Raw genomic sequence first — 56571 nt, forward strand, 5'->3', positions numbered from 1 at the left:
CCACGGGGAGTGCACGATCCACAGGATCCACTCGCGGGGGCCGCGCGTCCCATCCGTGCGGGACGGCAGGGCCCGCAGCGCCAGGGTGATGGGTGCGCCCAGGACGAGGAAGACGGGGCTGAGCATCGTCAGCGTCATGTGGCCCACCATGTGCGCGCTGAACAGGACGCGGCCGTACACGGCCGGGGACCCGGAGGTCGCCCACAGCAGCACGGCCAGGCCCGCGAGCCACGCGACGGTGCGCAGCACGGGCCAGCGGTCGCCGCGGCGGCGCAGCTGCCACACGGAGCGCAGGTACCAGAGGGTCAGGAACGCGATGATCGCGACCCACAGCCAGTCGAACCGCCACATCGTGATCCACCGGGCGCCCTCGAGGGCCGGCGGCAGCTCGTAGCCGGTGAGGATGCGGGCCGGGGAGGCGTCCGGCGCGAGCTCCTCCGGCACGGGCGGGGCCGTCCGGGAGAGCACGGAGGAGACGCCCATGACGGCGCCCATGATCACGGCCTCCACGGCGATGAGCTGCCACAGCAGGCGACGCGCGGGGGCGGGGCTGGGACGGTCCGGGCCGGCGTCGAGGCGGGGGATCACCCACCGGCGGTGCAGCAGGCCGATCAGGCCGAGGCCCAGGGCCGCCAGGAACTTGGCCGACACGAGGATGCCGTAGGGGCTCAGCAGCTGGGCCGGATCGTCCATGCGGATCGACGCGTTGACCACGCCGGACAGCGCCACCGTGACCAGGCCCAGCCCGGCGAGCACGGAGTAGCGGGTCAGGACCGTGTGCAGCAGGGGCGCCGGGCCCTGCCGGCGCAGGCTGCGGCCCCGCCCCTGCGCCCCGTTGGGCCCCACGAGGGTGTCCGAGATCGCGACGAGCACGAGCAGTCCGCCCACCCACACGACGACGCCGAGCAGGTGCAGGCCGATCGAGTTCACGGCGCCGGTGTGGTCGTCACCGCCCGCCGCGTGCCCGATCAGGGCCAGGGGCACGAGGGCGAGCATCGCCAGGATGCCGGTCCAGAACAGGCCGTTGTGGGAGCGGACGGCGATCGCCAACGTGGTCACGACGGCGGCGATCACGGTGACCCAGAACCACGCCTGGCCCACCGAGATGCCGACCACGTAGGCCGCCAGGCCGTCCGTGAAGCCCTGCCCCGCCGTGACGGGGATGCCGGCGAGATCCGAGTAGGACAGCACGCCGACGGCCAGCGCGGCCACCGTCCACACGCCGGCGCTGACGGCGGCGATCCGCATCACGCGGGTGAACGCGGGGTGCTCGGGCAGCGGTGCGGCGTCCGCATCCTCGCGCCGCTGCCGGGCGGAGCGGTGCCACCGTTCCGTGCCCGCTGCGTGCGGCGGCAGGACCCCGGCCGCGAAGATCAGCGCGGCGATGGTCAGGGACATCGCCAGGTTGGAGACGAGCTCCCCCACGGGCACGCCCCAGCGGGTGATCCACCCCGGGTCGGAGAGCTGGCGCGCGGCGGTGACCCCGGTCAGCCAGCCGGCGGCGGCGAGGCCGGCGGCTCCCGCGGCGGCCACGAGCATCCAGATCCACCGGGGCACACCGACCGGCCCCGACGGACCGGGGCGGGCGGCGTCGTCGTTCTCGGCGGGGTGGCTGCCCCGGGCGGGGGCGGTGGCGGCGGACATGGGGTCCATCCTCTCAAAGCATGCGGACGCCCGGCGACGACGGGAGCGGCCCCGCCGTCGTCGGGCCCCTGGGTCAGGCGAACAGGGCGTCGCCCACGAACCCGCCCTCGGCGCAGCCGGGCGGGATCGCGAAGACCGCCGAGCCGACGGGCACGGTCCACAGGTTCAGGTGGTCCGACTCCGCGAGCCGGGCCTGGACGGGGACGAACTGTCGGTCCACGTCCGCCTGGTAGGCGGCGAAGATCAGGCCGGAGCCCGCCTCCAGCGCCCCGCGCGGGTCGTCGTAGTTGTAGCCGCGACGCAGCATCCCGTACTCGGGCTCCTCCCCACGGGCCCGCCGCAGGTGCGCGATGTCCGAGATGACCGGGAAGCCCGTGGGGCCGACGGCGTCGAAGTCCGGCTCGTCGTGCTCCTGCTCGCCGGTGAGCGGCGCCCCGGTGCCGAGGCGACGGCCGATGACCTTCTCCTTGGCCGGGCGGTCGAGCTCGTCCCACGTGTCCATGAGCATCTCGATGCGCCGGATCACCACGGACGTGCCGTCCGCGATCCACGGGGTGACGCCCACCTGCTCGGCGCCCACGCCCCACACCACGCGGTCGAGATGCGGGGTGTCCGCCGCCGGGTTGCCGGTGCCGTCCACCTGCCCGAAGAGGTTGCGCATGGTGGTGCCGGTGGGATGGGCGCCGCGGGCGGAGCGGAAGCCCTCCTGCACCCAGCGCTCGGTGGCGAACGGCCGGGCCGCCTTGAGGAGCATGCGCCGGGCGTGGGCCACGGACATCCGGTCGTCGCCGCAGATCTGCAGCAGCAGGTCGCCGTCGCTGAACGCGGGGTCCAGGCGGTCGATCTGCTCGAACGCCGGCAGCGGGCGCAGCCAGGCCGGGGCCCGGTCCGGGGCCACGCGGCGGACGAGCTCCGGGCCGAAGCCGAACGTCACGGTGAGCCGTGCGGGGGCGGCGGCGAGCTCCGGCTCGGTGTCCGCGATCGTGGCCCGGCCCTGGGTGAGGCGCGCGGCGTCGTCGGTGAGCAGGCGCAGCATCCGCTCGATCCCCAGCCGGTCCGTGTCCGGGAGCAGGTCGAGGGCGAGGAACACCGCGTGGGCCTGGGCCGGGGTGTCGACGCCGGCCTGGCGCGGCCCGTGGAACGGCACGGTGTCCGTGCCCACGGGCGAGCTGACGGCCACCCGGGCGGACTGGCCGCCGGGCTCGGCCCAGCCGGCCCGGCCGACCTCGCCCTCGATGCCGGTGTCGCCCATGACCTCGGAGGGCGAGGCCCCCGCCCCGGGCGCGGCGGACGCGCCCGGGGCGGTCGAGGCCGACGCGTGGCCGGCGCCGTAGCCGAGCGCCGTGCCCAGCAGGCCGCCGCCCACCGCGCCCGCCCCGAGGAGCAGGCCGCGGCGGGAGGGGCCCCCCGGGGCCGGGCGGGCGCCCTCGCGCCCGCCCGACCCGTGGTGGTCGTCCGGCCGGACGGCGGGGTCAGTGGTCGGCATGGTCCTCCGATTCGTGGGACTCGCCGCCGTGGTACGACTCGTTGGCGCCGGTGAAGGGCCGGACCACGGAGGTGACCTCGAGGGTGGAGCCGTCCTCCAGCTCGAGGTCGTAGGTCACGTCCTCACCCGGCTCGATCGGGTCGGTCAGGCCCATGAACATCACGTGGTTGCCGCCCGGGGCGAGCTCGAGGCTCCCGCCCGCGGGCACGGTGAAGCCGTCGGGGCTCTCCTGCATCACCATCTGGCCGTCCTCGCCGGAGACCATCTCGTGGAGCTCGACCGTCTCGCCCAGCTCCGAGCGGACGCCGACGATGTGCAGGTCCTGGTCCGAGGAGTTCTCGAGCATGCCGAAGGAGCCGGTCATGCCCTCCTCGGTGGCCTTCGTCCAGGGGTCGGTGATCGTGAGGCCGGCGGCCTGGCCGTCCGCGGTGGACGCGGCCGGCGAGGCATCCGAGGCCGGGGCGGCGTCCGTGGCCGGCGCGACGCTCGAGGCGTCCGACGCGCTCGGGGCGGAGCCGGCGTCGTCTCCGGCGCAGGCCGTCAGGCCGAGAGCCGCGATTGCGAGCACGGCGGCGGCGCCGAGGCGGCGAGGGGCGCGGGGGGAGGTGGTGGTCACGTCTGTGGGGTTCCTTGTCAGGCGGGCGCGCGACGACGCGCGGGGCGTTCGGGCGCGCGAGGGCGGGGCCGGCCCCCTCAGGGGGCCGACCGGGGATCAGAGGTCAGCGGCCGTCGTCGAGGTGGCCGAGCGCGCGGGCGCGGCGGCCCATCAGGAGGAAGGCGACCACGAGCACGGCCAGGCCGGCGATGCCGGCGACCCACACCCAGGCGGGCAGCGCGTCGGAGTCCGCGGACTGCGGGGCGTCGGAGCCGTCCGCCTGCGCGGTCGCCTCGGCCGAGGCGGCGTCGCCCTGACCTGCCGTGGCCTCCGGGGAGGCGGCGGTCGAGGCCCCGGCGACGGCGGTGCCGCAGCCCTGGGGCGCGGTGCCGGCGGCCGGTGCGGCCGGGTCGTCCACCGCGAAGTCGAACGAGCGCTCCTCGGAGTGCCCGTCCGAGTAGACGACGCGGTAGGCGACCTCGTAGTCGCCGTTGGGCAGCCCCTCGCACACCGGCGCGGAGAAGGTGGAGCCGTCCACGGTGCCGGCAGCGGACTGCCACTGATTGCCGTCGGCGTCGCGGACCTGCAGGAGGTTCTGGATGCCCTCGCCGTCGATCAGCTCGCCACTGAAGGTCAGGGAGACCTCCGACGGCGCCGTCGTGGCCGTCTCGCCGACTGCGGGGGCGGTCCGGATGAGCTCGTCGTGCGCGGCCGCGGGGGCGGCCCCGGCGACGACGAGGGCGGGCAGCAGGGTGAGTCCGACGGCGGCGCGAGCGGCGCGGCGGACAGGGGTGGTCTGGTGGTGCATGGTGGTGTCCTCACGGGTCTGCCGCGGTCCCGGACGGGAGTCGCGGGCGGACCGTTCCGAAGGGTCGTCGGGCGCGGTCGGGCCTCGAGACGCGGACGGAGCCGGCGTCCTCAGGCCGCGAGGGCGAACGGCGGGCCGCGCCGCCCCGGAGAGCTGAGGAGGGCGAGGGACGTCGCCGGCCGGAGCACCGGCGGGACGGGGACACGGAGGCGGGCCGGCGTCGGCAGGGGGCCGCGCGCGGCCGGCGGCGGGCAGACGGCGGCCACCACGCGTTCGGCGATGGTGAGCACGAGGGCCTCACCGCGCCGCAGCACCAGCACGGTGAGGACCGCGGCGATCACATGGGCCGCGAGCATGCGCAGGTCGGTCAGGTGGCCGGTGGGGGCGCCGGACAGGGCCTCCCCCGACGCCAGGAGGGCCCCGGTGCCGGGACGGGCGTGGCCGAGGTGGGCCGGGTCGACGCCGGCGGCAGGCGCCACAGCGTGCCCGCCGGCGGCGAGCCCGTAGAGCACGTGGAACAGCCCCTGGGCGATCGCGACGGCCGCGGCGGTGCGCCACAGCGAGAGGGCGCGGCCCGCCAGGGCGGTGCAGAGCGGGGCGGCGAGGACGGCCGCGAAGGCGACCACGCCGACCTCGGGGAACCCGTGACCGGGCTCGGCAGCGGTGTGGAACAGCGCGGCCAGGGCGGTCATCGCCAGGGCCCCGGCCCAGCCCCGGGCCAGACGGGCCGGTCCACGCACGACGCGCGGACGGGGGTCCTCGAGGCCGGACGGGGCCCACGGAGCGGCGGCGACGGCGCTGCGCATGCCACGACTCCTCTCCTCACGGCCCCGGTCCACGTCGGCCGGACGATCGTCCGCCCATCCTACGCGGCGGGAGACGACGACGGGCGCCCCACCCGACGGTGGGACGCCCGTCCTGCGGCGTGCGGCGTGGGTCCGGGGACGCGCACCGCGGCCGGGATCACTCGGAGGCGGCGGCCTTGAGCTTGGAGCCGGCGGTCACCTTCACGGAGTGGCCGGCCGGGATGGTGATCTCCTCGCCGGTGCGCGGGTTGCGGCCGGTGCGCTCCTTGCGCTCGGTGCGCTCCACGGCCAGCCAGCCCGGGATCGAGACCTTCTCGCCCTTCTTGACCTGGGCGGTGAACACCTCGAAGAGGGCGTCCAGCACATCGCTGACGGCGGCCTGGGTGTTGCCGGAGCGCTCGGCGACGGCGGCGACGAGTTCCTTGCGGTTCATGGCCATGGGTCCTCCCTATGGGACGTCGGTTACGGTTCCCGGGCCGTTCGGACCGGGCTGCCAGTTGTGAACGTACCACCTCTCCGCGGGCGAATCGCCCCCTGAACCGCGAGAATCCGCGATTTCCCGTGACCCGGGCGGCCCTGATCCCCGAGGCACGACGACGGCGGCGCCCCTCCTCAGGAGGGACGCCGCCGTCGCGGTGGTGCCGAGCGCCCGGAGACCGGGCCTCAGGTCACCAGGAGGACTTGGTCACGCCGGGCAGCTCGCCACGGTGCGCCATGTCGCGGAAGCGCACGCGGGAGATGCCGAAGCGCTGGAAGGTGCCGCGGGGGCGACCGTCGATGGCGTCGCGGTTGCGCACGCGGACCGGGGAGGCGTCGCGGGGCAGCTTCTGCAGGCCCAGGCGGGCGGCCTCGCGGGCCTCGTCCGACGCGTTCGGGTCCACGAGGGTCTTGCGCAGCTCGAGACGCTTCTCGGCGTAACGGGCCACGATGGCCTTGCGCTGCTCGTTCTTGGCGATCTTGGACTTCTTGGCCATCTCAGCGCTCCTCTCGGAAGTCGACGTGCTTGCGGACCACCGGGTCGTACTTCTTCAGGGTGATGCGGTCCGGGTTGTTCCGGCGGTTCTTACGGGTCACGTAGGTGAACCCGGTGCCGGCGGTGGACTTCAGCTTGATGATCGGACGAACGTCCTTGTCCTTGGCCATGTCAGAGCTTCACTCCCTTCGCGATCAGGTCCGCCACGACGGCGTCGATACCGCGCACGTCGATGGTCTTGATGCCCTTGGCGGACAGCGTCAGGGTGACGTTGCGGCGCAGGGAGGGGACCCAGTAGGTCTTCTTCTGGATGTTCGGGTCGAACCGGCGCTTGGTGCGACGGTGCGAGTGGGAGATGCTGTGGCCGAATCCCGGCCCAGCCCCGGTTACCTGGCAGTGAGCTGCCATGATCACTCCTCGTGGCAAGTAGTAGTAAAAGGACGGGCGGAACCCGCATGGCGGCGAGCCGCGGACCTGTCCGCGGACACCTGTTGTGAGCCCCGCCCCGGGTGTGGACACCGCACTCTTACTGCGACTTCTCGAAAAGGGGGACCAGGCTGGGTGAGAGCCAACCGAAGTTCCTTATGGGATCGCTGGTGTGGACGGTGAGCCCCGGTCCGTCCTGAGGACGTCCCGGGATCCGGTCTGCGGGAGCGCGTTGCTTTTCCGACCCGCCGTCCGCCCGGTCACCTGACCGATGGAACGACGAGAACAACGCGGCGTGCGCCGTCCCACCTTACGCGAACCGTGGGCGTCGCTTCAACTCGGCGGGGGGCACCTGTGGTATGCGCACGGTCCTCGGCCCCCAGGGCCGCTCCGCTCGTCACGGCTCGGCGCGGCCACGGGCGCTGGGCAGGCCCACCCCTCCGGCGTGGATCAGGCGACCGACGCCCCCAGCAGCGAGCCCACCGCGAAGGTCAGGCCGAGCGCCAGGGCGCCGCCGAGGACGACGCGCACGGCCGCCCGCAGCGCGGGCGCGTCGCCGAGCCGGGCCCCGACCCAGCCGGTGACGGCGAGGGCCAGGAGGGTGACGCCGAACGTGAACGGGACGCGGAGGCCCACCGGCGCCAGGACGACCGTCAGGAAGGGCAGCAGCGCGCCCACGAGGAACGCAAGGAAGGACGCCCCGGCGGCGGCCCACGGGCTGACGACGTCCTCCTCCGCCATGCCCAGCTCCATGCGCAGATGCGCGGCGAGCGCATCCTTCTCGGTGAGCTCCCGCGCGGCGGCCTCGGCCGTGGCCCGGCTCAGGCCGTCCGCCTCGTAGAGCTGCACGAGCTCCTCCAGCTCACCCTCGGGATCCTCCTCGAGCTCACGGCGCTCCTTGGCGATCAGCGACTTCTGCGAGTCGGAGGACGAGGAGACGGACACGTACTCGCCCAGCGCCATGGAGAAGGCGCCGCCGACCACGGCCGCGGCGCCGGCCAGCAGGATCGGGGTGAACGCCGTCGTCGCACCGGCGACACCGACGACGGTGGCCGCGACGGACACGATGCCGTCGTTGGCACCGAGCACGCCCGCGCGGAGCCAGTTGAGGCGGGCATGCACGCCGCCGGTGGCGTGCGGCTCGTCGGGACCGCCCGGCGGGAGCTGATCTGCCAGGGGCGAGGACTGTTCAGACGTGTGCGACATGTCTCCATGCTCGCGGCGCCGGGCGGGGCGCGCCAGACAGGTGAGGCGTTCCTTCGGACGGGGACGCCACGACACCCGGTCTCGCTGTTGCCAGGATTGTTCAACAACAGCTACCGTCTCCCCCAGCGCCTCGTGACGCCCGTCACCTCGCCCGGCGCCCTCGACGAAGGTGACCACCGTGTCCCACGCAGACATCCCCCACGCCGGGCCGGACGGCGCGACCCCCTCGGGCACCGCACCGAAGACGGACTCCCGTGCCGCGAGCGCCACCCGGCGCACCGCACTGCTCGGCGCCATGTTCCTCATGGCCACCTCGGCCATCGGCCCCGGCTTCATCACGCAGACCGCCACGTTCACCGTCCGGATGGGCGCCGCGTTCGCGTTCGCCATCCTGGTCTCGATCCTCATCGACATCGCCGTCCAGATGAACGTGTGGCGCGTCATCGGCGTCTCCGGCATGCGCGCCCAGGAGCTGGCGAACCGCGTCCTGCCCGGCCTCGGCTGGGTCCTCGCCGCGCTCGTGTTCCTCGGCGGCATGGTCTTCAACATCGGCAACATCGCCGGCACCGGCCTCGGCGCGAACGCCATGCTCGGCGTCGACCCCCTGATCGGTGGCGGCGTCTCCGCGCTCATCGCGCTGCTGATCTTCCTCTCCAAGCGCGCCGGCGTGGCCCTGGACCGGATCGTGGTGGCGCTCGGCGCCGTCATGATCCTGCTGATGCTGTACGTGGCCATCACCTCCGCCCCGCCCGTGGGCGAGGCCCTGCGCCAGTCCGTGATGCCGGAGGAGGTCGACTTCTTCGTGATCGTCACCCTCGTGGGCGGCACCATCGGCGGCTACATCACCTACGCGGGTGCCCACCGCATGATCGACTCCGGAGTGAAGGGCGTGGACGACGTCCAGGACATCACCCGCAGCTCCGTGGCCTCGATCCTCGTGACCGGCCTGATGCGCGCCCTCCTGTTCCTGGCGATCCTCGGCGTCGTCGCCTCGGGGGCGGTGCTGTCCAAGGACAACCTGGCCGCCTCCGCCTTCCAGGCCGCCGCCGGCGACATCGGCCTGCGCATGTTCGGCATCGTCCTGTGGGCCGCCGCCGTCACCTCCGTGATCGGCGCGTCGTACACCTCGATCAGCTTCGTCACCCGCTCCACCACCAGCGCCCGCACCCGCAACCTGCTGACGGTCGCCTTCATCGTGGTCTGCACCGCCCTCTACCTGGCGCTGCGCCAGGCCCCGCAGACGCTGCTCGTGTTCGCCGGCGCGTTCAACGGCATGATCCTGCCGGTCGGCTTCGCCGCCCTCCTGTACGTGGCCTGGCGCCGCCGCGACCTGCTGCACGGCTACCGCTACCCCGGGTGGCTGCTCGTGATCGGCGCGCTCGCGTGGATCGTCTCCGTGTTCATCGCGGTGCGCGGGTTCATCCCCATGGTCGAGATGATCACCGGTGCCTGAGATGACCACGACGACGCCGCTGCCGCCGCTGGACGGCGCCACGACCCCCGCGCAGGCCCGCGAGCGGTTCCGCGCGGGGCTCGTGCGGCCGACCTCGGGGATCGCCGACGGCTACGCGCAGGCGAACCTCGTCTCGATCCCGCAGGACCACGCCTACGACGTCCTGCTCTTCGCCCAGCGCAACCCCCAGGCCCTGCCGCTGCTCGGCGTGTTCGAGGCCGGCGAGGTCAACGGCCCCGCGCTGGACGGCGACGTCCGCACGGACGTGCCGCAGTACGTGGTGTACCGCGACGGCGTCGAGACGGACCGCCCCACGGATCTGCTCGACGTGTGGCGGGACGACCTCGTGACGTTCGTGATCGGCTGCTCGTTCACCTTCGAGTCCGCCCTGGTGGCCGAGGGCATCCGGATGGCCCACCAGGACGCCGGTGTGAACGTGCCGATGTACCGCACCACGCGGCGCTGCGCCTCGGCGGGCCGCCTCTCGGGCCCGCTCGTGGTCTCGATGCGCCCCATCCCCGCCGACCGTGTGGCCGACGCCGTGCGCATCACCTCCCGCTACCCCGCGGTGCACGGCGCGCCCGTGCACGTGGGCGACCCGGCCGGCCTCGGGATCACGGACCTGTCGGCACCGGACTTCGGCGACGCCGTCGAGGTCCCGCAGGGCCACCTGCCCGTGTTCTGGGCGTGCGGGGTGACGCCGCAGGCGGCGATCATGGAGTCCCGCCCGCCGCTGGCCATCACGCACGCGCCCGGGCACATGCTCATCACGGACCTGCCGGACCGGATGTTCCAGGTCCCGTGACCGTCAGGGCCCGGGCAGGCGGTCAGTCCCCCACGGCGGCGAGGTGCGCCAGGACGAACTGCTCCGCCTCGTCCAGGTAGTCGCCGAACATGGCGTGCACCGCGGGGAGGTCGCCGGCCAGCAGCCGCTCCACGATCCACCGGTTGCGGTCCGCGAACTGCACGTGCAGGCGCGTCTGCTCGTCCATGGGGTGGAACGCCAGGCGCACGCGGGCCTGCACCGACGCCATGAGCCGCGTGAGCTCGGGGGCGCCTGCCAGGTCCACGATACCGACGTGGACGCGATGGTTGGCGTCGCCCAGGACCCGCGCGGGGGTGTCCGGGCCGCCCGAGAGCAGGTCCTGGGCACAGCGCAGCTGGCGGGCCGCGCCGGGGGTGAGCTCGCCGTGTTCGAGGGCGCCGAGCTGGATCACCCGACGCGTGCGGTACAGCCCGCGCACGTCCTCCGGACCGGGCGCCGCCACGAACACCCCGCGGTGCGGCCGGCGCTCCACGAGGCCCTCCGAGGCCAGCATGGTGAACGCCTCGCGCAGGCTGTTGCGGCTGACCTGGAGCTCGGCGGCCAGCGCCACCTCTCCCAGCCGCTCCCCCGGCACGAGCCCGGCCGCCGCGATCCGCTGCCGCAGCTGTGCGGCCGCGGCCACGGGGGCCGGAGCCGGGGCGGACTCCCCGCCGCCGACGCCGGGCGCGAGGCCTTCCCCGGTGACACCGCCGCGCGCCGGCACCGTCACGCCCCCAGCCGGGCGATCGCCTGGCCGCGCGTCACCGAGGCCGGGGTCTCGGCCACGAGGAGCTGGATCCGGCCCGCACGCGGGGCACGGATCGGCGTCTCCATCTTCATCGCCTCCACGATCGCGACCGTGTCGCCCTCGGCGACCTCGGCGCCGTCCTCGACCTTCCACGAGGCCAGGGTGCCGGTGACCGGCGAGGCCACGGCGCCGTCGTCGACGGACTTCCCGGCGCCCGCGGCGTCGGCCGGGGCCGCGGCACCCGCGCCGCCGCCTCCGAGGAGGGCCGCGTAGAGATCGGCGGGCAGGCCCAGGCGCACGGCGCGGCCGTCCAGCTCCACGGTGACGGCGGTGCGGCCGCCCGCGGGAACCTCGGCGCCCAGGTACGGGGACTCGGCCAGCGGCTCGGCGAACTCGGACTCGATCCACGTGGTGAAGACGCCGAGGCGGTCCCCCGAGGTGAAGGCGTCCTGCTCGAGCACGGCGCGGTGGAACGGCACCACGGTGGGCACGCCGTCGATACGCAGCTCGGCCAGGGCGTCGCGGGCGCGGGCGATGGCCTGGGCGCGGTCCTCGCCCCACACGATGAGCTTGGCGAGCAGGGAGTCGTACTCGCCCGGCACCACGGAGCCGGTGCGGACGCCGGAGTCCATGCGGACCCCGGGGCCGGTGGGGGCCTCGAACGCGTCGATCGGGCCGGGCACGGGCAGGAAGCCGTACGCCGGGTCCTCGGCGTTGAGGCGGAACTCGAGGGCGTGGCCGCGCGGCGTCGGGTCCTCGGGGATGCTCAGCGGCTCGCCGGCGGCGACGCGGAACTGCTCGCGCACCAGGTCCACGCCGAAGACCTCCTCGGTGACCGGATGCTCCACCTGCAGGCGGGTGTTCACCTCCAGGAAGCTGATGAGGCCGTCCGGGGCCACGAGGTACTCGACCGTGCCGGCCCCGGTGTACCCGGCGGCGCGGCAGATCTCGCGGGCGGAGGTGTGGATGCGCTCGCGCTGCTCGTCCGTGAGGAACGGCGCCGGGGCCTCCTCCACGAGCTTCTGGTTGCGGCGCTGCAGGGAGCAGTCGCGTGTGCCGAGCACGGCCACGTGGCCGTGCTCGTCGGCGAGGACCTGGGCCTCCACGTGGCGGGGGCGGTCCAGGAAGCGCTCCACGAAGCACTCGCCGCGGCCGAACGCGGCGACGGCCTCGCGGACGGTCGCCTCGAACGCGTCCTCGACGTCGCCGAGCTCGCGCACCACGCGGATGCCGCGGCCGCCGCCGCCGAAGGCCGCCTTGATGGCGATCGGCAGGCCGTGCTCCTCGGCGAACGCGCGCGCGGCGGCGGCGTCCGGCACGGGGCCGTCCGAACCCGGCACGAGCGGGGCGCCCGCCTGCTGGGCGAGGGAGCGGGCGGTGATCTTGTCGCCGAGGGCGCGGATGGCGTCCGGCGACGGGCCGATCCAGGTCATCCCGGCGTCGATCACGGCCTGCGCGAAGTCGGCGTTCTCGGAGAGGAAGCCGTAGCCCGGGTGCACGGCGTCGGCGCCGGCGCGGCGGGCGGCGTCGAGGACCGCGTCGATCTTCAGGTAGGTGTCCGCCGAGGACGCGCCCGGCAGGTGGAAGGCCTCGTCCGCGACGGCCACGTGCAGGGCGTCGGCGTCCGGATCCGAGTAGACGGCGATCGAGGCGATGCCGTGGTCGCGGGCGGCGCGGGCCACGCGCACGGCGATCTCGCCGCGGTTGGCGATGAGCACCCGCGTGACGGGGCGGGCGGCGGGGGTGGTGGTCATGCGGGGGTCTCCTCGGAGGGCGATGCGGAGTCGACGACGGTCTCGGCGCCGGGGCGGGGATGGGGGACGAAGCGGACGCGGGCGCCCGGCGGCAGCTGGGCCGCCAGGCTGAGGTCCGCGCGGGCCACGACGCCGATCACCGGGTAGCCGCCGGTGACCGGATGGTCGGAGAGGAACAGGACGGGCTCACCCGAGGGCGGCACCTGCAGCGCGCCGCGCACGGCGCCCTCGGACTTCAGCTCGCCCTCCCGCACGCGCTCGAGCGGCGCGCCGTCGTCGGGGGCCGTGAGGCGCACCCCGATCCGGTCGGTCTGCTGGCTCACGTCCCAGTCCTGCGTGAACAGGCGCTCCAGGCCCGCCTCGCCGAACCAGTCGTCGCGGGGGCCGGGGACCACGCGCAGCACGGCCACCTGGCCGGGCGCGGGCATGGGGCGCAGCGAGGTCTCCGGGTCCCCCACCATCACGACGCCGGCCTCCGCCGAGGCGGGGGCGCCGGCGGCGGTCGGGCTCGCGGCGGAGGCGCCGGCGGCGCCCCTCGCATCCGGGCCGACGCGGCGGGCGAGGCGGTCCCCCGCCGTCAGCGGGGCGGGGCCGAGCCCGGACAGGGTGTCGGTCGAGCGGCTGCCGAGCACGGGCGGCACGTCGATCCCGCCCCGGAGGCCCACGTACACGCGCAGGCCGCCGACCGGCTCGTCCACCGTCAGCGTCTGGCCGTCCAGCACGACGAACGGCGTGCGGGCGGGCACCCGGCGCGTGGCGCCGTCGGCCGCGGTGATCGTCCCGCCGGCCTCGGCGCCGGCCAGGGCCATCACCTGGTGGCCGTGCGCGGTGAGGGTGAGGCCGCCCAGGGCGGTCTCCAGCACCGCCTCGCGTGAGCGGTTGCCCACGAGCCGGTTCGCCTGGCGCGCCGCGTCCCGATCGGCCGCGCCGGACACGACGACGCCGAGGTCGCCCAGGCCCGGGCGGCCCAGGTCCTGGACCAGGGTCAGGAGCCCCGGGTCCACGACGGTGACGCCGCGGCGGCCGGCCACGGACGGGAGGCCGGCCGCGGCGTCGGCGGGCGGGGTGGCGTCGACCGCCGCGTCCGTGCCGGAGGTGACGGACGCCGTCGGGCGCACGGGGACGTAGCGGACACGGTCGCCGGGCTGCAGCAGGGCGGGCTGCTCGCGGCCGAGGTCCCACAGGGCCGCGGTGGTGTGCCCCAGCAGCTGCCAGCCGCCGGGCGAGGTGCGCGGGTAGACGGCAGAGAAGGCCCCGGCGACGGCGACGGCGCCCGCGGGGACGGCCGTGCGGGGCGAGCTGCGGCGGGGCGCCTCGAACGGGGCCGCCTCGGAGGCGCAGTACATGAACCCCGGCGCGAAGCCGCCGAACGCGGCGAACCAGTCGGCCTCGCTATGGGCCCGGATGACGCCGTCGACGCCGAGCCCGGTGAGCCGGCCGACCTCGGCGAGGTCCTCACCGTCGTAGACCACGGGGATCTCGACGACGCGGCCCCCCGTCAGCTCACCGGCGTCGGGGGTGAGAGTGCTGACCCGCGGTGCGGCGTGCTCGGCGGCGGCCTGCGAGGTGAAGGTCACCAGGACGGTCGCGGCGGCGGCCATGACCTGGCGCTGGCCGCGCTCCGGGTGGGCCGTGAGGTGGGCGTGGACGGCCATGACGTCCTCGAGCGAGGCGCACTCGACGAGGAAGCCCTGGGTGCCGACCCAGCGGATCGGGCGGGCCGGCGGCTCGGCGGCGGGGTGATGTGGGGCGCTCATGCGAAGGCCTTGATGGCCACGCCCGCGCCCTCGAGCGCGCGGCGCACGGCCGCGGCCATGGCCACGGCGCCGGGCGTGTCGCCGTGCAGGCAGATGCTCTCGGCGTCGACGCGCACGTCCGTGCCGTCCACCGCCGCGACGACGCCCTCGGTTGCCAGGCGCACCATGCGGGCGGCGACGTCGTCCTCGTCGTGGAGGACCGCGCCGGGCTCGCGGCGGGAGACGAGCGTGCCGTCCGGGTTGTAGCCGCGGTCCGCGAAGGCCTCGGCGACGCCGCGCAGCCCCGCGGCGGCCGCCTTGTCCAGGGCGACGGAGCCGGGCAGGAGCAGCAGCGGGAGGTCGGAGCCGAACGCCTTGACGCCGTCGACGACGGCCTGGGCGTGCGCCTCGTGACGGACGATCGTGTTGTAGAGGGCGCCGTGCGGCTTCACGTAGCGGACCTGGCCGCCGGCCGCGCGGGCGAGCGCGTCGAGGGCGCCGATCTGGTAGAGGACGTCGTCGGCCAGCTCGGTGGGCGTGCAGTCCAGGAAGCGGCGGCCGAAGCCGGCGAGGTCGCGGTAGCCCACGTGCGCGCCGATCGTGACGCCGGCGGCGACCGCGTCACGGCAGGTCTGGGCGATCCCCGAGGGATCGCCCGCGTGGAAGCCGCACGCGACGTTGGCGGAGGAGACGGAGGGCATGATGGCGGCGTCGTCCCCCATCGTCCACGAGCCGAAGGACTCGCCGACGTCGGAGTTCAGGTCGATCTGCGGCGCGTGAGACACAGTGCAGTCCTCTCGGATCGGGCCCGGCTGAGGTGCCGGTCACACAATCTTGAGGCATGAGGGGGGATTGTTCAACAATCCTCGGCGCGTCCTCCTGGCGCCCACCCGCGCCGCACACCCCAACGCGGGTTGAGTTGTCGCGGGTGTCCCAGCCCGGGACCCGCGACAACTCAACCCGCGTTGCGGACCGGGCCGAGCGGCCTCACCGCAGCGGCGTGTGCTCCGGGTCCACGCGCTCGCCCTCGCGCACGGGCCCGGGCGCGGTGCCGCCACCCCACGGGTCCCCGCCGAACGCCTCACGCCCGTGCTCGCTCAGCCAGCTCGCCAGCTCCGGGCCCGCGGACACGATGCCCGTCGGGTTGATGTCCTCGTGCACCACGTAGTAGTGCTCCTTGATCTGCGCGAAGTCGATCGTGTCGCCGAAGCCCGGGGTCTGGAACAGGTCGCGCGCGTAGCCCCACAGCGCCGGCATCTCGGTCAACCTGTTCCGGTTGCACTTGAAGTGCCCGTGGTACACGGGGTCGAACCGCACCAGCGTGGTGAACAGCCGCACGTCGGCCTCGGTGATCCGCTCCCCCATCAGGAAGCGGCGCGTCGTCAGGCGCTCCTCGAGCCAGTCCATCGCGGTCCACAGCCGCTCGTACGCAGCGTCGTACGCCTCCTGCGAGCCCGCGAAGCCACACCGGTACACGCCGTTGTTCACCTCGGTGAACACGCGCTCGATCACCTCGAACATCTCGTCCCGCTCCGGCCCGGCGTCGGGGATCAGCTGCGGGGCGCCGTCGCGGTGGAACGCGGTCCACTCCGTCGAGAGGTCGAGGGTGATCTGCGGGTAGTCGTTGGTCACGACGCCGCCCGTCGGCACGTCCACGATCGCCGGCACCGTGATGCCCCGCGGGTAGTCGGGGAACCGCGTGAAGTAGTTCTCCTGGATCCGCTCGGTGCCGAGCACGGGGTCCTTCCCGCCCTCGTCGAGGTCGAAGGTCCAGGAGCGCTCGTCGTGGGTCGGCCCCGGGGTGCCCAGCGAGATCGCGTCCTCCAGGCCGAGCAGGCGCCGCACGATGATCGTCCGGTTCGCCCACGGGCACGCCCGCGCCGCCACGAGCCGGTAGCGGCCCGCCTCGACGGGCCACGCCTCGGCCCCCTCGGTGAGCCCGCCGCCCACGCGGCCGACCGTGGACGGCTCGGCCACGGGCAGGGCCCGCACGGCCTCCGGGTCCGCCACGATCCGGTCCGCGATGTAGTTCGTGTCCCGCGTGAACTCCGCCCCGGACTGCACGTAGTTGCCCGTGAGTCCCTCGCGCGTGTCGATGGTGCCGCGGTCCGCGGCCTGGCCGGTCTGCTGGTTCTCCATACACTCGAGCCTATGACGACGACCACCGCCACACCCGGCCCCACGCCCGCCCCGCTGGTGCGCTGCGTGACCGCCCAGAACCCCTCCCCGATGACCCTCGCGGGCACCAACACGTACGTGGTCGCCGCACCGGACTCGGATGCGGCCGTCGTGGTGGACCCGGGCCCGGAGGACGACGTCGCCGCCCACCTCGAGCGCGTCCGTGCGGCGGCCGAGGGGCGCCGGATCGCGCTCATCCTGGTGACGCACCGGCACGCCGACCACACCGGCGGGGTGGACGCGTTCCACGCGGCCACGGGCGCCCCCGTGCGCGCCGCGGACCCGGACTGGTGCCGCGGCGGGGCCGCCGTCCTGACGCCGGACGAACGGATCGACGTCGCCGGCACCCCGGTGCTGGCGTGGCACACCCCGGGCCACACCTCGGACTCCTACTCGTTCGCCGTCCCGGACGCGGGCGCGCACGGCGCGGTCATCACGGGCGACACCATCCTCGGCTCGGGCACCACCATGCTCGACCACCCGGACGGCACCCTCACCGACTACCTGGCCAGCCTGCGCCGCCTCGAGGCGGCGGGCCCGCTCACGGTGCTGCCTGCGCACGGGCCCGTGCCGGAGCCGCTGGACGTCGTCGCCCGCGACTACCGGCACCACCGCGAGGGCCGCCTGGAGCAGATCCGCGCCGCCCTGGCCGCGCTGCCCGAGACCGAGGCGGCGACGATCACACCCGAGGACCTGGCCCCGCGCATCTACCCCGGCCTCACCGGCACCGTGGCCCGCGTGGCCGTCCAGACGGTGGCCGCGCACCTGCGCCACCTGCGCGAGGGCTGAGCCCCTCCGCCGCGGGCCCGGTCCGCACTACGCTGACCTCAGACCCGTCCCCTCGACCCCGCGGAGGCACCCCATGACCATCCTCGTCGGCTACGCCCCCTCGAAGGCCGCGGACGCCGCTCTGGACACTGCCCTGGACATCGCCCGCTCCACCGGCGAGCACGTGGTGGTGGTCAATGCGGGCCCCGGCGGCGAGCACCGCACCAAGTCCCTCGTCACGGAGGAGCAGCAGCGCGGCGTGCAGGCCCGGTTGGACGCATCCGGCGTGACGGCCGAGTTCCGTCAGTACGCGCGTGGCCGGTCCACGGTGGAGGAGATGAAGGACGTGGCCGCGGAGCTGGACCCGTCCATCGTGGTCATCGGCGTGCGCCGCCGCGGCGGCTTCGGCAGGTTCGTCATGGGATCGGTCTCGGACGAGCTGCTGCAGGAGATCGATCAGCCGGTGCTGTGCGTGAAGGAGTACCGGCAGTACGGGGACCACACGCCCGAGGCCGTGAGCCACGTCGCCGAGACGGACCCGGGCACCCACGGCCTGCCCGCGTCCGAGCCGATGGCCGAGCGGCGTCGGCTCACGCCCGTCGATCCCGGGGACCCGACGCTCGAGCGCTGAGCGCTCCCGCCGGGCCTCAGTCCTCGTCGTCCTGACGGCGGCGCGTGACGGCGTCGTCGAGGGGGCCGGCCGCCTGGGAGCCGGTGCCGCTGCGCCGCCCGGCCTCGTCCGCCGCCGCGGCCTCCGCCGCCTGCTTGGCCTGCTGGGCGCGCCGCTCGGCGAACGCCTCCTCGCCCGGGCCGGCGAGTTCGCGGTTGCGCTGCACCGCCGTCATCGAGCCGGTGTACAGGCCGGAGTGGTCGCCCACGCGGGTCAGCGGTGTGGTGAGGGTGTGCGGGCGCGGATCGGCGCCGTCGACGCGCGGCAGCGGCGCGGTGCGCGGGCGCGGCTCGCGGGCCGCCACCCCGGAGCCGTCCGGGCCCGGCTCACCCGTCCGGTCGCCACCGCGGGCCCCCGCGTCGGAGCCTTCGGAGGCGGGCGCCGCGTCGTCGTGGGCGGGGTGCCGGACCACCATGCGCTGCACCACGATGCCCTCGGGGTGCTCGTGGCGCAGGAAGGCCACGAGGTCCTCGCGCACGAGGCAGCGCAGGTCCCAGAGGTCGCCGGAGTTGCGGGCGGAGACCACGGCGCGGATGCGCACGACGCCGCCGGTCGCGTCGGTCACCTGCAGCGCGTGCTCGCGCCCGTCCCACAGGTCCGTGGACTCGAGCAGCTGCGCGAGCCGTGCGCGCAGCGCGTCCATCGGCACCCGCCAGTCCACGTCCAGCTCCACGACGCCGGAGACCTCGGTGCCCACGCGCGTCCAGTTCTCGAACGGCTGCGTGGTGAAGTGCGAGGACGGGTAGACCACACGTCGCCCGTCCCAGAGCTTGACCACCACGTTGGACAGGGTGATCTCCTCGACGGTGCCGAACGCGCCCTCCATGTCCACCACGTCGCCCACCCGGATCGCGTCCGTGAAGGCGAGCTGGAAGCCGGCGAACACGTTGGTCAACGTGGACTGCACGGCCAGGCCGGCGATCACCGAGATCACACCGGCGGAGGCGAGCAGACCGGCCCCGAGCGAGCGCACCTCGGGCACCCCCAGCAGGACCACGGCGACGGCCACCACCACGATCACCGCGTTGAGGATGCGCCGGATCAGGATGGTCTGCGTCCGGATGCGTCGCTCGCGGCGGTGCTCGACGCTGGTCTCCTGGTAGCGGCCGAGGATCCCCTTCTCGATCACGCCGACCAGGCGCCACGCGGCCCATGCGCCCGCCGCGGCCACGGCGATGAGCATCAGGAACGACGCCGGCCGGTACCAGGTCTGCTCCTCGGCCATGACCCCGAGCCAGATCCGGGAGGCCAGCAGGCCGGCGGCGACGGCGGCCGGCAGGCTCAGCCGCGCGGCGCCCTGCTGGAATGCGGGGCGGCGCACGAGCACGACGCGTGCCACCTGCAGGGCCAGGTACACGACCGCCGCGCCGATGGCGAACGCCATCAGCACGGTCAGCAGCGTCCCCCATTCCACGCCGAAGGCCCGCGTGGTGGCGGCCGCCCCGTCCTGGATGTCCCCCTCCACCCCGGACGGCACGGTCTCGCCCGCTAGGAGGCGGTCCAGGACGGTCAGCAGGGGCGGGGTCGCGAGGGCGGGCAGGACGGGGAGGACCATGACGACAGTCTGACACCCGCCCCCGGACGCACCCCGGAGAAGAGCACAATGGAGCCTGACCGTCCGCGCGGTCCGGGCCCGGCCGTCGTCGCGCCCCGTCCCGCCGGCCCGCCGCCGCCCCTCTGGAGGAATCCGTGCTCTCCGTCACCGACCTGCGCCCACTCGACACCGCCACCGCGGACCTGTCCCGCATCATCCCGCGGGCGAACGTGGACGTGTCCTCCGTGGTGCCGGTGGTCGCCCCGATCATCGAGCGGGTCCGCCACGGCGGCGAGCAGACCCTGCTGGAGCTGGCCGAGCGGTTCGACGGTGTCCGTCCGCCGGCCCTGCGCGTGCCCGCGGAGGCGCTCGAGGCCGCCCTGGCCGGGCTCGACCCGCGGGTGCGCGCCGCCCTGGAGGAGTCGATCCACCGGGCCCGGCTCGTGCACGACGCCCAGCACCCCCAGGACTCCACGGTCGAGCTCGGCGAGGGCGCCGTCGTGGAGAACCACTGGACCCCCGTGGGCCGCGTGGGCCTGTACGTGCCCGGCGGCCGCGCCGTGTACCCCTCCTCGGTGGTGATGAACGTGGTGCCCGCGCAGGCCGCCGGCGTGGGGAGCCTCGCGGTGACCTCACCCCCGCAGCGGGACCACGGCGGCCTGCCCCACCCCACCGTGCTCGCCGCGTGCGCGCTGCTGGGCGTGGACGAGGTCTACGCGGCCGGCGGCGCCCAGGCCGTGGCCATGCTGGCGCACGGCGTCCAGGACGACGACGGCGGGTGGCTCTGCGCGCCCGTCGACCTGGTGACGGGGCCCGGCAACGTGTACGTGGCCGCCGCCAAGCGCGCGCTCCAGGGCGTGATCGGCGTGGACGCCGAGGCCGGGCCGAGCGAGATCGCCGTGATCGCGGACGGCACCGCCCGCGCCGACTGGGTGGCCGCGGACCTGATCAGCCAGTCCGAGCACGACCCGCTGGCCGCCTCCGTGCTCATCACCGATTCCGAGGACCTGCTCCGGGACGTGCAGGCGGCGATCGAGGCGCAGGTGCCCGGGGCGTTCCACGAGGATCAGATCCGCGAGGCCCTCACCGGCCCCCAGTCCGGCGTGCTGCTGGTGCGGGACATGGACCAGGCCGTGGAGGTCTCCGACCGCTACGCCACCGAGCACCTCGAGATCCAGACGCGCGACCCCGAGGCCCTCGTGGGGCGCATCCGCAACGCCGGCGCCGTGTTCGTGGGCCCGCACGCCCCCGTGCCGCTGGGCGACTACTCGGCCGGGTCCAACCATGTGCTCCCCACCTCGGGGACGGCCCGGCACTCCTCCGGTCTGAACACGGTGACGTTCCTGCGCCTGCAGCAGCGCATCCGCTACACGGAGACCGGGCTCAAGGAGGTCGCGGACGGGATCGGCGTGCTGGCCGAGGACGAGCGCCTGCCCGCGCACGGCGCCGCGATCCGCGCCCGCTTCGCGTGAGGGGGCGGGCGTGAGCGGCGTCCGCATCGACGCGTGGCTGTGGGCCGTGCGGCTGTACAAGACCAGGTCGGCGGCCACGGCGGCCGTGCGCGCAGGCCACGTGCGCATCGACGGCGAGCCCGTGAAGGCGGCGACGCCCGTCGTCGTCGGGAACCGGGTGCGGGTGCGCCAGGACGGACGCGAGCGGATCCTGGAGGTCACGGGGCTGATCGCCAAGCGGGTGGGCGCCCCCGTGGCCCGGCAGCAGTACGTGGACCACTCCCCGCCGCCCGTGCCGCGTGAGCTGCTCGCGGTGCCGTACCGCGAGCGGGGCGCGGGCCGGCCCACCAAACGGGACCGCCGGCAGCTGGACGCGCTGCGCGGCCGCGACCGACGCTGAGCGCCTCCGTCCTCCCCGCGCCGTCATCCGCCGTCGTGATGGCGGCCTCATGCGGAGGGTGCGGTCAGCACCATCCGGAACGGCTTGTCGTTGTCCACCGTGACGGTGAACGTCATCGGCCCCGCCTCATCCACGGGGGGAGTCGCCGCCGACCAGCCGCCGCACAGCGCCTCCGATCCGGCCATCCAGGTCTTCGTTCCCCCGCCACCCCGTGAGGTCAGGATCTCCGTCTCACCGGTGGCATCCGAAGGACACAGCACGATGACCCGAAGGACCGCACCCTGTTGAGCGTCCACGGTGATCTGCTGTGTGCCCGTCCCGACCGCCTCCTCCAGGACGGACTCCTTCTCCGGGTCGAGATGGTCCGCATCCGGATGCCGGCGCGTGTACTCGACCAACGTCATCCCGTCCTCCTCGAACAGCGCGGCGGGGAGTGCTTCTTCACCGGCGGGTGACGACGCGGACGAACCGGTGGCGGAGGCCGACCGGGTTGCCGAGGGGGCCGCTGACGTCACGGTGACGGAGGACGCCGCAGCGGTGGATGCCTTCGCGGTGGAGGAGACGCTGCCCGGGGAAGCGGAGCATCCCGAGATGGCGATACCGAGGAGAGCCGCGACGACCACGGCGGCCGACAATGCCGCACGCTTCTTCTCGATGTCCATCCGCATGATCCGATCCCTCTCAGAGAACCGATTGCGGGGCCGCGGGCTGCGGTCTCGAGCCCCCCTCTCGAGTGGCTTGATCCTGGCTGGCGATGCGCGGTGTGTCAAGCATCACATCGGGCAGCTCGGATGACGCCGCGCGACCGCCGCGCTTTGACCACCCCACGGACCCCTCCGTAGGCTGATCCCCAGAATCACGAGTTCCCGTCATTCACGGCCCTGGCCGGCGGGACGGCAACCCTCTCACGCAGTAGTGGGGTGCTCCAGGTGATGATTCGGCCCCTCGGACACCCCGACGGGCAAGTACCGCGCCTCCGCGGATCCGGGCGATCCGCGTTCCCGCCGTCTGCGGAGCCGCGCCAGTCATCGGAAGAGGACGCGCGCCATGACCCTGACCCACGAACCCCACACCGCCGCGTGGGACACCGACCTGTCCCTCGGCAACCTCCGCTCCGGCCTCTCGGCATTCCCCACCGGGGTCGTCGCGCTGGCGGGCCTCGCCGACGACGTCCCCGAGGTGATGGTGTCCTCGTCCTTCGGCGTGGGCATCTCCTGGGAGCCGGCCCTCGTGTCCTTCTCCGCACAGAACAGCTCCCGCACCTGGCCGCGCCTGCGCCGGGCCGGGGCGATCGGCGTCTCCCTGCTCGCGGCGGACCAGACGCCGCTGTGCCGTCAGCTGGCCGCCCGCGAGGGCGACCGCTTCGCCGGTCTCGACGTGCACCGCAGCCCGCACGACGCCCTGCTGATCGGGGGCTCCTCGCTCTGGCTCGAGACGCGGGTGCACGCCGAGGTCCCGGCGGGCGACCACACGGTGGTGCTGCTGGAGGTGACGGCCTTGGCGGATCACACGGACGCCGCTCCCCCGGCCGCCCTGCACCGCAATCTCTTCCACGGCCTGCGCGCGCTCTGAGCGAACTCCAGGTGAACAATCGGGCCCCTGGTTCCCGGTCGGCGAGATCCGTGCAATGATGGAGCCTGAAGTTGATCAAGCTGTATCCCGCCATCTTCACTGCTCGTCAGCCCGGCATCGCCGGCGTCGATGAGTGTTGGGCAAGCGGTTCAGTCTCGCCGCTTCACCCGCGTCCCACATCCGGGCCGCGGTCCAACACCGCCACCGCACCGCGGGGGCACATCGAAAGGACACCATCATGGCTGTCGGTACTGTCAAGTGGTTCAACGCTGAGAAGGGCTACGGCTTCATCGCCCCCGAGGACAACTCCGCGGACGTGTTCGTGCACTTCTCCGCCATCCAGGGCGGGGGCTTCAAGGAGCTCCAGGAGAACGACCGCGTCGAGTTCGAGACCCAGGACGGCCCCAAGGGCCTCCAGGCCGCCAACGTGACGAAGCTCTGATCTTCGCCTGACGCACGGCTTCCGACGCCCCCGGTCCGTATGGACCGGGGGCGTCGTCGTGTGCGCTTCCGTGCGTCCCGCACGCCCGCGCACTGCGCCGCACTCCGCCGTACGCCCGTTCGACCGCGGCGCTGCGACATCACCGCAGGGCTGCACTGCGGTGATGTCGCTGAGGCGCGGTCCTCCGCGGTGGGTCTCGTCCTGGCCCTGCGCGTCAGGCCGCGCCCCGCCGGCCCACGTGGCGACGCAGCAGCAGCACCACGCCCAGGGCCAGCAGATACCCGGCCGCGACGACCGCGAAGCCGGCCCGGTAGTCGCCCGTGACGTCGCGCAGCACGCCCATCAGCAGCGGGCCCAGGGCGAAGCCGGCGTACATGCCCATCGAGTTCGCCCCGGTCGCACGGCCGAGCCGCTCGGCCGGCACCTCGCTCAGCAGGCCCGCGTTGATCACCACGTTGGCGCCCAGCACCGTCAAGCCGTGCACCGCGGCGCCCACCCACAGCAGGGCCGGCAGGTCCAGCAGGTCCGCGGCGAGGAACACCACGACGCCGGCCACCGCACCCAGGCAGATCACGGCCAGCAGGGTGGTGGGCCGGTCTCCGGAGCTCATCCGCCGGCTCCACCCGATCCGGGAGAGCACCCCCACCACCCCGGACACGGCCGCCGCGGCGCCGCCGGCCACGAGCGTCATTCCCAGCGTCTCGACCGCGAAAAGCGGCAGGTAGGTGTTCGTGGCCTGCATGCCCAGGCCGGTGAGGAACGCGATCGCCGCGAAGAACCAGACCGTGGCCGGCAGGGGCGAGGTGTCCCGCCGTCGTCGCCCGCCGACGGGGCCGGTGGCCGGCGGCGGCGCCCCGGGCAGCGGCGGGGCGGCGACCAGGGCGAGCACCCAGAGCGCCCCGATGAGCACCGCGGCCCCCAGCGCGGCGCCCGTCCAGCCGAGGGCGAGGGACGCGGCCGGGAAGAACAGGCCGCCGACCAGCTGGGCCGCCTGCACGCCGGACTGCTTCACCCCGACCCACCCGATGCGCCTCTCCGGCGGCACCACGGTCCGGATGATCCGGTTCGTGGTGGGGTTGGAGATGGCCTGCGTGACGCCCGCCACGGCGGCCGCCGCGTACAGCACGGGCAGGGACGGGGCGACGGCGCCGAGCACGAGCGCCGCGGCGGTGCCGCCGAAGATGATGCTCAGCTGTGCGCGGGCGGACAGGCGGTCGGCGGCCCGGCCGAGGCCGAGCGAGGTGACGGCGGCCGCCGCGAACACGACCGTCATCACGGTGCCGAGCTGGCCCGAGGTGACGTCGAGCCGCTCCATCACGACCGTGGAGGAGGCGGAGACGCCGTAGTTGAACAGGGGCCCGGCGCCCATCGCCGCCAGCAGCACCCACAGCAGGGCCGCGGAGGGGCGGCGAGCGGCGGGGGCGGGCAGGGTCACGGCCCCAGGCTACGACCCCTCACGCGACGAGGCGGGAAATCTATCTCATGGGCGCCCGGGGGCGTCGTGTGAGGTGGATTTCCCGCCTCGAAAGCGGGGGTGACTGCGGGGGTGGGTCAGCCGACGCGGCCCTCGCCGCGGTGCTCGCCCTCGACGCGGCCGGTGGTCCCCCGCTGGGTGACCTCCTCGCCGTCCTGGCGCTCGGGCCGCTCGCCGGCCTCCGCCGGCAGGCCCTCGTTCTCGTCGGTGGGCGTCTCGCCGGCGGTGGCGGCGGGTGCCGGATCCTGCGGGGCCCGACGACGGCCGCCGTGCGGGGACAGCGACTCACCCTCACCCAACGAGCTGACGCGCGGCATCGGCGACGTCGTCAGCGGCACGGACTCGGTCTGCCGGGCGTCGACCAGCGTGGAGCCCGTCCCGGAGATGGGGGAGCCCTGCACGGGGGCGCCGCCCGCCTCGCGGCCCGGGATCAGCAGCTCGGAGCGCCACTCGGGGTCGCGCTCGGTGAGGTAGTCCACGCGGGCGTGCTCGCCGAAGTGGTCCGCGTCCGCCTCCTCCCAGTCCATGGCCCAGCCGGCGGGCGGGTCGTTGAGCAGCTCGTCCGTGCGCAGCCAGTGGTAGATGGACGCGTACGAGCGGGTGCTCAGGTGGTCCACGCGTCGGCGCAGCATGCGGGTGTTCAGCTGGGACGGATGCGTCAGACCCATGGACGCCATGATCTGCACGGCCTCGCGCACGGTCAGGCGGTGGTAGTTGAAGACGCGGTTGCCCTTGTCCTCCACGTCGAGGGCGCGCATCAGACGCGGGTCCTGCGTGGCCACCCCCACGGGGCACTCGTTCGTGTGGCACTTCTGCGCCTGGATGCACCCGGTGGCCATCATCATCGCGCGGGCGGACATGGTGAAGTCCGCGCCCTGGATCAGACGCCTGACGATGTCCGAACCGGTGGCGACCTTGCCGGCCGCGCCGAGCTTGATCATGTGGCGCAGGCCGGTGCCCACGAGCGCGTTGTGCACGAGCATGAGGCCCTCGGTCAGCGGGGTGCCCACGCGGTCCGAGTACTCGAGCGGGGCGGCGCCGGTGCCGCCCTCGGAGCCGTCCACGATGATGAAGTCGGGGGCGATCCGCTCCTCCCAGATGGCCTTGGTCATGGCCAGCACGTCCACGCGGGAGCCCACGCAGAACTTGATGCCGATCGGCTTGCCGTCCGAGAGCTCACGGAGCTGCTCGACGAACCTGACCATCTCGCGCGGGGTGCGGAACGCGGAGTGGGACGCCGGGGACAGGCAGTCCTTGTCCATCGGGATCTCGCGGGCCTCGGCGATCTCGGGGGAGATCTTCTCCTTGGGCAGCATGCCGCCCAGGCCGGGCTTCGCGCCCTGGGAGATCTTGATGGTGATGCCCTTGACCTCGGGCAGCAGCGCCTTCTCGGCGAACTTCTCCGGGCTGAAGGTGCCGTCCTCGTTGCGGCAGCCGAAGTAGCCGGAGCCGATCTCCCAGAACAGGTCCGCGCCGTTGCCGCGGTGGTACTTGGTGAGGCCGCCCTCGCCGGTCTCGTGGATGAACCCGCCCAGGCCGGCGCCCTTGTTCATGGCGATCACGGCGTTGGCGGAGAGGGAGCCGAAGGACATGGACGAGATGTTCATCAGCGAGATGTCCACGGGCCGGCGGCAGTCCGGGCCGCCGATCCGCACCGTGGGGGGCTCCTCCGGCGGGTTGACCGGGGCGGTGGAGTGCAACAGGAACTCGTAGCCGATCTCCGAGGTGTCCCGCTCGGTGCCGAACGCCTTGTGGCTGTCCAGTCCCTTCGCACGGGCGTAGACGATCGAGCGGGTGTCCCGGTCGAACGGCTTGCCGTCGAAGTTGCGCTCGATGAAGTACTGCTGGATCTCGGGGCGGATCGACTCCAGCAGGTACCGCATGTGGCCGAGCACGGGGTAGTTGCGGAGGATCGCGTGCCGCTTCTGGGTCATGTCCCACACGGCGAGCACGAGCAGCGCCACCAGGAGGACCGCCAGCACCCACCACGCGCCGCCGCCGATGGCGGCCACCAGCACGACGACGAGCGCGGCCAGCGAGAGGGTCGCGACGATCAGGAGTCTGTTGTTCACCCGACCATCGTGCCCTATATCACTCGAACGTTCATCCTCGCTGCACTGTGTCGAAGTCCCACGTGTGGGGCAGGGGCGTCCGGGCCGACGGCAGGGCCACGCTGCGCCGCCACTCGTGCAGCCACTCCGGCAGCGTCGGCTCCCCCGCGAGGTCGTGGCCGGCCGCCGCCGCGATCGCCCGGACCTCGTCGTTCTCTACGGGGCGGCCGTCCTTCTTGCGCAGGCGCGTGCAGATGTACGCGCGCACCGCGACGTCGCCGTCGACCACCACGCGCTGCTCGAACCACACCGCGCGCTCATCCAGGCCGATCATCCGCGTCTCCACGTCGAACCGCTGCCCCAGGGTCACCGAGCGGCGGAACGCGATCTGCTCGGCCTGCACCACGGGCGTCCAGCCGCGACGGCGGATCTCGTCCCACAGGCCGGTGCGGACCATCGCGTCGAAGCGGCCGAGGTCGAACAGCCCGAAGTACTGGCCGTTGTTGACGTGCAGGGCCATGTCCACGTCCGTGGGCAGGGCGCGCATCGGCAACGTCGTCGGCTCCCAGAGTCCGGCGCGCGGGCGGCGGCGGGCGCGGGCGACGACCCAGATCGTGCGGGGGATCAGATGCATCAGAGGTTCCTCCTCGGGGTCACAGGACCCCCTCGGTCAGATGGTCCGGCGTGCCGAACCGGTGGGCGGTCACGGACACGGCCTGTTCGTGCAGGAACGGCAGCAGCTCCACCTCGCCGGCGCTCACCACGGGGCCAGCGTAGACCGCCACGTCGGGGGTGTCGCCGAGCGCCGCGTGGAGCGCGCGCCGCGCCGCCTCGGCCGCCTCCCGGTCGCCGGCCCAGTCGGCGACGAGCCGGATCCGTGCGTCGCCGCCGCCCTCCGCTGCGGGCGGGACCAGGGCCAGCCGCCGGGCGCGGTCGTGGAACGCGGCGTCATCCTCGACGACGACGTCCACCGGCGCGGCCGTGCCGGCACCCTCCGTGCGGACGGACCGGACCAACTCCTCCACCCGGCCGCGCACGGCCTCGGCCGAGAGCCCGTCCGCGTCGGGCCCCTCCGCGGTGGGGGTCGGGCGCAGGCTCACGGTCATGGGCGCCCCGGCGCGCAGGCCGGCGGAGACGATGCGCAGCAGGTGGTCGGCGGGCCCCGAGTGCCGGCGCACGAGGACCGGGGTGGGGACGTGACGCAGCACGTTCCGCTCGGCCTCGAGCGCGGAGACGTCCGTGGCCACCCCGAACACGGTGGTCCACGCGTGGGTGTCGAGGGCGCGGGCGGTCTCGAGCCAGGACGCACCCGCGCCGTCGGCCTCGGCCCCGGGCCGTCCCTCTCCCCCGGCCCACGTGGGCGCGTCCTCCCAGTCCACGAGGCCGTGCAGGTAGTGCGGCCCGCCGGCCTTCGTGGTGGGGCCGACGACGGAACGCTTCCAGCCGCCGAAGGGCTGGCGGCGCACGATGGCCCCGGTGATGCCGCGGTTCACGTAGAGGTTGCCGGCGCGCACGCCGCGCAGCCACACGTCGATCTCCTCCCGGTCCAGCGAGTGCAGCCCGGAGGTGAGGCCGTAGTCCACGGCGTTCACGATCCCGATCGCCTCCTCGAGCGTCTCGGCCGTCATCACGGCCAGCACGGGGCCGAAGTACTCGGTGAGGTGGGCGTCGGCGCCGGGGCGGACGCCGGAGCGGATGCCCGGGCTCCACAGGCGACCCGTCTCGTCCAGCGGCCGCGGGCGCAGGGCCCACCGCTCCCCCGGGCCGAGCTCGGTGAGCCCGCGGCGCAGCTTCTCGCCGGGGGCCTCGATCACGGGGCCCATCTCGGCGCGCGGGTCCGCGGGGTGCGCCACGTGCAGGGACGAGGCGGCGTCCAGCAGCTGCCGGTGGAAGCGCTCGGAGGTGGCCACGGAGCCGACGAGCACCACGAGGGAGGACGCCGAGCACTTCTGGCCGGCGTGACCGAACGCGGACTGGACCACGTCCTTCGTGGCCAGGTCCAGATCCGCGGACGGGGTCACGATCACGGCGTTCTTGCCGGAGGTCTCGGCGAGCAGGTGCAGGTCGGGGCGCATCCCCTTGAACAGCCGTGCGGTGTCCCAGCTGCCGGTGAGGATGAGCCGCTCGACGGCCGGGTCGGTCACGAGCGCCGCGCCGACCTCCGCCTCGTCCTCGTCCGCCAGTGTCACCAGGCGCACGAGGTCCGCGGGGTCGTGCCCGGCGAGCGGGCCGCCGTCGTCGAACAGGCCCGAGTCCCGCAGCCCGGCCACGATCAGCTCCCACGCGACCGCGCCCGTCCGCTCGGACTGCGGGGCCGGCTTGAACACCACGGGCGAGCCGGCCCCGAGCGCGGCGAGGACGCCCCCGACCGGGATGGCCACGGGGAAGTTCCACGGCGGGATCACCAGGGTCAGGCGGACGGGCACGGCGCGAGCGCCCTCCACCGCGTCCAGGCCGCGGGCCAGGCGCGCGTAGTAGTGCGCGAAGTCCACGGCCTCGGAGACCTCGGGGTCGCCCTGGTCCAGGGTCTTGCCGGTCTCGGCGGCGGCCACCTCCAGCAGGCGGGCCCGGCCGGCGTGCAGGGCCCGTCCGACGGCGTCCAGCGCGTCGGCGCGCTCGTGGCCGGTGAGCGCGCCCCAGCGGGCGCCGGGGTGGGCGGTGGCGGCGATGGCGGCGCGGGCGTCGTCGGCCGTGGTGGCGCGGTGGGCGCGGACGGTGTCCGTCCCGAGGTCCGAGCCCGGGACGGCCGCGAGGATCCGGCGGGCCCACTCCCGGTTGCCGGGCAGCGCGGGGTCCGTGTCCGGGGTGTTGGCGAAGCCGTCCACGGGGGCGGGGGTCGGCCCGTCCTCCCCGCGGGACCGGTCCTGGAGGCGGTTCGGACGGGGCACGGCCGCGTCCAGGTGGCGCAGCGAGGCGCGGAAGCGCTCCTCCTCGCGGGCGAACAGGTCCGCGTCCGCGTCCAGGTCGAACACGGCGGACATGAAGTTCTCCGGGGAGGCGCCCTCCTCGAGGCGGCGCACGAGGTAGGAGATCGCCACGTCGAACTCCTCGGGCCGCACCACGGGCGTGTAGAGCAGCAGGGCGCCGACGTCGGCCCGGACGGCGGCGGCCTGGCCGGTGGCCATGCCGAGCAGCATCTCGAACTCCACCGCGGCCGGGTCGAGCCCGCGGCGCTCGATCAGCCGGTGGGCCAGGGCGACGTCGAAGAGGTTGTGCCCGGCCACGCCGATGCGCACGTGGGCCAGATGCTCCGGGGTGAGCGCGTAGTTGAGCACGCGCTTGTAGTTGGTGTCCGCCTCCTGCTTCGAGCCCACCGTGGCCAGCGGCCAGCCCGTCAGGGAGGCCTGCATCCGCTCCATGGGCAGGTTGGCGCCCTTGACCACGCGCACCTTGACCGGGGCGCCGCCGGCGGCGACGCGGCGCGCGGCCCACTCCTGCAGGCGCACCATGGCCGCGAGCGCGTCCGGCAGGTAGGCCTGCAGCACGATGCCGGCCTCGTAGTCGCGCAGGCCCGGCTGCTCGAGCAGGGCGGTGAACACGTTGAGCGTGAGGTCGAGGTCGCGGTACTCCTCCATATCCAGGTTGATGAAGGTGTCCCGATCCCGGGCGAGCTCGAACAGCGGGGTGAGCCGCTCGGTGATGTCCGCGACGGCCTCGTCGAACGCGTAGGGCGCGTGCGGGGCGGTGGCGGCGGAGACCTTGACGGACACGTAGTCGACGTCGTCGCGGCGGATCAGCGCGGCGATGCCCTCGAGTCGGCGGTCCGCCTCGCCCTGACCGAGGATCGCCTCGCCCAGCAGGTTGATGTTCAGCCGGGTGTGCTCGTCGCGCAGGGCCGCGATGGCCTTGCCGAGCTGCCGGTCCCGCGCGTCGACGATCAGGTGGGAGACCATGCGCCGCAGCACGCGGCGGGCCGTGGGGACGGCGATGCGCGGCACGAGCGGGGCGGCGCGGCCGCCGACGCCGAGGACGGCGCGCAGGGCCGGGGGCAGGAAGCCGGGGGCGCGGCCGGCGAGCTCCCGCAGCGCCCGGGCGGCGATCGCGGGGTCCTCGGGGCGGACCACGTGGTCCACGAAGCGCACGATGAAGTCGAGGCCGCCCGGCTCCTTCAGGGCGCCCGCCAGCTGGCGGGCCGCGAAGTCGGCCTCATGGTCGCGGGACTCGGCGAGCCAACGCCGCACCTGCGCGACGGCGTCGTCGGCGAGGGCGTGCAGGTCGGCGGGGTCGGGGATCCCGCCGGTCGCGCCGAGGACCCGGTCGAGATCGTCGTGGTCCTGGGCGGAGAACATCGCGGTCATGGCCGCACTCTGCACGTGTGCCGGGTCACAGGTCAAACCGCCGCGGCTTCCTGTCAGACGCCTATGCTCGATGGACATCCCCTCGCCGCGCGCCCGCGCGTCGCCGCCGTCTTCCCAGGAGCCCGTCCGCCATGGCCGCCGCCGACCCCGTCCCCACCGACGCGCGGGAGCGCCGGGACGTCGTCGTGCCCGTGCCCGGACCCGAGGATCCGCCCGAGCGGGCCTGGCTCGTCCTGCCCCACCGCCACCCGGTGCCGACGCTGCTAGACGAGACGCGGGACGCCGTCGTGGGCCTGGCCGAGACGCTCGCCGCCGTGCTGCCGGTCACCGTGCTCGCCCACCCGCGCGACGCCGGGGCGGCGCGGCTGGTGCCCCCGGAGGTGGACCTGCTGCGCGCGCCCGTGGGCTCACCGCTGCTGGGCCGCACCGGGCCGAGCTTCATCCGCCGCCCCGAGGGCCTGGCCGCCGTCGCCTGGCGCAGCGCCGCGGGACTGACCGGGACCGGACCGCTCGACGGCGCGGCCGCGACGGCCGTGGCGGAGGCGGCGGGACTGCCGCTGCTCACGCCCCTGCTGTGCGCCCCGCGCGGGGCCTGGGTGACCGACGGCGAGGGGACGGCCGTGGTGGCCGCGGACCCCGTGCTGGACGGGCGGATCAACGGCGCGTGGACCCCCGGCCAGGTGGCCGCCGAGTTCGCCGCCCTGCTGGGGATCACCCGGGTGCTGTGGGTGCCGCCGGCACCGCGGCCGGACACCGGGCCGTGGGGCGGGCCCGGTCACCTGGCCTCGTGGGTGCGCCTGCAGGGCGACGGCGAGGCCGCCGTGCACTGGCGCGGCGACCGGTTCCACCCCGAGCACCCGTACGCCGCGGCGGCGCTGCGCTTCCTGCAGGGCGCCGACGACGCCGCCGGCCGGCCCCTGCGCGTGCGCACGGTGACCGGGGCGGCGCAGCCCGCCGAGTACGACCCGGCCGAGCGGGGCCCCCGCTCCCTCCTGGACACGCTGCCGCTGGGCGCTGCGGTGCTGCGGCCGGCGTTCGAGGACGCCGCGGGCGAGGAGGCCGCGGCCGCCGCGTGCGCGGCACTGCACCCGGGGCTGCCCCAGCTGTCGTTCCCCGCCCCGCCGCTGCTGCGGCTGGCCGGCGCGCTCAACGACCTGGTGCTGCTCCAGCCCCGCCCGTGACCTCGTCGGTCGCGGGGCCGTCGTCGTCCCCGCCGTCCGTCGGGGCGCGGTCCTCGTCCTTCCCGTGCGCGTCCGAGCGCCAGGCCGCCGGGCGCAGCCGTTCCAGGAGCGAGGACTGACGGCGCTCCATCCCCTTCAGGTCCGAGGCGATGAGCGCGTTGATCCAGCGGGCGTTCGGGTCGGCGTCGATCAGCACGGCCTTGGCCAGCAGCGTGCAGGGCAGCGCGAGGATGGCGCCGAGCGGGCCGAGGACCCAGGCCCAGAAGAGCAGGGAGAGGAAGCTGACGGTGGGGATCACGCCGATCGCGTCGCCGGCCACCTTGGGCTGGATCACGGACTGCAGCACGAAGTTCAGCACCGAGTAGCTGACCACCACCCACAGGAAGTCGGACCAGCCGCCCGCCGCCAGGCCCAGGACGGCCGGCGGCAGCAGGCCGATGATGAAGCCGATGTTCGGGATGTAGTTGGTGAGGAAGCTGAGCACGCCCCACACGAGCGCGAGCGGCACGCCGATCAGCATGAGGGCAATCACGTCCAGCACCGCCACGATCAGGCCGAACACCGTGGTGACCACCCAGTAGCGGCGCACGCCCTGGGCGAACTCGACCAGGGCGTGGCCGAACTCGTGGCGGGCGGTGCTGAGCAGGCGGACGCGGCGTTCGACGTCCATCGAGTCCATCGCGAGGAAGAACATGCCCATGATCACGGTGACGAGCAGGCCGAAGACCGCGTAGACGTTCGTGGCGATCTTCGTGACGGCGCTGACGGCCGTCCCGGTGACGGCACTCATGTCGATCGAGGCCAGCTGCTGGGACACCATGTCCGGGGTCACGCCGCGCTCGTTGAGCCAGTGCGAGACGTCCAGGACGATCTGCTGGAAGCGGTCCGCGTACTTCGGCAGCTCCGCCACCAGCTCGAGGCCGGACCACACCATCATGCCCCCGAACACGGCCATCACCGCGACGACCAGCAGGACGGTGGTGGCGGCCCCGAGCACGGGGTGCAGGCCCCGGCGGATGAGCCAGGCCTGCAGGGGGTAGGCCACGATCACGAGGTTCAGCCCCAGGAAGACGGGCGCCGCGATGGAGGCGATCCCCTGGAAGAACTGCACCACCAGCACCAGGCCCGCGAGCGTCAGGACGATCACCAGCATGCGCGGCCACATGCGGTGGGGGCGGCGGATGTCCCAGTCGGAGGCGGGGCTGGACGAGGCGGGCGGCGGGGTCACCCCCGCGGGCTGTGCGGCGCTCACGCGGGCAGTCTATGCGCGGGCCGGACGGGGTAGGGTCGGGACCAGTCCACATCGACAGGGGAGCGCCCGCGCGGCGCTGAGAGTGCGGTCCGCCGCAGACCCTCGAACCTGCTCCGGTCCGCACCGGCGAAGGAAGTCGAGTCTCCCGGTCGACGTCGTCCCGGGATTCCGGTGGCGGCCTCGTCCCGGCCCCTCCGCCGTCCCAGAGGAGAACCGCCATGTCCCGCACCCCGCACCGCGCCCTCGCCGCCCTCTCAGTGGCCGCCCTCGCCCTCACCGGCTGTTCGGTGTCCGGCTCGTCCGGCGACGGGGCGTCGTCGTCCGCCGCCGGCGCCGGCGGCGAGCCGACGACGGTGACGATCATGACGCACGACTCGTTCAACCTGCCCCAGGAGCTCGTCCAGAAGTTCGAGCAGGAGTCCGGCTACACCCTGAAGACCACGGCCCCCGGCGACGCCGGCAGCGTGGTGAACCAGCTCCTGCTGGCCAAGGACGAGCCCACCGTGGACGGCGTCTACGGCGTGGAGGACCACTCGGCGCACCGCCTCGTCCGCGAGGGCGTCGTCGCCGAATACACCCCGCAGGACCTGCCCGCCTCCGCGCAGGACCGGATGGTGGAGGACCGCATGACCCCGGTGGACCAGGGCCAGGTGTGCTTCAACACGGATCCGGCATGGTTCGAGGCCCACGACGTCGAGGCCCCCACCTCGATCGACCAGCTCGACGACCCCGAGTACGCGAAGCTGACGGTCGCCACCTCCCCCGTGGCCTCCTCCCCCGGCCTGGCGCTGCTCGCGGCCACCACGGAGAAGTACGGCGACGACGGCTGGCAGGACTGGTGGCGGGGCCTGATGGAGAACGGGGGCAAGGTCGCCGACAGCTGGTCCGACGCCTACAACTCGGACTTCTCCGGCGGCGAGGGCAAGGGTCGGTTCCCGGTGGTGCTCTCCTACTCCTCCTCCCCCGCGTTCGCCCCCGAGACCGAGGTGATCGAGGACTCCTGCACCCCGCAGGTCGAGTACGCCGGCGTGCTCGAGGGCGCGAAGAACCCCGAGGGCGCGCAGGCGTTCGTGGACTTCATGCTCACCGAGGAGGTCCAGTCCGCCCTGCCCGAGTCGATGTACATGTACCCGATCGACGAGTCGGTGCAGCTGCCCGAGGAGTGGGCGCAGAACGCGCCGCTCGTCGAGGACGCCATCACCCCGGACCCCGCCCGCATCGACGAGCGCCGCGAGGACCTGCTGAAGGAGTGGACCGCCCTGTCCGAGGCCTCCCGGCGCTGATGTCCGCGCTCACCGAGGTCGCGGCCCCCGGCACGGACCTGCCGCGCCGGCGGGCCCGCGGCCGGGGGGACGGGCTCGGCCCGTGGTGGCTGGTGGCCGCCGTCCTGCCGGTCGCCTTCCTGCTCGTCTTCTTCGCGTGGCCCGTGGCGGCCATGCTCTGGCGCGGGATCGGCGGCGACGCCGACGCGTTCACCGGCGCCGTGGACCTCACCGCCTTCGGGGAGACCCTCGCCCGCGAGCGCACGTGGCGCATCCTCGGCCAGACGCTCGGCATGGCCGCCGCCGGCACGGTGGTCTCGGTGGCGCTCGGCCTGCCGACCGCGTTCGTGCTGCACCGGCGTCGCATCCCGGGGCGGGCCGTGCTCCGCGCCCTCGTGCTCGTGCCGTTCGTGCTGCCCACGGTGGTGGTCGGCGTCGCGTTCCGCGCCCTGCTCGCCCCCGGCGGACCGCTCGGCTTCACCGGGCTGGACCAGACGACCACCGCCGTCGTGCTGGCCATGGTCTTCTTCAACGTGTCCGTGGTGGTGCGCCAGGTGGGCGCGCTGTGGAACGCGCTGGACCCGCGCCAGACCGAGGCCGCCCGCACCCTGGGCGCCTCGCCGTGGCGGGCGTTCCGCACCGTGACGCTGCCCCAGCTCGCCCCGGCGATCGCCGCGAGCGCGGCGCTGGTGTTCCTGTTCTGCGCGTCCGCGTTCGGCATCGTCCAGACGCTCGGCCGGCCCGGCTACGGCACGCTCGAGTCGGAGATCTGGGTGCAGACCTCCGTCTACCTGGACCTGCGGACCGCGGCGGTGTTCTCCGTGCTGCAGTTCGCGGTGGTGCTGGCCGCCGTCGTGGTCTCCGGCGTGACGGCGGCGCGCACCCAGCGGGCGCTGCGCCTGCGGGAGACGCCGCCGGCCCGGCTCACGCGCGCGGACGCGGTCCCGGTGGCCGTGATGCTCGCGGTGGTGGCGCTCGTGGTGGCGCCGATCCTGACGCTCGTGGTGCGCTCCTTCCACACCCGCCACGGCTGGGGGCTGGGCAACTATCGGCTGCTGTCCACGAGCGCGGGCAGCGGGTTCGTGGGCGGGTCGACGCCGGCCCAGGCGCTCGAACAGTCCCTGCGGGTGGCCGTGGACGCCACGCTCGTGACGCTCGTGGTGGCCGTGCCGCTGGCCCTGCTGCTGACCCGGCCCTTCCGTTCACGCGCGGCGCTGGTGGCCCAGCGGGCCCTCGACGGCGCCCTGCTCCTGCCGCTCGGGGTGTCCGCGGTGACCGTGGGCTTCGGCTTCGTCGTGTCCCTGCGGGCCGCGTTCCCGGAGCTGGCGGCCTCGGGCGTGCTCGTGCCACTGGCCCAGGCGGTGGTGGCGCTGCCGCTCGCGGTGCGGGCGCTCGTGCCCGTGCTCGCGGCGGTGGACCCGCGGCTGCGAGAGGCCGCGCGCACCCTCGGGGCGGGCCCGTGGCGGGTGCTGGCCACGGTGGACGGCCCGTTCCTCGCGCGCGGCGTGGGTGTGGCCGCGGGCTTCGCGTTCGCGGTGTCCCTGGGCGAGTTCGGGGCCACGAGCTTCCTGGCGAGCCCGTCCGCGCCCACCCTGCCGGTGCTGATCGCCCGGCTGCTGGGCCGGCCGGGCGCGGACAACTACGGGATGGCGCTCGCGGCGGCCACGGTGCTGGCCGTGCTGAGCGCCGGGATCATGCTGGTGTGCGAGCGGCTGCGCCCCCGGGGCCCGGCCGGGGCGGGAGGTCTGTGATGACGCCGACGACGACGGGGGCCTCCCTCCGGCTCCGGGACGTGGCGATCCGCTACCCGGACGGCTCCACCCCCGTGCGGGGGACGGACCTGGACGTGGCCGCCGGGGAGATCGTGGCGCTCGTGGGCGCCTCCGGCTCGGGCAAGTCCACGATCCTGCGCGGGATCGCCGGGCTCGAGGACGTCGTGGCGGGCACGGTGGAGCTCGACGGGCGGGACGTGGCCGCGGTGCCGACGCACCGCCGGGGCGTGGGGATGGTGTTCCAGGACGGGCAGCTGTTCCCGCACCGGACCGTGGGCCGGAACGTGGCGTACGGCCTCGAGTCCGCCGGCTGGGACCGGGCCCGGCGGCGGGCACGCGTGGCCGAGCTGCTGGACCTGGTGGGCCTGACCGAGCTCACGGACCGGCCTGTGCAGCGGCTCTCCGGCGGGCAGGCCCAGCGCGTGGCGCTGGCCCGGTCGCTGGCCCCGGCCCCGCGGGTGCTCCTGCTGGACGAGCCGCTGTCCGCGCTCGACGCGGACCTGCGCCGGCGCCTGGCCGAGGACATCCGGACGGTGCTGCGGGCGGCGGGGACGACCGGCGTCGTCGTCACCCACGACCTCGCGGAGGCCGCGGTGATGGCCGACCGCACCGTGCGCCTGGGCGCGGGGGGACGCATCGCGGCGGAGGAGGACGGCCCGGCGGTAGCCTCTCAGGCATGACCCCGCCCGCACCCCGCCCCCGGCTGACCGCCCAGGACGTGGTGGACGCCGCCGTCGGGATCCTGCAGGACTTCGGCATGGGCGACCTGTCCATGCGGCGCGTGGCCGCGGTGCTGGGCGTGCAGGCCTCCGCGCTGTACTGGCACGTGCCGGACAAGCAGTCGCTGCTGGCGCGGGTGGCGGACCGGATCGTCGCCGAGGCGGAGGAGACCGTGCGCGCCCGCCGCGTCACGGACCTGGCGGGCCGCGCCGAGGCCGCGGAGGCCGCCCTGCTGCGGCACCGGGACGGGGCGGACGTGGTGCTCTCCGCCCTCGCGCTCGGGCTGGGCGGCCTCGGCCTGCACCGTCTGCTCACCGAGGCGGCGGACACCCCGGAGGACGGGGAGCGGGCCCTGGCGCTGCTGCTGGGCACCGTGTCCCTGCGGCAGCAGCGCGCGCAGGCGCAGGCGCTCGGCGTGCCGACCGGCCCGGACGTGCAGCGGCACCGCACGGACCCGCTCTGACGCCTCGTCCGACGCGGCCGCGCGGGAGGCCGAGGAGAGGAGACCTGCCTCCTCACAGGTGCGCTCGGTAAGGTCGCCCAGAGCAGAACAGGTCGGGACGGGTCGTCCCCTTCGTCCACGGCGATCCCGCCCGACCGCCGCAGGACCAGCATGGCCCGCCGGACCCGGCTCACAGTTCCGGCGCGGTCCCCTTCGACACAGCCGGCGAAGCCATGGGAGCACGGATCAACCACCCGCGGACGGTCGTGGACCGGACGCTGCATCACGACGTCGAGCCCGCACACCCCGCGGCGCTCGTCGACGTGGGCTGGGACTTCCGTGGCCCGGGCGCCAAGGCGGAGGAGCAGCACCGCCCGCTGCGCGTGGTCCGTGCCCGCCGGCCTCGGGGCACCCCGCGGGACCGGAACGGCGTCGACCTCACGCGCACCGGCCCCGTCGTCCCCCGCCCCTCCCCGCCGCGCACCCGGATCCGCCGGGACGGCGTCCGCGTGGTGGCCAGCCCGCTGGCCATGCTGCCCGGCGTGGACCACGGCCCCGCCCTCCGCCTGGACCTGCATCCGACGACGGGGGGCATCGTCTACGTGGCCCGCGAGCTCGAGCTGCGCGAGCTCGGCGACGACGTCCGCGGCCACGTCTACACCGGGATGGTCGGGACGGCGCATCTGAGCGCCTTCTGGTCCACCGTCACCGTCGACCTGCCGCCGGAGCGCCCGGTGATCGTGCGGCTGCGCTCGGACCGGGACGCCGAGCTGCTCTCCCTGCTCGAGGTCCTCGCCCCCGTGGACACGCGCGTGGTCTCCTACCGGCTCGACGAGTCCCCCGTGGGCACGCAGCGCTCCAGCTACCTGCTGCCGGACGTGGACCCGGAGACGGTCGCCCAGACGGGCGCGGCCCGGATCCCGCTCGAGGCCATCGAGGCCGCCCAGGAGGAGGAGGACGCGCTGCGCCGCTCCTCCGGCGTCTTCCTCTCCCGCCGCCGCACGGACCGCTTCCTGCGCCGCAACCTGCCCGGGGTGACCCACAGCCTCACGTTCGCGGACGAGGCTGACGTGACGGACGTGTACGTGGACGGCTCCGTGCTGCGCGGCTCCCGCATCGGCGGGGCGGCCGCCGTCGCCGGGCCGAGCATGTGGGCCGTGCAGGCCGTGGCCGGGGCCACGATGCCGCTCGAGGTGGAACTCGAGGCGCTCGTGCTGGGGCACGTGATCTGCGCGTGGGCGGGCACCCCCGGCGGCCGGGTCACCATCCACTCGGACTCGCGCGCCGCGCTGGCCCTGCTCAACGCCGCCCGCCGCGAGCGGCTCACCCTCGGCGGCGCCCGGGGCGAGCGCATCCGCCGCACCCTGCGGCGCCTGCTGGCCGCCGTCGACCTGGCGCAGGCCGCGGACGTCCAGGTGGACACCACGTGGGTCAAGGGCCACGTGGGGGTGCACGGCAACGAACTCGCCGACGACCTCGCCCGGGCCGCCGCCCGCCACGCCAGCGTCGGCACCCCCGAGGGGGACCTGCCCGAGCGGATGGGGCAGCTGATCCAGCTCCGCGTCGAGGACGACGCCGCCGGCTGACCCCGGCCCCCGATTCCCCGTCCTCCGCCCCAGCCTCTAAGGTGGGGCTGTGGAAGCGACAGTGGAACAGATCACAGCGGCCATCACGGCCCTCAACGACAAGTACTGGTACGTCGTGATGGCGCTGCTCTTCGTGGCCGGGGTGTGGTTCACCATCCGGACCGTGGGCGTGCAGGTGCGCATGCTCCCGGAGATGCTGCGGTCGGTGACGGCCAAGTCCCAGACCGGATTCGAGAACGACGGCGTGAGCCCGTTCCGCGCCTTCACCATCTCGGCGGCCTCGCGCGTGGGCACCGGCAACGTGGCCGGCGTGGCGATCGCGATCGTGATCGGCGGCCCGGGCGCCGTGTTCTGGATGTGGCTGCTGGCGATCATCGGCGGCGCCACCGCGTTCGTCGAGTCCACGCTGGCCCAGCTGTACAAGCAGAAGGGCGCGGACGGCTACTTCGGCGGGCCCGCGTACTACATCCGCGACGGTCTGGGCGCGAAGTGGCTGGCGGCCGTGTTCGCCGTCGCCATCACCGTGACCTACGGCTTCGTGTTCAACGCCGTGCAGTCCAACTCGATCTCCGAGTCCGTGCAGGCCAACTGGGGCGCGTCCTCCACCACCGCGTGGATCGTGGGCCTGGGCCTGGCCGCCCTCACCGGCCTCGTGATCTTCGGCGGCGTGCGCCGGCTCTCGGCCGTGACCAACGTGCTGGTCCCCGTGATGGCCACGTTCTACATCTTCCTGGCCCTGATCGTGATGGTCGTCAACATCACCGAGGTCCCGGGCATGATCGCGCTGATCGTGGGCCACGCCTTCGGCCTGCGCGAGGTCGCGGGCGCCGCCGTCGGCATGACGATGGTGATGCAGGGCGTGCGCCGCGGCATGTTCTCCAACGAGGCCGGCATGGGCTCCGCCCCGAACGCCGCCGCCACCGCGGCCGTCTCCCACCCGGCCAAGCAGGGCTTCGTGCAGTCCCTGGGCGTCTACTTCGACACCCTGATCGTGTGCTCGGCCACCGCGTTCGTCATCCTGCTCTCCAACCCGGCCTACGGACGCGGGGAGGCGCTCGGCATGCAGGTGACCCAGGGTGCGCTCCAGCAGGCCGTGGGCGCGTGGGCCGGCCCGGCGCTGACCGTCATCATCTTCTTCCTGGCCTGGTCCTCCGTGCTGGGCAACACCTACTACGGCGAGGCCAACATCCGGTACCTGGCCGGCCGCCACGCGGGTCCGGCCATCACCGTGTTCCGCGTGCTCGTGCTGGTGTGCGTGGTCGGCGGCGCGCTCGGCTCCGTGGCGCTGGTGTGGAACCTCGCGGACACGTTCGCGGCCCTCATGGCGACCATCAACCTCGTGGCGATCATCCCGCTGGGCGGACTGGCCGTGAAGCTGCTCCGGGACTACGAGCGCAAGCTCAAGGCGGGCATGGATCCGGGCTTCCACCTCTCCGACCTGCCCGAGGCACGGAACGTGGCCCTGTGGCGGGACGAGCCGAAGACCTCCCCGCTCCAGGACTGACGCCCCCGCCCGCGCGTTTCGAGGCGGGATATCGACCCCATCTGGCTGCCGCGGGCGGCCGTGGGGTGGATATCCCGCCTCGATGCATGAGGAGGCCCGGTCTGGACACCGTGCGGGGGTCGACGCCTAGGTTGAGGCGCACCCGACCGGCCACGCACGAGTGGCCGGCACGACGTCCGAGGAGGACACCATGGGCATCCTCTCCAGCCTCACCCGCACTCTCGGCGGCGGTGGCCGCCGCTCCAGCCGACCCACCATCGGTGCGCACATCGGCCGGTCCCCCGGCTTCGGCCGGCAGGCCCGCTCTCAGGGACGCCGGTCCAGCGGCCTGGGCGGTGCCCTCCTGGGCACGCTCGGCGGTCTGGCGCTGCGTGAGCTCTCGCGCCGCGGCGCCGGGGGCACGACGCGCGGGCGCAGCTCCGGTGCGTACCGCGGCGGCTTCGGACCCTCGGCCCGGTCCACGGGCGGCCTCGGCACCGGCCTGCTGGGCGGGCTGCTCGGCGGGGCCCTCGCCTCCCGCGGCCGGTCCGGTGCCGCCGGCCGACGCACGGCGGGTGGCCGCCGGACCGTGGGCGGCGGCTTCTGACCGCTGCGACGGCGCGGCGTCGCAGCTGAGCGGCATCACCGCGGAGCGGACACGACCACGGGGCGGGCACCGACGGATCGGTGCCCGCCCCGTGGTCGCGATGGGCCGGTGGCGTGCTCGAGGCGTCTGCGCCGCGGCTCAGCCGAGGCCGGCGACGCGGCCCAGGATGAACACCAGGACGCCGATGACCACGAGGGCGATGATCAGCCCGAGCACGATCTTGCCGGCCGAGCGCTCGCCGGTCTGCTCCACGTCCATGCCCGGGTTGCTCGGGCCGACGCCTGCGCCCTCGGCTGGGGGCGTGTCGCCGTCGAACGCGACGCCGGAGGTCTCGTCCGTCGCCTCGCGTGCGCGCCGGGCGTCCTGGGGGTCGGGGGTGTGCGGGGTGGCCATGGCCGGCTCCTCTCGTCTCAGCGGCACGGGTGCGTGCCGCTGGCCCTCACGGTAGGCCCGGGGCAGGGGGTCCTGACCAGGGCGAGGCGACGCCCGCCCCAGCGCTTTCGTGGCCGAAACGGCGCGCCCCGAGCCGCTTTCGTTGACGAAACGGCGCTCCTCCAGGCCGCCGCAACGGATCCCGTCACACTCTTGATCGTTGGATGTCCAAGCAATAGCGTGATCGGCGTCACGTCCCCGCCGTCCGGAGGAGCCCCCATGCCCGAGGCCTACATCATCGACGCCGTCCGCACCCCCGTGGGTCGCCGAGGGAAGGGGCTCGCCGGCGTACATCCCCTCGATCTGGCGGCCGCGCCGCTGCGCGAGCTCGTCGCCCGCCAGGACATCGACTCGGCCGAGTACGACGAGGTCATCCTCGGCTGCATCGACCAGCTCGGCCCACAGGCCATGGACGTGGCGCGCAACGCCTGGCTCGCGGCCGGGCTCTCCGAGGACGTCCCCGGCACCACGGTCGAACGCCAGTGCGGCTCCGGCCAGCAGGCGGTCCACTACGCCGCGCAGGCCATCATGAGCGGGACGGCGGACCTCGTCGTCGCCGGTGGCGTGCAGTCCATGTCCGCGATCCCGCTCTCCCGGTCCAACACGGCCGCCCGCGATCTCGGCTTCCCCGACCCGTTCACCGGCTCCGAGTCCTGGGCCGCCCGCTACGGGGACGAGGAGATCTCCCAATTCCGCGGGGCCGAGATGATGGCCCGGCACTGGAACCTGGACCGGGACACCCTGGAGGAGTTCGCGGTGCGCTCCCACGAGCGCGCGCTCGCCGCCCAGGCCGACGGTCGCTTCGACCGCGAGATCCTGCCCCTCGCTGGCCTCACCGCGGACGAGGGCCCCCGCACCCCGGACGCCGCGAAGATCGCCTCGCTCGACCCGATCGTCCCCGGCGGGCTGCACACCGCGGCCACCGCGTCCCAGATGTCCGACGGCGCGGCCGCCCTCCTGCTCGCCTCCGAGGAGGCCGTGCGCCGCCACGGCCTCACCCCGCGAGCCCGCATCCACCACCTCTCCGCCCGCGGCGCCGACCCCGTCATGATGCTCTCCGCCCCGATCCCGGCGACGGCGTACGCGCTCGACCGCATGGGCCTGACCATCGACGACATGGACCTCGTGGAGATCAACGAGGCGTTCGCCGCCGTCGTGCTGGCCTGGCTGACCGAGACCGGCGCGGACCCGGCGAAGGTCAACGTCAACGGCGGGGCGATCGCCCTGGGCCACCCCATCGGCGCCACCGGCGCCCGCCTGATGACCTCGCTGCTGCACGAGCTCGAGCGCAGCGGCGGCCGCTACGGCCTGCAGACCATGTGCGAGGGCGGCGGCCAGGCCAACGTCACCGTGATCGAACGTCTCTGACCCGTCCCCCGGAGGTTCCCATGCGAGGCCAGATCACCCACCCCACCGACACCGCCGCCCACCCCTCCCCCGCCCCGGAGGACACGATCGGCCGCGTGTTCGCACGCGCGGTCGCCCGCTCCCCGCAAGCCGTCGCCCTGCGCTTCGAGGACCGCGACTGGACCTACGCCCAGCTCCGCGACGGAGCGCACCGCGTGGCCCGCCGCCTCCAGGACACCGGCCTGCCGGCCGGCACCCGGGTGGCCGCCTACGCCACCAACTCGGACGCCTACGCGCTGCTCTTCCTGGCCTGCGTCACGGCCGGCTACGTGCACGTGCCCGTGAACTTCGCGCTCAAGGGCGGCGAGCTCGCGCACGCCCTCGAGGACTCCGGCGCGGAGCTGCTGGTGGCCGACGCCGGCATGCTCGAGCGCGTCGACCAGGTCCGGGCCGAGGGCCGCGCGTCGGCTCTGCGGCACGTGTGGACCATGCTCCCCGCCGGCCACGCCGAGCCCTCCGTGCTGGAGACCGCCCGGGACGAGACGTTGGACGCCGCCGCCCCGGAGGCGGAGGTGTCGGCCACCGACCTGGCCCAGCTGCTCTACACCTCCGGCACCACCTCCACCCCCAAGGGCGCCATGATGTCCCACCGGGCGCTCGTGGCGGAGTACCTCTCCTCGATCATCGCGCTGGACTTCACGGCCGAGGACCGCCCCCTGGTGGCCATGCCGCTGTACCACTCGGCCGCGATGCACGTGTTCCTGCTCCCCTACCTGAGCCTCGGCGCCACGGTGCGACTGCTCGCCGCCCCGGACATCCCCCGGATGCTCGAGCTCGTGGAGACCGAGCACATCGGCTCCCTGTTCCTGGCGCCCACCGTCTGGGTGCCGCTGGCGAACCATCCGGACCTGGCCACGCGCGACCTCTCCTCGCTGCACAAGGCCCAGTACGGGGCCTCGATCATGCCGGTGACCGTGCTGCAGCGCCTCCGTCAGAGCCAGCCGGGCATCGGCTTCTACAACTGCTTCGGCCAGTCCGAGCTGGGCCCCCTGTGCACCGTGCTGCGCCCCGAGGAGCACGACGCGCGGCCGGCCTCATGCGGCCGCCCCGTGTTCCACGTGGAGGCGCGGGTGATGACGGCCGACGGCGCCCCCGCCGCGCCCGGCGAGCCCGGCGAGATCCAGTACCGCTCGCCGCAGCTGCTCTCCGGCTACTGGAACCGCCCGGACGCCACCGCGGACGCGTTCACCGACGACGGCTGGTTCCGCTCCGGCGACCAGGTCACCCAGGACGCGGCCGGCTACATCCAGGTGGTGGACCGCATCAAGGACGTCATCAACACGGGCGGCGTGCTGGTCGCCCCGCGGGAGGTCGAGGACGCGATCTACGAGCTCGACGAGGTGGCCGAGGTCGCCGTCATCGGCCTGCCGGACGAGCGCTGGATCGAGGCGGTGACCGCCGTCGTCGTGCTCAAGGAGGGCGCCGAGCTGACCGCGGAGACCGTGCGCGCCCACGTGAAGGAGCGGCTGGCGGGCTTCAAGGTGCCCAAGCGCGTGGACTTCGTGGCGGAGCTGCCGCGGAACCAGTCGGGCAAGCTCCTCAAGCGCGCGCTGCGCGCCGAGCGGACGCAGGAGGCCCGGTGACGCGCACGCAGAAGCCGACCTACGACGTCGTCACGCCCCTGGACGTCGACTACCTGGACGCGTTCGGGGAGGCGACGGACGAGGACCGCGCGCACTGGGACCGCGCCCGTGCCTACGGCCGGGAGGTGCTCGAGCGGATCGACGGGCACTGGGACCGGGCGGAGTACCCGTTGGACCTGGTGGCGCGGGCGGGCGAGCTCGACCTGCTCACCGACGGGCTGGAGGTGCCGGGGCACGCGGTGATGTCCCCGTTGGCCGCGGGCCTGGTGGCGATGGAGATCTCCCGCGCGGACGGGTCGATGGCGGCCGCGGCGGCGGTGCAGGGCGGGCTCGTGCTGCGCGCCCTGGTGCACTGCGCGAGCCCGGAGCAGAAGGAGCGGTACCTCGAGCCGGTGGCGCGCGGCACGCTGCCGGGCGGGTTCGCGCTCACGGAGCCGCTGCACGGTTCGGACTCGGTGTCCCTCGAGACGTCCGCGCGGCCCGACGGCGCCGGCGGCTGGGTGCTGAACGGCGCCAAGAAGTGGATCGGCAACGGGGCCGCCGGGGGCATCACGATCGTGTGGGCGCGCGACACCGAGGACGGCCAGGTCAAGGGGTTCGTGGTGGAGCAGTCCACGCCCGGCTACGAGGCCGAGGTGATCACGGGCAAGGGCGCGCTGCGGGCCATCCACCAGGCGGAGATCACGCTGACCGACGTGCGGGTCGGCGACGACGCGCGGCTGCCGGGCGTGGCGACGTTCAAGGACGCCGCGCGCGTGCTGGTGGCCACCCGCGTGAACGTGGGCTGGTCCGCGCTGGGCCACGCGACCGCCATGTTCGAGGCCGCACTCGCGTACGCCCGGCAGCGCGAGCAGTTCGGCAAGCCGCTGGGGGCGCACCAGATGGTGCAGGAACGGCTCGCGCAGATGCTGGACGAGGTGACCGCGATGCAGACCCGCTGCGTGGCCGTGGCCCGCCTGCAGGCGGCGGGGCGGCTGCGCGACGAGCAGGCGTCCCTGCTGAAGTACGCCTGCACGCGGGGCGCGCGGCGGGTGGCGCAGATCGCCCGCGACATGCTCGGCGGCAACGGCATCCTCCTCGAGCACCGGGTGATGCGGCACTTCGCCGACGTCGAGGCGCTGCACACCTACGAGGGCACCGAGTCCGTGCAGGCGTTGATCCTCGGCCGGGACCTGACCGGGATGAGCGCGTTCGCGTGAGCGCCTCCCTCAGGGCGCGGAGACGACCCCCACGCCCACCCGGGGCAGGCTGCGGTCCACGACCAGCTCCAGCCGACGTTCGTGGAACCGTGCGCCGAGCAGCTCCTCGAGGTCCTCGACGAGGTGCACCGCGATGGTCTCGATGACCGCCGCGGTGTCCTCTCCGTCCCGCAGGATGCAGTCCACCTCCAGCGCGGGGGCGGAGGGGGTGCCGGTGATGGCGAACCTGGCCTCAGCGACCTCGGGGAACACGGTGACGGCCCGCGCGGCACTCATGGCCAGGCGGGCGCAGCGCTCACGGAAGGCGGCGGGCTGCGGCGCCGGGGACTCGAGTATGGGCGGGACGGCGGACAGGGTCCGCCCCATGGCCTGGGGGGCCTCCAGCGTTGCTGTCATGACATTCCTCTCGCCGCGGCCCGGGCGCCCCCTCACAGAGATCGCCGTGACCTGGAAAATGTTAGTCTAACTATGCGTTAGGAAGACTAACCAAATTTTCGGGGTGACGTGAACAGGGAGGTTCAAGAGCGCATGGGTGAGGAGCACACCACGCTGACCAGCACGGATGGCGAACCGACGTCGGGCTACTGGTACACCCGCGGCGCCCGTGAGATCGAACCTGTGGACGTGCTCAACCTGCTGCGACGCTACCGGGAGGCCGAACGGCGCATGCGCGCCCGCACCCGGGACAGCATGGGGATGGGAGAGACCCACCTGTCAGCCCTGCGTTACCTGCTGCGGGCCGACCGACGCGGCCACAAGGTCCGTCAGCGGGATCTGGCCAGCGCCCTGGAGATCACCCCGGCCTCCGCCAGCGCCCTGGTGGACCGACTGGTCCGAGACGGCTACGCCCGACGGGCGCCCCACCCACAGGACCGCCGATCCGTGGTGGTGGAGCCGACGGCCAAGACGGACCACGAGGTCCGCGCCACCCTGGGCGCCATGCACCGCAGTATGCTCGCCGCGGTGGAGGGCCTCACCCCGGTCGAGCTCGCCGGCGCGGCCGCGTTCCTGCGGGCCCTGATCCGCAGCGTGGAGGAGCATGACGAGGACGAGGCGGACCAGCCCGCGTGAGGAACAGACTCAGCGGAACAGGTCCCAGACGCTGAACGTGGTGCGCTTGTAGACCGCGTTGTAGGCGGCGCGCTTCGGATCGCGCACCCACCCCATGCCCGGCCGGCCGTCCTCGCGGCCGGCACCCGCGCACCGCACCCGCCAACCCCAGGAGCTGACATGAGCACCGCACCCACCCCTTCTTCCTCCGACGACGCCCCCGCCGTCCTCGTCGAGACGCGGCCCGGCGTCGTGCGGCTGACGCTGAACCGGCCCGCGAAGGGCAACGCGCTCGGACTGACGATGGCGCGCGAGGTGCTCGCGGCGATCGCCGCGGCCGAGGCGGACGACTCCGTGCACGTGCTCACGCTGACCGGCGCCGGGCGGATCTTCTGCGGCGGCGGGGACGTCCAGGCCATGGCTGCCGCGCCTGCCGGGCCGGAGCGGCGCGCGATGATCCAGGAGCTCGGCGAGGCGGCGGGCGAGGTCGCGGTGGCGCTGACGGGCTCTCGCCTGCTGGTGCTGGCCGGCGTCAATGGGACGGCCGCCGGGGCGGGGCTCGGGCTCATGCTGGGCGCCGACGTCGTGCTGGTGCGCGAGGATGCGCAGCTGGTGACGGCGTTCTCCGCGCTCGGGATGACGCCGGACACGGGCGTGTCCTATTGGCTGCCGCGGGTGCTCGGGCCGGTGCGCGCGACGCAGCTGCTCCTCGGCGGTCGGCGCCTGACCGGGACCGAGGCCGTGGAGTGGGGCCTGGCGACCGAGGCGGTGGCCGGCGACGCATTCGCGGCACGTCTGGCGGAGCTCGAGGACGAGCTGGTGGCCGGTCCGGCGCACACCTACGGGCCGACGAAGGCGCTGGCGCGCGGGGCCGACGTCGAGGCGCTGCGCGCGCACGTGCGGCAGGAGGCGGCGTCGATCGCGGCGGCGTCCGAACACCCGGAGGCCGTGCGGCGGGTGGAGGCGTTCGCGGGCCGGTGAGGGGCGGGCCGCGGCCCGGGCCGTCAGTGGCCAGGCCGGCGGCGCGCCTCCACCGGGCCGACCCCGGTCAGGCGCGCGAGGGCGTGGAGGTCACTTGAACATCTTCAGGACGTCACCCAGGCCGACCGTGGTGCGCCGGTAGACGGCGTTGTAGGCGGCGCGCTTCGGATCGCGCAGCCAGCCCATCCCCTTGCGGCCGTAGCCGGGGATGACCTTGCGCCTGATCGCACGCTTGGCGCGGCCCGTGGTGCGGGCCTTGATGGACTTCTTCAGGCTGGGCTTGCGGAGACCGATCTTCATGGGGCGAGCGTACTGGGTGGGGTGGACGGGGTGGCTGTGCGGCTCGTCAGGACCTGCCCCTGGCAGGGCTGTCAGGCACTTCTGTCGTCCTCCTGGACGGTGTGCAGGAACCACCCCAGCGCATCGAGGAACGCCTCCTGCGCTGCGGCCGGCCGAAGGGTCTGCGGCGTGATGCTCGGGCGCCGGCGGAGAGACTCAGGGCCGAATTCCAGCCCGGGGATGAGATTCAGACGTCCCCGGAATTCGTCGAGAAGCGCCTCGTCCGTGAAGGGAGGCCACTTCGCCAGGTGATAGAAGACGACCTCGACGCCGTACGTCGGGTACATGATCACCGGCCAGATGGCGCGTGCTGACGTGCGCGGGACGACCAGGAAACAACCGCCGGCGGCATTGTCCGCGAATTCCGCCCGGCCACCGCGCTCGACCCAGCCTCGTTGGACCTCGATCATTGCGCGGGCCGATTCGGGATCGTTGTGGTCGTGAAGTCGGTCGACCCAGCGGTCCCGCAGCGCAGGGTCGTTGCCCGGGGCCGCGAGCGACCGGGGATCCGTCAGGTCGATGTCGACGTCGATGAGCTCGGCGAGCTGCTCCGCCAGCAGCCGCTGGCCGCCGTCGGCACGTCCGTCCTCGGAGAAGCGCACGCCTTCGGCCGCGAGGACGTCGTGCGGATCGTCCGTGCGGTGGGCGTCGGGCCACCGGAAGGACGGAGAGACGGTGCCTCCTGCTTGCAGCACACGATGAGCGTGCGGCAGGGCAGTCCGTGCGAGGTAGGTCCCCACGGGGACCGGATGGCTTCCGATCAGCCGTGCCAGTTCGCCGTAGGAGGTCCAGGACCCGGCGGGAATGGCCGCGACGGCATCCGACAGCGTCTGCCAGGCCGTGTGAGCGACCCCGGAGGCGGCCTCTGCTGAGGGTCCCGGCCAGATACCGACGATCCGGTCCGCCAGCCGCTCGGCGCGAGCACGGATCTGCGCGGGACCCCACACCGGCTCAGCGGAGATCTCCTGGTTCATGCGGATGCCGCTTTTGGCCAGCTCCGCACGCTTGACCGCGAAGGGCCCATTGCTCAGCTCGCTGTTGTACCCGGTGAGGGTGAGGTTGCCCAAGGTGTGCAGGAGCTCGGTGTGCACCTCTCGAAGGTCCTGGTGCGCCTCAAGCTGGTCGGCCAGAGCGCGCTCCCACTCCTCCGTGAGCGTCTGCGGCATGACGTGCTCGATGGTCGCACTGTCGAGGTCCACCGGCTCCTTGCTGCCGTAGGACTCCTCGATCCACCGGAGAATCAGCTTTCGGTGGGCCGCTCGGCCCGTCGTGTAGAAGGGTGCCGTCATCACGGCCTGGCGGACCTGGTCGTCGGAGGCGAAGTGCTTCCGCCCGCTGGAGAGGAACCGGTGCAGGGCATCCGCCGGGTCGTCCTGACCCTGGATGTCGGCCGTGGCCGCGAGCAAGGTGGTGTTGAGACCGTCGGAATAGCGGCCGAAGACGAGGCGTCGGACCAGGTACGACTCGAGGTAGAGGAGCGCACGGGCCAGTTCGTCCGAGTCGATGTCCCCCAAGGACCGGCGCTCCATCAGGTGCAGTGTGATCGGGAACGTCGTCGTCGTGCGCCAGGCGCGCAGGCGTGCCAAGCGGAAGCGCACTGCGTCGTCCCGCTCCTTCTCCGGGCGGAGCATCACGTCGTAGAGACGCCCCAACGCCAGGAACCGCTCGACTTCCGCCCTGACCTGCGACTCGTCCTGCAGGTCACGCATGCGACGCTGCTGCCCCGCGTAGATCTCCGTCTGGCGGACCTTGGGATCCTGTTGCACCAGGTCAAGCCAGAACAGCGTCTCCAGTTCCTCATTGGAGAGCAGGTTCTGCAACGGGAGCCACAGGGTGGTGTAGACCTCATCCGCCCGGGTGGGCAGCTGCATGAACAGGTAGTTCCTGAGCAGGTCGCCCTGGGTGAGCTTGAGGCCGGTGTTGTTCAGCGACTCGAAGATGCGGTGGGCGTTGTCGTTCTCCCCGGTGGTCACGGACACGATCGACAGGCCGGCAACGACGGCGGACTCGACCTCCGCCAAGGTCAGCGGCTCCTCTTCACCGTCAGCAGGGGGATGGCTCAACCCGAGCAGCTTCGTCAGGAAGAACTGGTGGGCTTCGCTGATCCTGGAGCCTTCGGCAGCGTCCGGGGCGTGCTCGATCCGTCCGCGGTAGGCGCCACGGTCGGCCTGGGTGGGCAGGACCTTGTAGCGGAGATCGCCGTCCTCCCACTTGTTGACCAGGTACTTCTCGTTGACCCGATCGGCGTGCATGGGGCCTTCGTGCTCAGCCCGGTGGTCGCGGACAGCGGCGAGGAGGAGCGTCAGCGTCGTCAGCCGCTGCTGCCCGTCCACCACGAGCCACCGCTGGACGCCACCGGGCCCGTTGTCCCGGAAGCCGGCGAGAACGAGGGAGCCGATGAAGTGGGTTGCCGAAGGGTTGTCCCGCCGATGGTCGGCGACATCCACGACGTCCTCCCACAGTCGCTGCCACTGCGGGCGGCCCCAGGAGTACGTCCGCTGATAGAGCGGGACCGTGTACTGGTAGGAGCCCCCGAGGAGTTCCTGAAGGGTGACTTCACGCGCGGTGACCATGTGACGAGCTTAACGGGGGCTCTCGCTGAGGAAAGACCGCCGGTCCAACCGGGTCCACGGCCAGACCCAGAGCGAGCGGGCCCAGACAGTGACACGGACGTGAACGTGCCCGGCACCACACAGCCGATCCTTATGTGGCAGTATCACGCGAGAACGCCTAACGGTCAGGGGAGCCGACACCGTGAGGCGCGTCGTCCTGACCACCGCCGCACCGGCTGGGGCCAAGCAGGGAAAAGCGGGGAGCGTGACGCAGTGAAGCGTGCAGTGGCCCTGTCTGATCGCGGCAGTGGCGATCCGACCGCCCGATCCACGTCATATCTCTCCCGTCTACACCAGGAGGGCTGAAGATGGCGATGCCTCTCTCCGACTACCAAGCGAAGTACTTCGCCCACGAGCTGCAGCGCAGCTACGCGAACGATCACGTCGGCAAGCTGGCCGGGCTGCTGTTCGACGCGCAGGTCGAACCCAAACCGCATCAGATCGATGCGGCACTTTTTGCACTCCAGACGCCGTTCCTGCCGGGTGTGATACTGGCGGACGAGGTTGGCCTGGGCAAGACGATCGAGGCGGGCATCGTCATCTCGCAGTACTGGGCTGAACGCAAGCGGCGTATCTTGATCATCGCGCCCTCGAGCCTGCGTCAGCAGTGGAAGGAGGAGCTGTACGAGAAGTTCCTCATCCCGTCCTCGATCCTCGACGCCAAGTCGAAGGACGCGCTACTCGCGAAGACCGACACTCGTGCCGCTGAGGTGCTCATCTGCTCGTATGAGTTCGCCCTCCGCCACGAGACCTCATTACTGAAGTCGTGGGATCTGGTGGTGGCTGACGAGGCGCACCGCCTGCGTAGCTACTGGAACGGGAAGGCGAAGATGGCCGAGGCCGTTTCGCACGTCGCCCGCAGCGCGCACAAAACCGTTCTGCTCACGGCGACGCCGCTGCAGAACAAGCTCGAGGAGCTGTACGGCCTGGTGTCGATCTTCGACCCAGACTACTTCTACTCTCTCGACGCGTTCCGCGAGCGGTACATCAAGAACCGCGACCTGACGGGCGACGACGATCTGGTCGAACGTGTGGCAGCGATCTCCAAGCGCACGCTCCGCAAGGACGCCAATAAGTACATCCGGTTCACCGAGCGCATGCCGATCACAGTGGAGTTCACCCCGTCACCCGATGAAGAACGCCTGTACGACTTGGTGAACGACTATCTGCAGCGCGACGAGCTGTTCGCCTTCGCGGGCTCGCAGCGCCACCTTTCTGCCCTGATCATTCGCAAGCGTCTCGGTTCCTCAACGTATGCCGTTGCGAGCACGCTGGAGAACATCGCGAACCGTCTCGCGGACGAGGTGGCCGCGGGCAAGCTCCGTGACAATCGCGGCGGGCTGTTCCTGGCCGACTTCGAGACCGGTGACGAACTCGAGGAGGAGATCGTCGAGGAAGCCGAGGAGACGACGGCTCCGGCATCGAGTGCGCAGCTCGACGAAGAGACCCTCAAGCGTATGCGCGCCGAGGTGGAGGAGCTTCGCGAGTACGCGGCGCTGGCGCGGTCGATCACTGACAATCAAAAGGCCGTCAAGCTGGGTGAAGCGCTCGACATGGGCTTCGAGCGACTCCGCGAGCTGGGTGCCGCCGAGAAGGCGATCATCTTCACTGACTCGACGAAGACACAGGAGTACATCGCCCGCACGCTGGCCGACGCTGGTCGCGGCGAGGGCGTCGTGCTGTTCAACGGCTCGAACACGTCGCCCGAGCAGACGGCGATCTACCAGGCGTGGCTGACGGCAAACCAAGACAGCGACCTGCTCACTGGCATCCCTGCTGTCGATCGCCGCAAGGCGCTCGTGGACTACTTCCGCGAGCAGGGCACGATCATGATCGCCACCGAGGCAGCGGCTGAAGGTATCAACCTGCAGTTCTGCTCGATGCTCGTCAACTACGACCTGCCGTGGAACCCGCAGCGCGTCGAGCAGCGCATCGGCCGCGTGCACCGCTTCGGCCAGAAGCACAACGTCGTGGTAGTGAACTTCAGCAACAAGGGCAACATCGCCGAGCAGCGCATCCTCGAGCTGCTGACCAACAAGTTCCAGCTGTTCTCGAGTGTGTTCGGCGCCAGCGACGAGGTGCTCGGCGCTGTGGAGGATGGCCTCGACTTCGAGAAGCGGATCAGCGACATCCTCACCCGCTGCAAGACAGCCGGCGAGATCGATGCAGCGTTCAAGCAACTTGAGGATCAGTTCGCGGGCGAGATTTCGAAGGAAATGGCCAGCGCCAAGGCCAAGGTCTTCGACCACCTCGACCCGCACGTGCAAGATCGCCTCAAGGCGTATGACGAGCAGTCCGGTGACGTGCTCAACAAGTTCGAGCGTCTGCTGCTGGCGATCACCCAGCACGAACTGCGCGATGTCGCGACGTTCGAGGGCGACGGCCGCACGTTCGTGCTGAATCACGCGCCGACTGACGATGCGCCGACGGGCCGCTACTTCTTCAAGTCAAAGCCGCTCCCGAACGCCCACCAGTATCGCTACGCCAGTCCGCTTGCGCAGCACGTTACGGACACTGCCAAGGCGCACGAGACTCCCCAGCGCGAACTGACCTTCTCGCTTGGTAAGTCAACGAGGGTCAGCAACGCTGTCAAGGCGCTCGAGGGCAAGAGTGGCGAGCTGACGGTCAACCTACTGACCTTCACGATGCGAGCACGCGACGAGGACATCTCTGAGTCGTACATGCTCGCCGGCGGCATGACCGACGACGGCCAGTACCTGGATGAGGAATACGTCGCCGACATCCTCGACCTCGCCTGCCAAGGCGTGGGTGAGCGACCGGTCACGGTCGATATCTCCAGGGTCGAGCCACATCTCGAAGCGCGGCTCGGTGAGCTGGAGAAAGAGGTCCAAGGGCGCAACTCCCGCTACTACGACCAGCAGGAGGAACTGCTCTACCGCAACCAGCAGGACCGCAAGGCCGAGCACGAAGGCAAGATTCGCGAGTACCGCGCCAAGGAGAAGGAAGCCCGCAAGGCGGCGAAGAAGACGGACGATCCGATGGAGCAACTCAAGCTCAAGCGCGAGGCCCGCAAATGGGAGCGCCGGGCGGACGAGGCCGACGACGACTTCCGTGACGCACGCCGCAAGCTGCAGGCCGAGATCGACGAGAAGCTCGACATGATCGAGCAATCCCTACAGGGCACCCAGGACACCGAGCACCTGTTCGCGATCCGTTGGCGCATCGTCGCGTAACGGTCAGCGTTCACAAAAGACATCACAATTGTTACACTGAGGAAAGAGAAATACCCGATGAGCGAAGAAATCCACGAAACACCATCCACCACCCCGAACTTCCAGACTGAGCTGGCAGCGCAGCTTGCCGAGCTGATGCCCGAGGTCATTGCCGACGGCAAGGTGGACGTGGAGAAGCTCAAGGAGCTGCTGGACGGCGACACCGCCGATACCAGCGAGCGCTTCGGGCTGTTCTGGCCGGGCAAGAAGCGCGCCCTGCGTGCCGCACAGGAGCCGACGACGGCGACGTTGCGCCCCGACTTCGAGAACTCGAAGGACTGGGACACGACGAAGAACGTATTCATCGAGGGCGACAACCTCGAGGTGCTGAAGATCCTGCAGAAGCACTATCACGCCAAGATCAAGATGATCTATATCGATCCGCCTTACAATACGGGTAAGGATTTCGTCTACCCGGACAACTACAAGGAAGGTCTCGCGACCTACCTCGAGTGGACGAAGCAGGTCAATGAGGAGGGCAAGAAGCTCTCAACCAACGCGGACATCGAAGGGCGCTACCACTCCAACTGGCTCAACATGATGTACCCGCGACTCAAGCTCGCGCGGAACCTGTTGACCGAGGATGGTGCGATTTTCATCTCCATCGACGACTCCGAACTGGACAACCTGAAGCGCGTCGCGAACGAGGTGTTCGGCGAGAACAACTTCGTCGGATCGATGGTCTGGGCAGCCGGTCGGAAGAACGACTCGAAATACATCTCGTCGTCACATGAGTACATCCTGTGCTACGCGCGAAGCATGAGCGCGTTGGCGAGTACTGGCGTGACCTGGCAGGTTCAGAAAAAGGGTCTTGAGCATATTCAAGCTCAGTACGGAAAGCTTCGACGCCAGTACGGCGATGACGACGTTGCAGTCGAGAAGGCTCTCAAGAAGTGGTACTCGGGTCTGCCGGATTCGGAGCCAAGTAAGCGACATCGGCACTATTCGTCTGTCGACAGCCGCGGAATCTACTTCCCGAGCGATCTTCGAAAGCCGCAGCCGACTTCAAGGTCGCGTTACGACATCCTTCATCCGGTTACTGGGAAGCCGGTCAACATGCATCCGAATGGTTGGTCATTCGCGCCGGAGCGCATGGAAGAGCTCCTCGCCGATGATCGCATCAGGTTCGGGGTCGATGAGTCGACTCGCCCCACGCTGAAGGTTTACCTTGGCGAAGCCGACAAGGAGGCGGCATACAGCGTCTTCTATCAGGATGGGCGAGGCGCCTCGAAGCGCTTGAGCGAGTTGATGGGCGGAGCCGTCTTCGACTTCCCGAAGGATGAGAATGTTATTGAGTCGCTCATCGAAATGGTGACGAGCGGTGACGATCTTGTGTTGGACTTCTTCGCAGGCTCTGCGACGACCGCGCATGCCGTGATGGCGCTCAATGCGAAGGACGGTGGAGCTCGCCGCTTCATCCAGGTGCAGCTCCCGGAGCCAACGCCGGAGAAGTCGATTGCTCGCGCGGAGGGTTACCGCACGATTGCCGAGATCTCGCGTGAACGTATTCGGCGGGCTGGCGCAGCGATCGCAACGGAGCACAAGGAGAAGCTGGGTCAGCGCGAAGCTCCACTTGATTTCGGTTTCCGCGCCTATGCCCTGGGGGAGACGAACTTCTCGAAGTGGAATGTCTCGAGCGACGTCGATCGGACTGAACTCGAACAGCACCTCTTCGATCTGCGCGAGTCGAGCAGTGCCGACGAAGCCTCTGCCGATGACCTCCTTTCAGAGATCCTCCTGAAGCAGGGCTACTCGCTGACTGAGCAGATCGCTCCTGTCGATGTGCCCGGCCTCAATCTGCGCTCGGTGGGTGACGGCATCGTGCTCGCCTACCTGGACGAGCACGTCAAGCCGACGCTCGAGCAGTTGCGTGCCGTGGTCGATGCCGACCCTGCTCGCCTGATCATCTTGGAGGATGCGTTCCAAGGCGATGACCAGCTCAAGACCAATCTGGCTCAGCTCTGCAAGAGCAAGGGCATCGAGCTGTGGACGGCCTGATCATGGGAGACAACACAGCGAGTAGCGGATTCAAGTTCGACGCCAGTCAGCCCTATCAGCTCGAAGCGATCAAGTCCGTCGTCGACCTGTTCGATGGTCAGCCGAGGGACGCCGAGAAGCTGGAGACGATGCTGCGCGGCCAGGTCGCCGCTGT

The 56571-nt window shown here is 72.8% G+C and carries 51 protein-coding genes and 2 riboswitches (2 of these 53 cut by a window edge); of the genes, 24 read left to right on the forward strand and 27 right to left on the reverse strand.

The genetic code is table 11. The features are described from left to right. The 10 genes from G6R13_RS03065 to G6R13_RS03110 all read right to left on the reverse strand — a co-directional run. A protein-coding gene (locus G6R13_RS03065) for a cytochrome c oxidase assembly protein (RefSeq protein WP_163721018.1) crosses the window boundary here: on the reverse strand, window positions 1-1644 show its 5' portion. It extends 615 nt beyond the left edge of the window; the window shows 1644 of its 2259 coding nt (coding positions 1-1644); the start codon lies at window positions 1642-1644; the stop codon falls past the left edge of the window. A gap of 73 nt (window positions 1645-1717) precedes the next feature. Next, window positions 1718-3130 (reverse strand): Dyp-type peroxidase, encoded by a 1413-nt coding sequence (locus G6R13_RS03070; protein WP_163721020.1) that lies wholly within the window; start codon window positions 3128-3130, stop codon window positions 1718-1720. After that, window positions 3117-3746, reverse strand: coding sequence for a copper chaperone PCu(A)C (locus G6R13_RS03075; protein ID WP_155934304.1), 630 nt, complete (start codon window positions 3744-3746; stop codon window positions 3117-3119). Before G6R13_RS03075 ends, G6R13_RS03070 begins: the two co-directional genes overlap by 14 nt. A gap of 103 nt (window positions 3747-3849) precedes the next feature. Further along, window positions 3850-4533, reverse strand: a complete 684-nt coding sequence (locus G6R13_RS03080; protein ID WP_163721022.1) for a copper resistance CopC family protein — start codon at window positions 4531-4533, stop codon at window positions 3850-3852. 110 nt (window positions 4534-4643) lie between these two features. After that, the gene (locus G6R13_RS03085; RefSeq protein ID WP_163721024.1) at window positions 4644-5339 is read right to left on the reverse strand and encodes a hypothetical protein; all 696 of its coding nucleotides are present in this window, start codon (window positions 5337-5339) and stop codon (window positions 4644-4646) included. 157 nt (window positions 5340-5496) lie between these two features. After that, the gene (locus G6R13_RS03090; RefSeq protein WP_002858339.1) at window positions 5497-5778 is read right to left on the reverse strand and encodes an HU family DNA-binding protein; all 282 of its coding nucleotides are present in this window, start codon (window positions 5776-5778) and stop codon (window positions 5497-5499) included. Between the two features lie 229 nt (window positions 5779-6007). After that, window positions 6008-6313, reverse strand: a complete 306-nt coding sequence (gene rpsN / locus G6R13_RS03095; RefSeq protein WP_002858338.1) for a 30S ribosomal protein S14 — start codon at window positions 6311-6313, stop codon at window positions 6008-6010. Window position 6314: 1 nt separating this feature from the next. After that, complete coding sequence (gene rpmG, locus G6R13_RS03100) at window positions 6315-6482, reverse strand: 50S ribosomal protein L33 (RefSeq protein WP_002858336.1); 168 nt, start codon at window positions 6480-6482, stop codon at window positions 6315-6317. A 1-nt stretch (window position 6483) separates the two neighbouring features. Continuing rightward, window positions 6484-6720, reverse strand: a complete 237-nt coding sequence (rpmB, locus tag G6R13_RS03105) for a 50S ribosomal protein L28 (protein ID WP_002858335.1) — start codon at window positions 6718-6720, stop codon at window positions 6484-6486. Window positions 6721-7188: 468 nt separating this feature from the next. Continuing rightward, window positions 7189-7944: a VIT1/CCC1 transporter family protein gene (locus G6R13_RS03110; protein WP_163721026.1), complete on the reverse strand. Its 756-nt coding sequence runs from the start codon at window positions 7942-7944 to the stop codon at window positions 7189-7191. A 169-nt stretch (window positions 7945-8113) separates the two neighbouring features. Here G6R13_RS03110 and G6R13_RS03115 point away from each other — a divergent pair, with 169 nt between their 5' ends. Beyond that, window positions 8114-9397, forward strand: coding sequence for an NRAMP family divalent metal transporter (locus tag G6R13_RS03115; protein WP_070709387.1), 1284 nt, complete (start codon window positions 8114-8116; stop codon window positions 9395-9397). Further along, the gene (locus tag G6R13_RS03120; protein WP_070709385.1) at window positions 9390-10202 is read left to right on the forward strand and encodes a putative hydro-lyase; all 813 of its coding nucleotides are present in this window, start codon (window positions 9390-9392) and stop codon (window positions 10200-10202) included. The genes G6R13_RS03115 and G6R13_RS03120 overlap by 8 nt, the downstream gene beginning before the upstream one ends. Before the next feature lie 22 nt (window positions 10203-10224). On the opposite strand, the gene G6R13_RS03125 is transcribed toward G6R13_RS03120, so the two are convergent. The 5 genes from G6R13_RS03125 to G6R13_RS03145 form a co-directional block, all read right to left on the reverse strand. Beyond that, on the reverse strand, window positions 10225-10932 hold the full coding sequence (locus G6R13_RS03125; RefSeq protein ID WP_002858329.1) for a GntR family transcriptional regulator: 708 nt from the start codon (window positions 10930-10932) through the stop codon (window positions 10225-10227). Further along, complete coding sequence (locus tag G6R13_RS03130; RefSeq protein ID WP_163721027.1) at window positions 10929-12704, reverse strand: biotin carboxylase N-terminal domain-containing protein; 1776 nt, start codon at window positions 12702-12704, stop codon at window positions 10929-10931. The genes G6R13_RS03125 and G6R13_RS03130 overlap by 4 nt, the downstream gene beginning before the upstream one ends. Continuing rightward, window positions 12701-14461, reverse strand: coding sequence for a carboxyltransferase domain-containing protein (locus G6R13_RS03135; protein WP_163721029.1), 1761 nt, complete (start codon window positions 14459-14461; stop codon window positions 12701-12703). The genes G6R13_RS03130 and G6R13_RS03135 overlap by 4 nt, the downstream gene beginning before the upstream one ends. Beyond that, a complete protein-coding gene (locus tag G6R13_RS03140) occupies window positions 14458-15225 on the reverse strand; it encodes a 5-oxoprolinase subunit PxpA (protein WP_036338774.1) in 768 nt (255 codons plus the stop codon). The genes G6R13_RS03135 and G6R13_RS03140 overlap by 4 nt, the downstream gene beginning before the upstream one ends. A gap of 202 nt (window positions 15226-15427) precedes the next feature. Continuing rightward, complete coding sequence (locus G6R13_RS03145) at window positions 15428-16579, reverse strand: glutathione S-transferase C-terminal domain-containing protein (protein WP_101967504.1); 1152 nt, start codon at window positions 16577-16579, stop codon at window positions 15428-15430. Between the two features lie 12 nt (window positions 16580-16591). On the opposite strand from G6R13_RS03145, the gene G6R13_RS03150 reads away from it, so the two are divergent. Next, on the forward strand, window positions 16592-17407 hold the full coding sequence (locus G6R13_RS03150) for an MBL fold metallo-hydrolase (RefSeq protein WP_101967503.1): 816 nt from the start codon (window positions 16592-16594) through the stop codon (window positions 17405-17407). A 73-nt stretch (window positions 17408-17480) separates the two neighbouring features. Then, window positions 17481-18017: a universal stress protein gene (locus tag G6R13_RS03155; RefSeq protein WP_020628186.1), complete on the forward strand. Its 537-nt coding sequence runs from the start codon at window positions 17481-17483 to the stop codon at window positions 18015-18017. Window positions 18018-18033: 16 nt separating this feature from the next. On the opposite strand, the gene G6R13_RS03160 is transcribed toward G6R13_RS03155, so the two are convergent. Then, window positions 18034-19611, reverse strand: coding sequence for a mechanosensitive ion channel domain-containing protein (locus tag G6R13_RS03160; protein WP_240335700.1), 1578 nt, complete (start codon window positions 19609-19611; stop codon window positions 18034-18036). Window positions 19612-19745: 134 nt separating this feature from the next. Between G6R13_RS03160 and hisD the strand changes: the two genes are divergently transcribed. Together hisD and G6R13_RS03170 are read left to right on the forward strand one after the other, a co-directional pair. Beyond that, entirely contained in the window at window positions 19746-21062 is a 1317-nt protein-coding gene (gene hisD / locus G6R13_RS03165; RefSeq protein WP_163721032.1) for a histidinol dehydrogenase, read from the forward strand. 10 nt (window positions 21063-21072) lie between these two features. Then, window positions 21073-21441 carry an RNA-binding S4 domain-containing protein gene (locus G6R13_RS03170; protein ID WP_002855797.1) on the forward strand — a complete coding sequence of 123 codons (369 nt, stop codon included), beginning with the start codon at window positions 21073-21075 and terminating at the stop codon, window positions 21439-21441. Between the two features lie 47 nt (window positions 21442-21488). Here the strand turns inward: G6R13_RS03170 and G6R13_RS12270 are convergent, their stop codons facing one another. Continuing rightward, window positions 21489-22103 (reverse strand): hypothetical protein, encoded by a 615-nt coding sequence (locus tag G6R13_RS12270; protein WP_235281223.1) that lies wholly within the window; start codon window positions 22101-22103, stop codon window positions 21489-21491. A 192-nt stretch (window positions 22104-22295) separates the two neighbouring features. Then, window positions 22296-22415: riboswitch (SAM riboswitch) on the forward strand. 73 nt (window positions 22416-22488) lie between these two features. Here G6R13_RS12270 and G6R13_RS03180 point away from each other — a divergent pair. Both G6R13_RS03180 and G6R13_RS03185 read left to right on the forward strand, forming a co-directional pair. Beyond that, entirely contained in the window at window positions 22489-23013 is a 525-nt protein-coding gene (locus tag G6R13_RS03180; RefSeq protein ID WP_044658827.1) for a flavin reductase family protein, read from the forward strand. A 238-nt stretch (window positions 23014-23251) separates the two neighbouring features. Next, the gene (locus G6R13_RS03185; protein WP_020628179.1) at window positions 23252-23455 is read left to right on the forward strand and encodes a cold-shock protein; all 204 of its coding nucleotides are present in this window, start codon (window positions 23252-23254) and stop codon (window positions 23453-23455) included. Between the two features lie 214 nt (window positions 23456-23669). Here G6R13_RS03185 and G6R13_RS03190 read toward each other — a convergent pair whose 3' ends face one another. From G6R13_RS03190 to G6R13_RS03205, 4 genes are all read right to left on the reverse strand, one after another. After that, window positions 23670-24890, reverse strand: a complete 1221-nt coding sequence (locus G6R13_RS03190; RefSeq protein WP_163721034.1) for an MFS transporter — start codon at window positions 24888-24890, stop codon at window positions 23670-23672. Window positions 24891-25006: 116 nt separating this feature from the next. Further along, window positions 25007-27001: an FMN-binding glutamate synthase family protein gene (locus G6R13_RS03195; protein WP_199727634.1), complete on the reverse strand. Its 1995-nt coding sequence runs from the start codon at window positions 26999-27001 to the stop codon at window positions 25007-25009. Between the two features lie 31 nt (window positions 27002-27032). Next, entirely contained in the window at window positions 27033-27614 is a 582-nt protein-coding gene (locus G6R13_RS03200) for an acyl-CoA thioesterase (protein WP_002858008.1), read from the reverse strand. 19 nt (window positions 27615-27633) lie between these two features. Next, the gene (locus G6R13_RS03205) at window positions 27634-31278 is read right to left on the reverse strand and encodes a bifunctional proline dehydrogenase/L-glutamate gamma-semialdehyde dehydrogenase (RefSeq protein WP_163721036.1); all 3645 of its coding nucleotides are present in this window, start codon (window positions 31276-31278) and stop codon (window positions 27634-27636) included. 131 nt (window positions 31279-31409) lie between these two features. On the opposite strand from G6R13_RS03205, the gene G6R13_RS03210 reads away from it, so the two are divergent. After that, entirely contained in the window at window positions 31410-32459 is a 1050-nt protein-coding gene (locus G6R13_RS03210; RefSeq protein WP_044658823.1) for an agmatine deiminase family protein, read from the forward strand. On the opposite strand, the gene G6R13_RS03215 is transcribed toward G6R13_RS03210, so the two are convergent. Continuing rightward, window positions 32425-33711 (reverse strand): AI-2E family transporter, encoded by a 1287-nt coding sequence (locus G6R13_RS03215; RefSeq protein ID WP_044658822.1) that lies wholly within the window; start codon window positions 33709-33711, stop codon window positions 32425-32427. The genes G6R13_RS03210 and G6R13_RS03215 overlap by 35 nt on opposite strands. A gap of 46 nt (window positions 33712-33757) precedes the next feature. After that, window positions 33758-33863, forward strand: a riboswitch (TPP riboswitch). 66 nt (window positions 33864-33929) lie between these two features. Here G6R13_RS03215 and G6R13_RS03220 point away from each other — a divergent pair. The 7 genes from G6R13_RS03220 (at window position 33930) to G6R13_RS03250 (ending at window position 41583) form a co-directional block, all read left to right on the forward strand. Beyond that, window positions 33930-34994, forward strand: coding sequence for a thiamine ABC transporter substrate-binding protein (locus G6R13_RS03220; RefSeq protein ID WP_044658821.1), 1065 nt, complete (start codon window positions 33930-33932; stop codon window positions 34992-34994). Beyond that, on the forward strand, window positions 34994-36724 hold the full coding sequence (locus tag G6R13_RS03225; protein WP_069941406.1) for an iron ABC transporter permease: 1731 nt from the start codon (window positions 34994-34996) through the stop codon (window positions 36722-36724). Before G6R13_RS03220 ends, G6R13_RS03225 begins: the two co-directional genes overlap by 1 nt. Then, on the forward strand, window positions 36724-37425 hold the full coding sequence (locus G6R13_RS03230) for an ABC transporter ATP-binding protein (protein ID WP_002857999.1): 702 nt from the start codon (window positions 36724-36726) through the stop codon (window positions 37423-37425). Before G6R13_RS03225 ends, G6R13_RS03230 begins: the two co-directional genes overlap by 1 nt. Further along, window positions 37422-37928 carry a TetR family transcriptional regulator gene (locus G6R13_RS03235; RefSeq protein ID WP_010080165.1) on the forward strand — a complete coding sequence of 169 codons (507 nt, stop codon included), beginning with the start codon at window positions 37422-37424 and terminating at the stop codon, window positions 37926-37928. Before G6R13_RS03230 ends, G6R13_RS03235 begins: the two co-directional genes overlap by 4 nt. A gap of 212 nt (window positions 37929-38140) precedes the next feature. Then, complete coding sequence (locus G6R13_RS03240; RefSeq protein ID WP_113913859.1) at window positions 38141-39493, forward strand: RNase H family protein; 1353 nt, start codon at window positions 38141-38143, stop codon at window positions 39491-39493. 61 nt (window positions 39494-39554) lie between these two features. Further along, complete coding sequence (locus tag G6R13_RS03245; RefSeq protein ID WP_163721037.1) at window positions 39555-40997, forward strand: alanine/glycine:cation symporter family protein; 1443 nt, start codon at window positions 39555-39557, stop codon at window positions 40995-40997. Between the two features lie 190 nt (window positions 40998-41187). Then, window positions 41188-41583 carry a hypothetical protein gene (locus G6R13_RS03250; RefSeq protein WP_063188917.1) on the forward strand — a complete coding sequence of 132 codons (396 nt, stop codon included), beginning with the start codon at window positions 41188-41190 and terminating at the stop codon, window positions 41581-41583. A 138-nt stretch (window positions 41584-41721) separates the two neighbouring features. On the opposite strand, the gene G6R13_RS03255 is transcribed toward G6R13_RS03250, so the two are convergent. After that, on the reverse strand, window positions 41722-41976 hold the full coding sequence (locus G6R13_RS03255) for a DUF6480 family protein (protein WP_095346987.1): 255 nt from the start codon (window positions 41974-41976) through the stop codon (window positions 41722-41724). Window positions 41977-42234: 258 nt separating this feature from the next. On the opposite strand from G6R13_RS03255, the gene G6R13_RS03260 reads away from it, so the two are divergent. Genes G6R13_RS03260 through G6R13_RS03270 form a run of 3 tightly spaced genes read left to right on the forward strand, consistent with a single transcriptional unit; the run spans window position 42235 to window position 46204 of the window. Further along, the gene (locus tag G6R13_RS03260; RefSeq protein WP_134415892.1) at window positions 42235-43383 is read left to right on the forward strand and encodes an acetyl-CoA C-acetyltransferase; all 1149 of its coding nucleotides are present in this window, start codon (window positions 42235-42237) and stop codon (window positions 43381-43383) included. Window positions 43384-43403: 20 nt separating this feature from the next. Next, window positions 43404-45005 carry a fatty acyl-CoA synthetase gene (locus G6R13_RS03265; RefSeq protein ID WP_134415894.1) on the forward strand — a complete coding sequence of 534 codons (1602 nt, stop codon included), beginning with the start codon at window positions 43404-43406 and terminating at the stop codon, window positions 45003-45005. Beyond that, window positions 45002-46204 carry an acyl-CoA dehydrogenase family protein gene (locus G6R13_RS03270; RefSeq protein ID WP_163721039.1) on the forward strand — a complete coding sequence of 401 codons (1203 nt, stop codon included), beginning with the start codon at window positions 45002-45004 and terminating at the stop codon, window positions 46202-46204. The genes G6R13_RS03265 and G6R13_RS03270 overlap by 4 nt, the downstream gene beginning before the upstream one ends. 9 nt (window positions 46205-46213) lie before the next feature. On the opposite strand, the gene G6R13_RS03275 is transcribed toward G6R13_RS03270, so the two are convergent. Continuing rightward, complete coding sequence (locus tag G6R13_RS03275) at window positions 46214-46600, reverse strand: hypothetical protein (RefSeq protein ID WP_163721041.1); 387 nt, start codon at window positions 46598-46600, stop codon at window positions 46214-46216. A gap of 132 nt (window positions 46601-46732) precedes the next feature. Here G6R13_RS03275 and G6R13_RS03280 point away from each other — a divergent pair, with 132 nt between their 5' ends. Then, a complete protein-coding gene (locus G6R13_RS03280) occupies window positions 46733-47275 on the forward strand; it encodes a MarR family transcriptional regulator (RefSeq protein ID WP_163721043.1) in 543 nt (180 codons plus the stop codon). Window positions 47276-47284: 9 nt separating this feature from the next. Here the strand turns inward: G6R13_RS03280 and G6R13_RS12425 are convergent, their stop codons facing one another. Continuing rightward, entirely contained in the window at window positions 47285-47413 is a 129-nt protein-coding gene (locus G6R13_RS12425) for a hypothetical protein (RefSeq protein ID WP_275898395.1), read from the reverse strand. 21 nt (window positions 47414-47434) lie between these two features. Here G6R13_RS12425 and G6R13_RS03285 point away from each other — a divergent pair, with 21 nt between their 5' ends. Beyond that, on the forward strand, window positions 47435-48235 hold the full coding sequence (locus G6R13_RS03285; protein ID WP_163721045.1) for an enoyl-CoA hydratase/isomerase family protein: 801 nt from the start codon (window positions 47435-47437) through the stop codon (window positions 48233-48235). Window positions 48236-48325: 90 nt separating this feature from the next. Here the strand turns inward: G6R13_RS03285 and G6R13_RS03290 are convergent, their stop codons facing one another. Further along, window positions 48326-48535, reverse strand: coding sequence for a hypothetical protein (locus tag G6R13_RS03290; RefSeq protein ID WP_123244034.1), 210 nt, complete (start codon window positions 48533-48535; stop codon window positions 48326-48328). Between the two features lie 71 nt (window positions 48536-48606). Next, window positions 48607-51147 (reverse strand): DUF262 domain-containing protein, encoded by a 2541-nt coding sequence (locus tag G6R13_RS03295; protein WP_123244035.1) that lies wholly within the window; start codon window positions 51145-51147, stop codon window positions 48607-48609. A gap of 347 nt (window positions 51148-51494) precedes the next feature. Between G6R13_RS03295 and G6R13_RS03300 the strand changes: the two genes are divergently transcribed. The 3 genes in view from G6R13_RS03300 to G6R13_RS03310 are tightly spaced (at most 57 nt apart) and all read left to right on the forward strand, a layout consistent with a single transcriptional unit that may run on beyond the window. Beyond that, window positions 51495-54380, forward strand: coding sequence for an SNF2-related protein (locus tag G6R13_RS03300; RefSeq protein WP_163721047.1), 2886 nt, complete (start codon window positions 51495-51497; stop codon window positions 54378-54380). A gap of 57 nt (window positions 54381-54437) precedes the next feature. Further along, window positions 54438-56417 (forward strand): site-specific DNA-methyltransferase, encoded by a 1980-nt coding sequence (locus G6R13_RS03305; protein ID WP_123244037.1) that lies wholly within the window; start codon window positions 54438-54440, stop codon window positions 56415-56417. Beyond that, window positions 56405-56571, forward strand: the 5' portion of a protein-coding gene (locus tag G6R13_RS03310; RefSeq protein WP_240335701.1) for a DEAD/DEAH box helicase family protein. The gene runs 2854 nt beyond the window's last position; 167 of the gene's 3021 nt are visible here — the first part of the coding sequence; the start codon lies at window positions 56405-56407; its stop codon lies off the right edge, out of view. The genes G6R13_RS03305 and G6R13_RS03310 overlap by 13 nt, the downstream gene beginning before the upstream one ends.

The organism is Micrococcus sp. Alg238-R198, assembly GCF_900537135.1.
Lineage (GTDB): Bacteria > Actinomycetota > Actinomycetes > Actinomycetales > Micrococcaceae > Micrococcus > Micrococcus luteus.

Bases quoted from the DNA above. Each gene is read 5' to 3' on its own strand.
- G6R13_RS03225 (WP_069941406.1), top strand. From the start codon at position 34,994: ATGTCCGCGCTCACCGAGGTCGCGGCCCCCGGCACGGACCTGCCGCGC.
- G6R13_RS03135 (WP_163721029.1), bottom strand. From the start codon at position 14,461: ATGAGCGCCCCACATCACCCCGCCGCCGAGCCGCCGGCCCGCCCGATC.
- G6R13_RS03250 (WP_063188917.1), top strand. From the start codon at position 41,188: ATGGGCATCCTCTCCAGCCTCACCCGCACTCTCGGCGGCGGTGGCCGC.
- G6R13_RS03260 (WP_134415892.1), top strand. From the start codon at position 42,235: ATGCCCGAGGCCTACATCATCGACGCCGTCCGCACCCCCGTGGGTCGC.
- G6R13_RS03090 (WP_002858339.1), bottom strand. From the start codon at position 5,778: ATGGCCATGAACCGCAAGGAACTCGTCGCCGCCGTCGCCGAGCGCTCC.
- rpmG (WP_002858336.1), bottom strand. From the start codon at position 6,482: ATGGCCAAGGACAAGGACGTTCGTCCGATCATCAAGCTGAAGTCCACC.
- G6R13_RS03210 (WP_044658823.1), top strand. From the start codon at position 31,410: ATGGCCGCCGCCGACCCCGTCCCCACCGACGCGCGGGAGCGCCGGGAC.
- G6R13_RS03185 (WP_020628179.1), top strand. From the start codon at position 23,252: ATGGCTGTCGGTACTGTCAAGTGGTTCAACGCTGAGAAGGGCTACGGC.
- G6R13_RS03235 (WP_010080165.1), top strand. From the start codon at position 37,422: ATGACCCCGCCCGCACCCCGCCCCCGGCTGACCGCCCAGGACGTGGTG.
- G6R13_RS03285 (WP_163721045.1), top strand. From the start codon at position 47,435: ATGAGCACCGCACCCACCCCTTCTTCCTCCGACGACGCCCCCGCCGTC.
- G6R13_RS03300 (WP_163721047.1), top strand. From the start codon at position 51,495: ATGGCGATGCCTCTCTCCGACTACCAAGCGAAGTACTTCGCCCACGAG.
- G6R13_RS03180 (WP_044658827.1), top strand. From the start codon at position 22,489: ATGACCCTGACCCACGAACCCCACACCGCCGCGTGGGACACCGACCTG.
- G6R13_RS03305 (WP_123244037.1), top strand. From the start codon at position 54,438: ATGAGCGAAGAAATCCACGAAACACCATCCACCACCCCGAACTTCCAG.
- G6R13_RS03295 (WP_123244035.1), bottom strand. From the start codon at position 51,147: ATGGTCACCGCGCGTGAAGTCACCCTTCAGGAACTCCTCGGGGGCTCC.
- G6R13_RS03230 (WP_002857999.1), top strand. From the start codon at position 36,724: ATGACGCCGACGACGACGGGGGCCTCCCTCCGGCTCCGGGACGTGGCG.
- G6R13_RS03160 (WP_240335700.1), bottom strand. From the start codon at position 19,611: ATGGTCCTCCCCGTCCTGCCCGCCCTCGCGACCCCGCCCCTGCTGACC.
- G6R13_RS03255 (WP_095346987.1), bottom strand. From the start codon at position 41,976: ATGGCCACCCCGCACACCCCCGACCCCCAGGACGCCCGGCGCGCACGC.
- G6R13_RS12270 (WP_235281223.1), bottom strand. From the start codon at position 22,103: ATGGACATCGAGAAGAAGCGTGCGGCATTGTCGGCCGCCGTGGTCGTC.
- G6R13_RS03085 (WP_163721024.1), bottom strand. From the start codon at position 5,339: ATGCGCAGCGCCGTCGCCGCCGCTCCGTGGGCCCCGTCCGGCCTCGAG.
- G6R13_RS03130 (WP_163721027.1), bottom strand. From the start codon at position 12,704: ATGACCACCACCCCCGCCGCCCGCCCCGTCACGCGGGTGCTCATCGCC.
- G6R13_RS03155 (WP_020628186.1), top strand. From the start codon at position 17,481: ATGACCATCCTCGTCGGCTACGCCCCCTCGAAGGCCGCGGACGCCGCT.
- G6R13_RS03275 (WP_163721041.1), bottom strand. From the start codon at position 46,600: ATGACAGCAACGCTGGAGGCCCCCCAGGCCATGGGGCGGACCCTGTCC.
- G6R13_RS03265 (WP_134415894.1), top strand. From the start codon at position 43,404: ATGCGAGGCCAGATCACCCACCCCACCGACACCGCCGCCCACCCCTCC.
- G6R13_RS03080 (WP_163721022.1), bottom strand. From the start codon at position 4,533: ATGCACCACCAGACCACCCCTGTCCGCCGCGCCGCTCGCGCCGCCGTC.
- G6R13_RS03110 (WP_163721026.1), bottom strand. From the start codon at position 7,944: ATGTCGCACACGTCTGAACAGTCCTCGCCCCTGGCAGATCAGCTCCCG.
- rpmB (WP_002858335.1), bottom strand. From the start codon at position 6,720: ATGGCAGCTCACTGCCAGGTAACCGGGGCTGGGCCGGGATTCGGCCAC.
- G6R13_RS03145 (WP_101967504.1), bottom strand. From the start codon at position 16,579: ATGGAGAACCAGCAGACCGGCCAGGCCGCGGACCGCGGCACCATCGAC.
- rpsN (WP_002858338.1), bottom strand. From the start codon at position 6,313: ATGGCCAAGAAGTCCAAGATCGCCAAGAACGAGCAGCGCAAGGCCATC.
- G6R13_RS03205 (WP_163721036.1), bottom strand. From the start codon at position 31,278: ATGACCGCGATGTTCTCCGCCCAGGACCACGACGATCTCGACCGGGTC.
- G6R13_RS03070 (WP_163721020.1), bottom strand. From the start codon at position 3,130: ATGCCGACCACTGACCCCGCCGTCCGGCCGGACGACCACCACGGGTCG.
- G6R13_RS03150 (WP_101967503.1), top strand. From the start codon at position 16,592: ATGACGACGACCACCGCCACACCCGGCCCCACGCCCGCCCCGCTGGTG.
- G6R13_RS03240 (WP_113913859.1), top strand. From the start codon at position 38,141: ATGGGAGCACGGATCAACCACCCGCGGACGGTCGTGGACCGGACGCTG.
- G6R13_RS03200 (WP_002858008.1), bottom strand. From the start codon at position 27,614: ATGCATCTGATCCCCCGCACGATCTGGGTCGTCGCCCGCGCCCGCCGC.
- G6R13_RS03220 (WP_044658821.1), top strand. From the start codon at position 33,930: ATGTCCCGCACCCCGCACCGCGCCCTCGCCGCCCTCTCAGTGGCCGCC.
- G6R13_RS03280 (WP_163721043.1), top strand. From the start codon at position 46,733: ATGGGTGAGGAGCACACCACGCTGACCAGCACGGATGGCGAACCGACG.
- G6R13_RS03290 (WP_123244034.1), bottom strand. From the start codon at position 48,535: ATGAAGATCGGTCTCCGCAAGCCCAGCCTGAAGAAGTCCATCAAGGCC.